The following is a 57,671-nucleotide window of genomic DNA, read 5'->3' as shown; positions in this document are numbered from 1 at the left end:
GTTGACGAAGGTACGGCCGCGCATGAAATTGAGGGATTTGATCTTGATCCGCGAGCGAATCAGATCCTGCGTGGCCGCACGGCCCCAGTCGCCTGCATCATTGTCGGACTTGTTGAGCACTTCCAGGTTATCGTCAAAGGCGCCCATCCATGGCGACATTTTCTCTTCTTCAGTACCGGGCAGGAATCCGATATCTTCACCCACGGGCACCGTGACGCGCGTGACGATGATTTCGCTATAGAGCTTGGTTTCCAGCACTTGGGCCAGACCGGAAGCCAGTGCCAACAAGGTTTTACCTGTCCCTGCCTGACCGAGCAGCGAGACGAAATCGCATTCCGGATCGTTAAGCAGATTCAGCGCAAAGTTCTGCTCACGGTTACGTGCGGTCACGCCCCAGACACTATTTTTGTTATGCGTGTAATCACGCAAGGTTTGAATGACGGCAGTCTTGCCGTTGATCTGGCGTACCTGTCCGTAGAACGAGGCTTCGCCGTTTTGCGGTTCCATGAAGACGAACTGGTTGACCAGCATCTGTGGTACCAGCGGGCCTGTCAGACGATAGAACGTGTAACCGCTGCCATGCTTGTTTTCCTGCCAGCTTTCCATGCCCTTCGCATGTTTTTCCCAGAAATCATCGGGCAACTGCAGGATGCCTGAGTAGAGCAGGTCTGTATCTTCGAGTACGTGATCGTTAAAGTATTCCTCAGCTGGCAAGCCCATCGCACGCGCCTTGATGCGCATGTTGATGTCTTTGGAGACCAGTACGACAGAGCGCGTCGGATGCTGCTTCTCGAGCGCCTGCACGACCCCCAGAATCTGGTTGTCCGCCTTGCCGTTCGGCAGACCAGTCGGCAGAGTGACCTCATTGAGCTTGGTCTGGAAAAACAGGCGGCCGCCTGCGTCCCGATTGCCGAGTTTTGCGAGAGGGATGCCTTCATCGATCGCAGTTTCTTCGACGCCGCTGACCAGCGCATCCAGAGAGCGCGAAACCTGACGCGCGTTACGTGCGACTTCCGACATCCCCTTCTTGTGATCGTCTAGCTCTTCGAGCGTGATCATGGGCAGATAGACGTCGTGTTCGGCAAAACGGAACAAGGCGGTGGGATCGTGCATCAGCACATTGGTATCCAGCACAAAGAGTTTGGTCGGGCCGGCCGATCTGGTGGTGCGACGCGTGGTTTTAGTGGCTGTTGGCGTGGATGGCGCTGCAGCAGTCGCACTTGGCTTGGCGGTGCTCGATTTGCCCGGCGCCTTCGCGCGTGGTGTTTCTACTGGTTCCGCCTTGCGCGCGACAGGCTCGACGAGTGTCAGCGGTTTGACGATCTTGTCCTTGTCTGCTTTCGGATAATCCCGAGGAGTAAGCAGCGCGGCTGGTTTGGTAGGCATTTTTGGCAGGGGCATCAGGACCTCGATCTAGAGAATTTGAAGAAGCGGTACAAATGGGTGACATTGTCGATATGTCGTTGGCAGGACTGATGCAGGTGAAACAAAAAACGGCGAAATGATGTGAGAGAAGTGTGGGTTGAATCGGAAGATGGCAAATCGAAAAGTAAAAAAGCCGTTTGGGAAGGCCCGTGGCCTAATCCGCAAACGGCTTTTCTTGAGAAAAAATCTTTTGAATTCAATGGTTTTGCAAACCTAGGCAAGGGCCTTCACAAATTCCAGTACTTCATCGATGTGTCCAGGCACTTTTACTCCACGCCATTCTTTCACCAATGTGCCTGATTCGTCAATCACAAAGGTGGAGCGTTCGATACCACGTACTTTTTTGCCGTACATGTTCTTCATTTTCATGACATTGAACAGGTTGCACAGCGTTTCTTCCGGATCCGAGATCAATGCAAAAGGCAGGTCGAGTTTGGCCTTGAATCCTTCATGCGAACGCAGGCTATCGCGGCTCACACCAATGATGTCGGCGTTGGCAGCCTGAAATTGCGGGTACAAATCCCGAAACTGAATGCCTTCCGTCGTGCAACCCGGGGTATTGTCCTTCGGGTAAAAATACAGAACGATTTTTTTGCCTTTGTAATCAGACAGTTGGAAAGTCTGATCGCCAGTCATGGCGGCGCTGAAGTCAGGTACGGTTTTACCGACGGCGGACACCGCTTCTGCGACGGCGTGTTCTTGATCCATGGTTATCTTTCTGACCGATTAGGCCGCATGAAGCGGCGATTACATGATTGCCGTCTGAAAGTTCGGCAAGTTCAGCAGACGATATGCGGACGATTATGATTGATTCAAGTAACTGGAATGCAAAAATGACATAAAAATATGTGCGCTTGCATTCTCTTGGTCACTTCTCAATGATCAGCGCCAGCGCGACCTTGCGGCCTTCGGCCATCAGTATGTTATAGGTTCGACAAGCCGCCTGACTATCCATGCTTTCGACACCAATCTGGCGTTTTGACAGACTGGTGATCAGGCGCGGATGAACGAAGCGTTGACGGGCGCCGGTTCCCAGAATCACGACATCGGGTTGCAAGGCGCTGATTTCGTCAAAGTGGTCGGCAGTCAGCGCATCAAATGCAGGAACTGCCCATGCGGCAGGTGGTGATTCTGGCAGCAACAGCAGGCTATGATCGAAGCGTTTGAGATTGATTTCGACACCCTCATCGTCATAGGCCGTCACGGTTTGATATTGTTGGGTGGAGGTACTGTGAAGCTTCATGGCAGGCAATCGGACACCAACCGACTCGGGAGCGAGTAATCGGTGCCGCAGGCAGATAAATGTAAAGGGCTATTGTAACGTTTTCATCTTTGGAACAGCCTTTATCGATTGATAAAATCACGCGATTTCGGCAAAATGGCTCTCTTTTGCAATGCCGTAAAGCATTGCCATTTCTGACGCCGAACCTCGTCCCGCTTCCCCTGGCGTACAGGTCTCGCCGCCGCCGCGCATAAGCACTCGCTGCTTTGACAAACACAAGGAACCACCGCTGTGCGACCGATTCAAAAATCGAAAAAACTGGATGATGTTTGCTATGACATTCGTGGCCCCGTGCTGGAAAAAGCACGCCAGATGGAGGAAGAAGGGCACAAGATCATCAAGTTGAACATCGGCAATCTGGCGACTTTCGGTTTTGATGCGCCGGATGAGATCGTGCAGGACATGATTCGCAATATGTCGAATGCGTCCGGCTACACGGATTCCAAGGGAATGTTTGCGCCACGCAAGGCGATCATGCAGTACTCGCAAGAAAAGAAAATTGCGGGTGTGACGATCGATGATATCTATTTGGGCAATGGCGCATCCGAACTGATCGTGATGAGCATGAACGCGTTGCTCAACAGTGGTGACGAAGTACTGGTGCCTTCGCCAGACTATCCGCTGTGGACGGCAGCGGTCAGCCTGTCGGGCGGTCGTCCCGTGCATTATGTCTGCGATGAACAGGCGGACTGGTTTCCGGACATCAATGACATCAAGAGCAAGATCAATGCGAACACGCGCGCCATTGTTGTCATCAATCCCAACAATCCGACCGGCGCGCTGTACCCGGTCGAGTTGCTGCAACAGATCGTCGAACTGGCACGTCAACATCAGCTGATCATTTTTGCCGATGAAATTTACGACAAGGTGTTGTACGACGGTGCCAAACACACCTCCATGGCCTCGCTGGCGGATGATGTGCTGTTCATCACCTTCAATGGTTTGTCGAAAAACTATCGTGCGTGTGGTTATCGTGCTGGCTGGATGATCGTCTCCGGTGAGAAGCGTCATGCCAAGGATTACATCGAAGGCCTGAACATGCTGGCGTCGATGCGCCTGTGTGCCAATGCGCCAGGACAGTACGCAATCCAGACCGCACTGGGCGGCTACCAGAGCATCGATGATCTGGTGGGGCCAGGCGGACGCTTGTTGCGCCAGCGTGATCTCGCGCACAAGCTGCTGACGGAAATTCCTGGCGTTACTTGTGTCAAGCCAAAATCGGCGCTGTACATGTTCCCGCGTCTCGATCCGAAGATGTATCCAATTGCGGATGATCAGGATTTCGCCTATCAACTGCTGGCGGAAGAGAGCGTGTTGATCGTGCAGGGCACGGGTTTCAATTGCCCGACGACGGATCACTTCCGCGTTGTCTTCCTGCCCAATTCGGATGATCTGACAGTGGCAATTGGTCGAATCGCGCATTTCCTTGAAGGTTATCGTCGTCGCGTTGGCATCGCTGCGTAGTGTTGTTTGCAGCAATATCGGCTGTCATGGACTGATGACAGTGCGTTCGACTCCTTATTCCATCTAGACAGAGATTTATGAAATCCATCAAAGTAGGCCTGCTGGGCATCGGTACCGTGGGTGCCGGCACATTCAATGTACTCAAGCGCAATCAGGAAGAGATTGCACGCCGTGCCGGTCGCGCAATCGAAATCGTGATGGTTGCGGATCTGAATGAAGAGCGTGCACGCCAACTGGTTGGTGAGCAGTGCGAAGTCGTGAGCGATGGCAATCTGGTAGTCAATCATCCCGATGTCGATATCGTGATCGAGCTGATCGGTGGCTATGGCGTTGCCAAGGATTTGGTGCTGAAGGCGATCGCCAATGGCAAACACGTCGTGACGGCTAACAAGGCGTTGCTGGCCACGCACGGCGATGAAATTTTCAAGGCGGCACAGGCAAAAGGTGTGATGGTCGCGTATGAGGCGGCCGTTGCCGGTGGTATTCCGATCATCAAGGCCTTGCGTGAAGGCCTGACTGCAAATCGTATCGAGTGGATTGCCGGCATCATCAACGGCACTACCAACTTTATCCTGTCGGAGATGCGCGACAAGGGTTCGGATTTCGACACGGTCCTCAAGGAGGCGCAACGTCTGGGCTACGCCGAAGCTGATCCGACTTTCGATATCGAAGGCGTTGATGCCGCGCACAAGGCGACGCTGATGTCTGCGATTGCATTTGGTATTCCAGTCCAGTTTGAGAAGGCGCATATCGAAGGCATCACGAAGCTGGAAGCAGTGGATATTCGCTATGCAGAACAGCTTGGTTATCGCATCAAGCTGCTGGGCATTGCCAAGCGCACGGAACAAGGCATCGAACTGCGCGTGCATCCGACGCTGATTCCGTCCAAGCGTCTGATCGCCAATGTGGAAGGTGCAATGAATGCAGTCGTCGTGCAAGGCGATGCGGTTGGCCCTACGCTGTATTACGGCAAGGGTGCTGGCTCGGAGCCGACGGCGTCTGCCGTGATTGCCGATCTGGTGGATATCGCGCGTCTGGCAGATGCACAGCCGGAGCATCGTGTGCCGCATCTGGCATTCCAGCCACATTCGATGTCGGATCTGCCGATTCTGCCGATCGCCGAAGTGACAACCAGTTATTACCTGCGCTTGCATGTCGCAGACAAGCTGGGCGTGCTTGCCAATGTGACCAGTATTCTGGCTGAGTCGACGATTTCTGTGGATGCCATGATGCAGAAAGAACCGGCGCTGGGCGAAACACAGACCGACATCATTATCCTGACGCATCAGACACAGGAGAAAAATGTCGAAGCGGCAATCAAGAAGATCGAAGCCTTGCCTACCGTGCTCGGCAAGGTAACCAAGTTGCGACTGGAGCATTTGAGCTGATCAGTCTTTGTGATGCTGAGAATAAAAAGGCGCTGCGGCGCCTTTTTTCTTGTCTGTTGGGCCGCGACACTGTAGTTCGGCATATCAGCCTCCTAGGGCAAAGACGATGCTGCAGGTATAATGAGAGCTTGCGGTTTTCCGCTACGTTTACTCGACGGCTGGCTTGTGCCGACGTGCCGTTTTCGGTTTTCTTTCCTTTACGACATGCAATATATTTCGACCCGCGGCACTGCAGCCGATCAATCCTTTTCCCAGATTCTGCTTGGCGGCCTTGCTCCTGACGGCGGCTTGTATCTGCCGGCCTCTTATCCGCAGGTCACCTCCGAGGAGCTCGATACCTGGCGTACCTTGTCGTACGCCGACCTTGCCTATGCGATCCTGAAAAAATTTGCGACGGATATTCCGGATGCCGATCTGCATGCGCTCGCACATAAAACATATACGGCAGATGTATACCGCAATGCACGCAAAGGCGAAGATGCTGCTCGTATTACGCCGCTGCGGCTGGTGGAAGAAAAAAATGGCAGCAAGTTGATGCTGCAGGCATTGTCCAATGGCCCGACGCTGGCGTTCAAGGATATGGCCATGCAGTTGCTGGGTAATTTGTTCGAATACACGCTGGCCAAGCAGCATGCGGAACTGAACATCTTTGGCGCAACCTCCGGTGATACCGGCAGTGCGGCCGAATATGCAATGCGCGGCAAGAAAGGCATCCGCGTTTTCATGTTGTCGCCGCACAAGAAGATGAGTGCTTTCCAGACGGCGCAAATGTTCAGCCTGCAGGACCCGAATATTTTCAATCTGGCGGTCGAAGGCGTGTTTGATGATTGTCAGGATATGGTCAAAGCCGTGTCCAATGACCACGCCTTCAAACAAAAGCAGAAGATTGGTACGGTCAATTCGATCAACTGGGCGCGTGTTGTTGCGCAGGTGATCTATTACTTCCGCGGTTACTTGAGCGCGACGACCAGCAACGAACAGAAAGTGTCGTTCACGGTACCTTCCGGTAATTTCGGCAACATCTGCGCCGGCCATATCGCGCGCATGATGGGCTTGCCGATCGATAAGCTGGTCGTGGCCACGAATGAAAACGATGTGCTCGACGAGTTCTTCCGCACCGGTGTCTATCGCGTGCGCAAATCGGCGGAGACCTTTCACACGACCAGCCCAAGCATGGATATCAGCAAGGCATCCAACTTTGAGCGCTTCGTCTACGATCTGCTTGGCCGCGACGGCGAGCGTGTGCGCGCCTTGTTCCACAAAGTGGAAACGCAGGGCGGCTTCGATCTGTCGGGAAAACCGGGCAGCGATGGCGATGAATTTACCAAGGTTGCGCAGTTTGGTTTTGTATCCGGTAAGTCGTCGCACGCTGATCGCGTCGCCACGATTCGCGATTTGTACAAACAGTACGATCTGATGATCGATACGCACACGGCGGATGGAGTCAAGGTCGCGCGCGAACATCTGACGCCGGGCACGACAATGATCGTGCTGGAAACCGCCTTGCCGGCAAAATTCAACGAAACGATTCGTGAAGCGCTGGATCGTGATGCCGAGCGTCCAGCCGGTTTTGAAAACATCGAAGACTTGCCGCAGCGTTTTGAAGTGATGACGACCGACATCGACAAGATGAAGGCCTTCATCGCGGCCCATACCGGTCTGTAATCCAGAGCGATCCATACCGGTATGAACGCACCCAAGCCCATGTTGAGCGTTGCCGAGGCACTGGAGATCTTGTTGACGGCTGCGCGTCCGATCATCGGGACGGAAACGCTGGCAACCATGGATGCGAATGGCCGCATTCTTGCGTGTGCGCAAACGTCGCAAATCAATGTACCGCCAGCCGACAATACGCAGATGGATGGCTATGCGGTGCGTGCTGCTGACTGTGCAAGTGGTAGTGCGACCCTGCGTGTGAGCCAGCGTATTCCGGCGGGCCATGTCGGACAGCCGTTAGAGGCACAGACTGTCGCGCGTATTTTTACCGGTGCGATGATCCCGTCTGGGGCGGATGCGGTGGTGATGCAGGAAGTCTGCGAAGCGGAAAAGCGGGATGACGGCGATTACGTCACCGTGCGTCATGTACCGCAGGTTGGCGAGTGGATTCGACGTGCGGGCGAGGATATTCGCTCTGGTAGTGAAATTCTGAAAGCCGGGCAGCGCCTGCGTGCGCAAGAGCTGGGATTGGCTGCTTCTGTCGGTTTGGCAACGCTGGAGGTTGTGCGCAAATTGCGCGTGGCCGTGTTCTTTACCGGCGATGAGTTGACGATGCCGGGTGAGCAGTTGAAGCCGGGCGCAATCTACAACTCCAATCGATTTGCCTTGCGTGGCTTGTTGCAAGGTCTGGGGTGCGAAGTAACGGATTTCGGCATCGTGCCGGATACCTTGACGGCAACACGCGATACCTTGCGTCGTGCATCGGAGGAACATGATCTGATCATTACCTCCGGCGGTGTATCGGTCGGTGAAGAGGATCACGTCAAGCCGGCAGTCGAAGCCGAGGGCCGTTTGAACATGTGGCAGATTGCGCTCAAGCCGGGCAAGCCGTTGGCCTTTGGCGAAGTAAATCATACTGGCAGCCAGGATACGGCATTTTTCCTTGGCTTGCCCGGTAATCCGGTCTCGAGCTTTGTGACCTTTTTATTGTTTGTCCGGCCCTTCATTTTGCGATTGCAAGGTGTGCAGGATGTCGGCGTGTCGTCTTACCAGATGCGTGCCGATTTTGACTGGCCGAAAGCGGATCGTCGTAATGAATTCCTGCGTGCGAAAATCAACGCTGCAGGTGGGCTGGATCTTTTTCCCAATCAGAGTTCCGGTGTATTGACCTCAACTGTCTGGGGCGATGGACTGATCGATAATCCGCCGGGCAAGACGATTGCACGCGGCGATACAGTGCGTTTTATTTCTTTTCGTGATTTGATGGCGTAAGCATGAAGATCCAGTTACGTTTTTTTGCCAGTGTGCGCGAAGCGCTGGGCGTATCGCAGGAGTCACTCGACATTCCTGATAGTGTGAACACGGTTGGTGCTGTGCGTGTGCTGCTACGTGAGCGTGGCGGTGTGTGGGCCGAGGCTTTGGGTGAGAATCGCTCCTTGCGTATGGCTTACGACCAGCAAATGACCGATGCCGACACACAGGTCAAGGATGGCGGCGAGGTTGCCTTCTTTCCACCGGTTACCGGCGGCTGATTTTCAAACGGAGTAGTCGGAATGCCAGTTCGCGTCCAAACCGAGGATTTCGATGTCAGCGCGGAAGTCGCTGCCTTGCGTGCAGAGAGTCCGCAAATCGGCGCGGTCGTCACTTTCATCGGTACGGTGCGTGACATCAACGATGGAAGTGCGGTTGCCGAGATGGAGCTCGAACATTATCCGGGCATGACGGAAAAAGCGCTGCAGAATATCGTCGACCAGGCCAGGCAGCGCTGGCAACTGGGCGATGCGCTGGTGATCCATCGTGTCGGCCCCTTGTTACCGAAAGATCAGATCGTACTGGTTGCCGTAACCTCGGCACATCGCGGCGAAGCGTTCGAGGCGTGCGAGTTCATCATCGATTATCTGAAGACAGACGCGCCTTTCTGGAAGAAGGAACAGACCCCGGAAGGCGCGCGCTGGGTCGATGCGCGTGTAACCGATGATGTGGCACTGAAGAAGTGGCATATCGATGCGGCCTTGCAAGGCGTGGAAAAATAATGGGCTGGCTCGCAGTCGGCATTGGCGCAGCACTGGGCGCCTGGTTGCGCTGGGGCCTGTCTGTCTTTCTGAATGCACTCACGCCGCATGTCCCTCTAGGGACCTTGCTGGCCAATCTGGGGGGCGGCTATATGGTCGGCATAGCCGTGGCGTTCTTTGCGGCGCAGCCCGATCTTTCTTCCGAATGGCGTCTGTTTGCCATCACCGGTTTTCTTGGTGGTTTGACCACTTTTTCTTCGTTCTCTGCCGAATCCGTTTTGCTGCTGCAGCGCGGCGACTATCTTTGGGCGCTCGGACATACTCTCCTGCATCTGCTGGGTTCCATTCTGTTCTGCATGGCAGGATTTGCCACCTATCGAGCACTGTCTGCATAAGCTATATTGCAAGACAGGCATGCGCCTTTCCTCGCCGTGTGAATTGTTAAATGTCCCTGCTTGAAAAGCGGGTATGTGGCCTTATTTTCCATGCATCACTGATCTTCTAACGGAGAAGTTGCAATGCGACTCGACAAACTCACTACCAAACTGCAGGAAGCACTGGCTGACGCGCAAAGTCATGCGGTCGGCAATGATAATCAATATATCGAACCTGTCCACCTCCTGACGGCACTTCTGAGTCAGGATGACAGCAGTACGCGTTCGCTGTTGCAGCGCGCGGGCGCCAACATCAATGGCATGGTCAATGCGCTTAAGAGCGCGTTTGATCGGCTACCCAAAGTGTCGGGTAACGGCGGCGACGTTCAGGTTGGCCGCGATTTGGCCATGCTGCTCAACGTCGCAGACAAGGAAGCACAGAAACACGGGGATCAGTTCATCGCGACAGAAATGGTGTTGCTTGGTCTGACCGAAGACAAGTCCGAAGCCGGTCGCATCGTGCGCGAGAACGGGTTGACACGCAAAGCGCTGGAGGCGGCCATCAAGGCGGTGCGTGGCAATAACAAGGTGGATTCCGCCGATGGCGAAGGTCAGCGCGAAGCGCTCAAAAAATACACACTGGATCTGACCGAGCGTGCCCGCAATGGCAAGCTCGATCCGGTCATTGGTCGGGATGACGAAATCCGTCGCGCGATTCAGGTATTGCAGCGTCGCTCCAAGAATAATCCGGTGCTGATTGGCGAGCCGGGTGTGGGCAAGACAGCCATCGTTGAAGGTCTGGCGCAACGTATCGTCAATGGTGAAGTACCGGAAAGCCTGAAAGGCAAACGCGTTTTGTCGCTCGATCTGGCGTCATTGCTGGCCGGCGCCAAATATCGGGGTGAATTTGAAGAGCGTCTGAAAGCCGTATTGACGGAACTTGCCGAGGATGCGGGTCAATCGATCGTATTCATCGATGAAATGCACACGCTGGTTGGCGCCGGCAAGTCCGAAGGTGCAATGGATGCGGGCAATATGCTCAAGCCTGCGCTGGCACGTGGCGAACTGCATTGCGTCGGCGCGACCACGCTGGATGAATATCGCAAATACATCGAGAAAGATGCTGCACTGGAGCGGCGCTTCCAGAAAATTCTGGTAGATGAGCCGACTGTCGAATCGACGATTGCAATCCTGCGTGGCTTGCAGGAGCGTTATGAGCTGCATCACGGTGTTGATATCACCGATCCTGCCATCGTGGCTGCGGCAGAGCTCTCGCATCGTTACATCACCGATCGCTTCCTGCCTGACAAGGCCATCGATCTGATCGATGAAGCAGCGTCCAAGATCAAGATTGAAATCGACTCCAAGCCGGAAGTGATGGATCGTCTTGATCGTCGTCTGATCCAGCTCAAGATCGAGCGCGAAGCCGTCAAGAAGGAAAAGGACGAAGCATCGCAACGTCGTCTTGCCTTGATCGAGGATGAGATTGAACGCCTGGGCCGTGAATATGCCGATCTGGAAGAAATCTGGAAGGCAGAGAAAGCATCGGCGCAAGGCAGCAAGCACATCAAGGAAGAGATCGAGAAAGTGCGTCTGCAGATGGATGAAGCCAAGCGCAAGAGCGACTGGCAGCGGGTTTCCGAACTGCAATACAAAACCTTGCCAGACTTGGAGTCGCAACTGAAGAATGCCATTACCGGTGAAGACACGTCGGAGCGTCGGCAACTGGTGCGTACACAGGTCGGCGCCGAAGAGATCGCGGAAGTCGTCTCGCGTGCAACCGGCATTCCCGTGTCGCGCATGATGCAGGGTGAGCGCGACAAGCTGCTGCAGATGGAAGACGCCTTGCACAATCGCGTGGTGGGGCAGCATGAAGCGATCGTTGCCGTGTCGGATGCGATTCGTCGTTCACGTGCAGGTCTGGGCGATCCGGATCGTCCATACGGCTCGTTCATGTTTCTTGGCCCGACCGGTGTCGGCAAAACCGAGTTGTGTAAAGCGCTGGCAACCTTCCTGTTCGATACCGAAGAGGCGCTGATTCGCATCGACATGAGCGAGTTCATGGAGAAGCATTCGGTAGCCCGTCTGATCGGTGCGCCGCCGGGTTATGTGGGTTACGAAGAGGGTGGTTATTTGACGGAAGCCGTGCGTCGCAAACCATATAGCGTGATCCTGCTGGACGAGATTGAAAAGGCGCATCCAGACGTGTTCAATGTTCTGCTGCAGGTGCTGGACGATGGTCGCATGACGGACGGACAAGGTCGCACGGTGGATTTCAAGAACACCGTGATTGTGATGACCTCGAATCTTGGTTCGCACAAAATCCAGTCAATGGAAGAGAGTGATCCTGCGTTGGTGAAGATGGCTGTTATGGCGGAAGTGCAGGGCCATTTCCGTCCTGAATTCATCAATCGTATTGATGAGATTGTGGTCTTCCATGCACTGGATGCCAAGAACATCGGTTCGATCGCCAAGATCCAGCTGCACACTTTGGAACAGCGTCTGGCGCGTATGGATATGTCGCTGGAGGTCTCGGACGCGGCGTTACAGCTGATCGCGGAAGCTGGTTTTGATCCGGTGTATGGCGCACGTCCATTGAAGCGTGCAATCCAGCACCAGATCGAAAATCCGTTATCCAAGGCGATTCTGGAAGGACGATTCGGTCCCAAAGATGGTATTCGTATCGATGCAGATCACGGCGAGCTGACGTTCAACAAAGTGATCTGAACTTGCTGAATGCAAAAGAGCCGTGTGGCAGTCATGCCTCACGGCTTTTTTATGAGAAGACATTAGTCCGTTGTAAATTCAGCCATTCTTGCTCCGTTTTCGCGCATCTTGATGGCATCGTAGGCAGATTTGACCGATTCGACATCGGTGCGCACTTGGCGCGGGGCGATCTTTTCTGCCCACTGCGTGCTGTGGACAGGCGGTGGTGCAAAGCTTGAGCGATTGCTGGGCATGCGTCCCACCATCAAGGCGCCGGAACAACGACCGTCGGTATAGGTCAACGAGCCGTCCGGTGCACTGCATTTGACCACATCGGCCTGCGCCAGTGCTGGCAAGATGGTCAGCGCACCGGTGATCGTCAGAAGGCTAAGTGGTAATCGGGGCAGCATGATGTGTCTCCTGTTATTGTTGTGTTGATCATGCGCGAAGGGAAGGTTGCATTCGGTGCGCTAACTCACCTTGTTTTTAAGAAGATCACCTTTCGTGCGCATTTCTGGATCACGCATCCGTACAACTTTCTTGACGAGCGCTGTTTTGTCAGAGGCTCTTGATAGAATGCTGGTTATTCTTCTGCCGGTAAGGCAGGATTCTTATTTTTCTTCACAAAGACCTATTCCTATGCTGAGTTATCGCCACGCTTTTCATGCGGGTAATCATGCCGATGTGCTCAAGCATCTCGTTCAGATCCAGTTGCTGAACTATCTCAATCAAAAAGATACGGCGTACATGTACATTGACACGCATTCGGGTGCGGGCGTATATGCGTTGGACAGTAATTACGCGAGCAAGAACGCCGAGTATGAATCCGGGATTGCCCGCTTGTGGGAGCGTACCGATTTGCCGTCGGCTGTTGCCGATTATGTGGATCTGATCAAGTCGCTCAATCCAAGCGGGAAAATGCGCTACTACCCGGGATCGCCGTACTGTGCCGAACATATTCTGCGTGAGCAGGATCGCCTGCGTTTTTTTGAGCTGCATCCCGCAGACAGCAAACTGCTGGCTGATAATTTCCGCAAGCTGGAAGCACATGCAGCGGAGCAGGGCAAGCGTCCGGCTACGCGTGGTAAACGTGTGATGATTGAGCGCGCCAATGGATTTCAGGGATTGAAGGCCTTGCTGCCACCGCCATCCCGGCGCGGCATTGTGCTGATTGATCCACCCTATGAGGATAAAAGCGATTACCGCAGCGTAGTCGATACAGTAACGGATGGGCTGCAACGATTTGCAAGTGGCGTTTATGCGGTCTGGTATCCCGCACTTAACCGCATGGAGTCACGCCAGATGCCGGACAAGCTGAAGAAGATTCCATCCAATGGCTGGCTGAACGTGACGTTGACGGTATCCACACCTTCACCGGATGGTTTTGGCCTGCATAGCAGTGGTATGTTCATTCACAACCCGCCTTGGACATTGGAGCCGGTGCTGCGCGAAGTGATGCCTTATCTGGTATCGGTGCTGGGGCAGGATAGCGGGGCCACATTCGTGATCGAAACAGGAAAAGCGGATGGCGTGGCCGGTAAGCAAAAACGCAAGACGCATTAAGTTGTCTTGTTGCGTCGGGTAGCGCACAAATCTTGGTAATTTAACCAAAATTTACACTTGCCTTTAAGGAATGCCAGCAGAATAATGAAGAAGGTTTATCCATACCCTGTTTATGGGATGGCTGGCTCTCGACAGTCAGGTAAAAATTCCTTCATGTAGGGACCGTGATATGAGTAGGTTGACGGTATGTAGTTGAAAAGGAAGTCAGGATTGGCTGATCGCCGCGTTTTGCTACTGTAAAGAAAGAGTCTCATCTCATGATCACCGATCTCGTCGAACAACCGGATGATTATCCGCGGGTCAAGGAGTTCTTCCTTGCCCGACAACCTATCCTGAATCATCACGAAGACGTGATTGCCTACGAATTACTGTTCCGACGCGCCCGTACCGGGCCTGCGGATGTCGTGGATGATCTGTCGGCCACCGCTTCCGTGATTGCGCATGCCTCCGAACTGGGCATCGGCAATGTGATCGGCGGATCACTCGGCTTCTTTAATGTTGACGCGGCGGTACTTGACTGCGATTTCGTCAATTTTCTGCCGAGCGATAAAGTCGTTCTGGAAATCCTTGAAACGGTAAAGGTTACACCCGCTCTGGTGGCGCGTGTCGCAGAGCTATCGGAGCAGGGTTTTGTATTTGCTCTGGATGATGTCGTTTGCCAGGATGCGGCTTTGCAGCCTTTGCTGCCCTTCGTGAAAATCGTCAAGATCGACATCACGGGTATGGACAAGACTGCACTCAGCAGCCTGGCATCTTATTTCAAGGTACGCAAAAAACTCCTGTTGGCAGAAAAGGTGGAGACGGTCGAGCAGTTTCATGCTTGTCTGGAGATCGGTTTCGATTACTTCCAGGGCTATTATTTTGCGCGGCCAGTCGTGTTGTCCGGCAAAAAGCTTGCGCCATCCCAACTCGTCATCTTGAGTTTGATGGCCCTGATTGATAGTGACGCCGATACTTTTGATATCGAGCAAACCGTCAAAAAGGAAGCGTCTCTGTCGATGAATCTGCTTCGTCTGGCAAATACTCCGGGTCTTGGTGTGACTACGCGTATCGAATCGCTGGGACAAGCGCTTGCCGTGCTGGGACGTCGACAGTTGAAGCGCTGGCTGCAGATTCTGATGTACGCCGAACATGGCAAGGGCGGGCATTTTTCGTCACCGCTGCTCCAGCTCGCCACGACGCGTGGCAAATTGCTTGAACTGATTGCCGAGCAACTGCATCCGGGCGAGCGTTGTATGGCCGACAAGGCATTCACGGTGGGTGTGATGTCGCTGATGGATACCTTGCTTGGCCAGTCGATGGAGCAGATTCTGGTGCAAGTGCCCGTCGTCGATGAGGTGCGTGATGCGCTGCTGCATCGCAAAGGGTTCTATGGTGATTTACTGAAACTGGTAGAGTACATCGAGCGCCTTGAACAAACCGGTGCCATGTTGCTGCCAACGATGAACAAACTCGATTTATCCATCGAGGATCTGTATGCGTTGCAATTGCGTGCCTTCGACTGGAGCAATAGCATTTCACGCGGGATCTGAGACAGTCTGAAAGATTCATGCGCGCTACAATACGCGCATGAATCAGACTGCCAACAATCCCCAAGACGCCGACGACGAAGAGAATTTCGGCGCACCACCCATTCCTCCAGGATCAAAAAATTACATGACGCCGGAAGGGCACTTGCGCATGAAAGCCGAGTTGCTCAATCTGATTGATGTCGAGCGGCCGGAAGTCGTGCAGGTCGTGTCATGGGCGGCATCTAACGGTGATCGTTCCGAGAATGGTGACTATCTTTATGGCAAGCGACGCTTGCGCCAAATTGACAGTCGTATCCGTTTTCTGACCAAGCGCCTTGATCTGGCCGAAGTGGTCGATCCTTCCATTCATCATGGTAGCGACCAGATTTTTTTTGGTGCTACTGTGCGTTATGAAACGCAGTCTGGAGAAGAGCATACAGTGACCATCCTCGGCATTGATGAGCTCGATCCGTTGAACGGCAAGATTAGCTGGGTATCGCCGGTGGCGCGCGCACTGACCAAGGCGCGTGAGGGGGACGCCGTCATGCTACGCACACCTGGCGGGCTGGAAGAACTGATTGTTCTGGAAGTCCGTTATCCGGAACCGAATTGAGAGAATGTAACTGGAAAGAAAAAAGGCTGATCGGTTGATCAGCCTTTTTCTCTGAGGAGTCGGGTGACGCCACTGATGCCGCGTAAGTTTCGCATCAGTCGCGCCAGATGCACGCGATCTTCTACCTGCACCGTAAAATGCAGTTGGGTCATCAGATTGTCCTTATCTTCATCCATGCCAACATGCGTGATATTGGCATCGGATTCACCGATCTCTGCCGCGACGCGTGCCAGAATGCCTTTTTCGTTACGCGCAAGCAGGGTGATGCGGCAATCGAAGCGGCGTTCGATATCTGCACCCCACACCACATCAATCCAGCGATCAGGTTCCTTGCTGCGCTGACGACGGGCGACGTTGCAGTCAAGCGCATGTACCACAAGACCCTGATCGCGTTTCATTTGCGCAATGATGTCGTCACCGGGGATCGGTGTACAGCACGAAGCGAGTTGTACCGAAATGCCTTCGCTGCCGTAGATGATGACCGGATCGATCTTCTTCGGTACCAGTTCGCCATGGCTGTCCACATCAGGATGCATGACAGGCGTATCGTGTTCGACCAGACTCAGGATATGGCGCGCGACCAGCGCTGCCATGCGTTTGCCCACGCCGATGTCAGCGTACAGATCTTCCAGCGACTTGGCACTGGACTCATTGAGCAAACGTTCTGCCAAGGCTGGCTCGACATCGGGCGGCAAGTTCAAGGTCGTCAAAGCTTGGGCCAGCAGACGACGACCAAGTTCGATGGACTCGGTCAGATTGATCGTGCGCAAGTGATGACGAATTGCGGAACGTGCCTTACCCGTGCGCACAAAGCTGAGCCAGTTCGGGTTAGGCCGTGACGTCGGTGCCGTGATGATTTCGACGATATCGCCGTTACGCAATTCGGTGCGCAGCGGAACCTGTTCGAGATTGATCTTGACCGCAATAGTCTGATCACCAACGTCGGTGTGAATTGTGTAGGCAAAGTCGAGAGCCGTTGCGCCGCGGGGCAACGCGATGATCTTTGACTTTGGTGTGAAGACATAAACCGAATCCGGAAACAGGTCGACCTTGACGTGCTCCAGAAACTCCGCCGAGTCACCAGTTTGCTTTTGAATATCGAGCAGAGATTGCAACCATGCATGCGTACGTTGCTGCAGATCCGACAGATTGTTTTCGTCGTCTTCCTTGTACAGCCAGTGAGCGGCTACGCCGGATTCGGCGACACGATGCATTTCCTGTGTACGGATCTGGAACTCTACCGGGGTTCCGTAGGGACCGATCAGCGTGGTGTGCAGCGACTGATAGCCGTTCAGCTTGGGAATCGCAATATAGTCCTTGAACTTGCCCGGCATGGGTTTGAACAAGGCATGCAAAGTGCCAAGCGCAACGTAGCAATTGGCAAAGCTGTCGACGACGATACGAAAGCCGTAGACATCCAGAACCTGCGAGAACGACAGATGCTTGCTGGCCATCTTGGTGTAAATGCCATACAGCGTTTTTTCACGACCATACACCTGCACCGGAATGCCGGTCGCTTCAAGTGTCGAACTGACCGATTCCAGAATCTTGCTGACCACTTCACGGCGATTACCACGCGCAGCTTTGACCGCCTTGCCGAGCACGCGATAGCGCATCGGATACAAGTGCGAGAACGCCAGATCCTGCAGTTCGCGATAGATGTTATTGAGGCCGAGGCGATGCGCAATCGGCACATAGACTTCCATCGTCTCGCGCGCAATGCGGCGTTTCTTGGCGGGAGCCATCGAACCAAGCGTGCGCATATTGTGCAGGCGGTCGGCCAGCTTGATCAGGATGACGCGCACATCGCGCGCCATGGCCAGCAGCATCTTGCGGAAGTTTTCGGCCTGCGCTTCTACCTGGCTCTGGAATTCCAGTTTCTCCAGCTTGGAGAGGCCATCCACGATATTGGCAACCGGCGCGCCAAAGCGTTCGATCAGTTCATCCTTGCGGACATCCTGATCTTCCATGACGTCATGCAGCAGGGCGGCCATGATTGCCTGTGCATCGAGCTTCCAGTCGGCGCAGATTTCGGCGACTGCAATCGGATGCGAAATATAAGGCTCGCCAGACATGCGCATCTGACCCAGATGCGCTTCATCTGAAAAGCGATAGGCTTCCTTGATTTTCTTGAGCTCTGACGGTGTCAGATACTCAGCCAGCCGGTTGGTCAGGTGCGTCACGGAGGCAACACCGGGTACCACTGGCGTGGTCGTGGCGTTTTGCGAACCCGAGCGATCTGACGCCGCCCGGTTGCTGGGTGCGATAGGAAGTGTCGAATCTGTTTGTGTCAGGCTCATACCGATCGCTTAACGCCTTGGATTGGAGTTTGGTTTACCAATCAGCTAGGGACTTTTTTCAGCATTTCAATGCCGACTTGACCAGCAGCGATCTCGCGCAGGGCCAAAACGGTTGGCTTGTCCTTTGCATCGACTTTTGGGGTGTGTCCTTGCAGCAGCTGACGTGCGCGATAGGTCGCAGCGAGCGTCAGTTGAAAGCGGTTTGGTACTTGCTTCAGGCAATCTTCAATAGTGATACGGGCCATGATGAACTCCTAAAAATGCGTCAGCTTAAATTGGCGTGAATGCCTAGTTGGGCAAACAGCGAAGCGTTTCGTGTTGATTGTTGCGCGAACCGGCAACGGGTGGCTTTTACGATCGCGCTCAACTCGGATAATGCGACTGTAAACTCTTGATTGATAATAACATATTCGAACTCTGAAGCGTGGGCGATTTCACCCCCTGCAGCAAGCAAACGGCGCGTGATCACATGCGGTTCATCCTGCCCGCGTTTCTTCAAACGTTCTTCTAATACATCGATGGAAGGCGGCAGGATGAAAATGCCGACGGCATGCGGAAACTGTTTCTTGATCTGTTGCGCGCCTTGCCAGTCGATTTCGAGCAAAACATCCGTGCCGGCAGCCATCTGATCGGCAATCTGGATGCGTGACGTACCGTAGTAATTGCCAAAAACTTCGGCCCATTCGAGAAACTCACCTGCATCGCGACGCGTTAAAAAATCTTCCACATCGGTGAAAAAGTATTCGCGACCGTTTTCTTCGCCGGGGCGAGGCTGACGCGTCGTGTACGAAATCGACAGCTTGATGGCTGGTTGCTGTTGCAGCAAGGCATTGACCAGACTGGATTTGCCGGCGCCGGATGGTGCGACAACCAGAAACAGGCTGCCGGAGGAGGGAGTATGGTCAAACGTCTGCATACGGATAGAGAAGGGTGTGAGTAAGTTTATCGTCTGAAGCGGTGAGCGCTTATTCCAGATTTTGCACTTGTTCGCGCATTTGTTCGATCAGTAGTTTCATCGCCATCGAGGCATCCGACAGCTCCTTGACTGCCGCCTTGGAGCCAACCGTGTTGGCTTCACGATTGAGTTCCTGCATCATGAAATCCAGGCGCTTGCCGACCTGCCCACCTTTTTTGAGAATGGCGCGCGTTTCGGCCAGATGTGCGCCCAGACGTGAAAGCTCTTCGGCAACATCGATGCGAATACCGTACAGCGTGACTTCCTGACGTATGCGATCCAGTGCTTCGTCGCGACTCACCACACTTGTGCCGCCTTCCGCAGATTTCTGTGCCAGTCCAAGCGCCTCCTGCATGCGTTCGGTCGCTTTTTGCTGAAATTGTGCGACGACTTGCGGGATCAGCGGTGTAATACGCGTCACGATCGCTTCCATGTCGTCCACGCGCGACAGCAGCATGGTTTGCAGGGCATTGCCTTCGCGTGCGCGGCTTTCTACAAAGGCTTGCATCGTAGTTTGCATGGCAGTGGCAACTTCAGCCTGCAACGTGTCCTGACTGATTTCCGATTCTTCAATGACGCCCGGCCAGCGCAGCAGTTCGTTGACCGATAACGGTTGCGCATTGCTGAAGACTTGGAGTACGCCAGCTTGCAGAGTTGATAATGAATTGAGAACGGTGGTGTTTAGCGCTTGTGTTGCAGATGCCACAACTTTGCGACCAAAACTGACTCGGCATTCGACTTTGCCTCGGGTGATGCGGGCCATGATGGCTTCGCGCAACGCAGGTTCCAGCGCGCGCAGATCGTCATTAATGCGGAATTGCAGGTCGAGAAAGCGGGAATTGACGCTTTTCAGCTCGATGGTCAGGGTGCCGTTGCTGGTTTCGTGCGTGGTGACGGCATAGCCGGTCATACTGCTGATTGTCAAAATGATGTCCTTTGTTTTTCTTTACAAAGCGGCGATTTGTCCACACAATCTTCAACGTATGTCGTTGCGCAGGCGTTGACGGCATACCGATTGGTCATCCCATCACAATACGCCGCGCTTCGCGCCAACCTCAGTACCGACAACGTTAGAACGACATGGCTGCGCAAAACAATGCTCCTTTGCCGGATGGACTGGAAATCGCTGGATATCGCATTGTAAAGAAGATTGCTTCTGGCGGGTTCAGTATCGTGTATCTGGCGTACGACGAAGATGGCAATGCGGTCGCTATCAAGGAGTATCTGCCCAGTTCTCTGGCCTTGCGTCAGCCGGGCGAACTGGTACCGGCCATTTCGCCTGAAAATCTTCCTGTTTTTCGCATCGGCCTCAAATGCTTTTTTGAAGAAGGCAGGGCATTGGCGCGTATCGCCCATCCCAATGTCGTGAGCGTCACGAATTTTTTTCGTGCCAATGAAACCGTCTACATGGTCATGGGATACGAGTCGGGACGCTCGTTGCAGGATCACATCCTGCGTCGTCGCGAAAAGGGCGACAAGCCGCTGGTATCCGAACGCTTTATCCGCAAGATGTTCAGTCATGTCATGAACGGTTTGCGCGAGGTGCATACCAACAAATTGCTGCATCTGGATCTCAAGCCGGCCAACATTTACTTGCGCGTGGACGGGACGCCGATCCTGCTGGATTTCGGTGCGGCTCGTCAGACACTGACGGCAGACATGCCGAAGCTGTATCCGATGTACACACCGGGTTTTGCTGCACCGGAACTGTATGTGAAGAATGGCAATCTGGGACCGTGGACCGACATATACAGTATTGGCGCTTCGATGTTTGCATGCATGGTCGGTGCGCCGCCGCAGCCGGCAGATCAACGTCGTTTGAATGACAAGATGGATGGTCACTTCAATCGACTGGAGGGGGTGTATTCCACTGATCTGATCAACGTGATTCGCTGGGCGTTGATGGTTGATCCGTTGAAGCGTCCGCAAAGTGTGTTTGCCTTGCAGAAGGCTTTGCGCGAGCCCGTGTCGGAGGTCAAGCCGCAGCCGCAGGGATTGCAGCAAGTGACCAGCAAGCTCAAAGGTCTGTTCGGCGGATTCGGCAAGCGTTCCTACAATAGCGATACGACAATTCAGGAAAATACACGCTAGTTTTCATCATCGTTGATTCATTAAGTCAGATAGCCATCTAACCAGCCTATGCGTTTCTCCGTTTATCAAGAAAGCCAGATCGGCGGTCGCAAGATCAATCAGGATCGCATGGGCTACAGCTTCACGCGCGATGCGCTGTTGCTGCTGGTTGCCGATGGCATGGGTGGGCATCTGATGGGCGAGATGGCAGCGCAGATTGCGATGCAGACAATAGCGTCGCTGTTTCAGGAAAATGCCAAGCCGTACGTCAAGAAGCCGGAACGCTTTCTGGAAGACAGTTTTCTTGCCGCGCATCGCGAAATTCATCGTTATCGCGCCATCAATAATCTGCCGGAGACACCACGCACCACGATCGTCGCAGCCCTGATTCAACACAATAGTGCGATCTGGGCGCACTGTGGCGATTCGCGTCTTTACTGGATGCGTAATGGCCAGATTCTGGCGCGTACGCGCGATCATTCCCGTATTGAAACGCTGATTGCTCAAGGCAAGGTCGATCCTTCCGAACGCGATACGCATCCGGATCGCAACAAGCTTTTCAACTGTCTGGGTGCGCCCAACATGCCGATTGTCGAGCTCTCTCGTCGCGTGAGTTTGCAGGCGGGCGATCTGATGCTGCTGTGCTCCGATGGATTGTGGTCGATGTTGCCGGATCATGAACTGGCGCACCGTCTGCAAAATACGACGATCGTGCGTGCTGTCCCGGAGTTGCTCTCGACGGCGGTGAATATCGCCGGCAAGCATAGCGACAACGTCACGGCACTGGCCATGATGTGGGAAAGCACCGATGCATTGGAGGGCAATAGCACGATTACGACCAATACATTGCCGGTCGGCAGCGTGACAACCACCATTCAGGCACCACGTCATGTCGATTCCGAGCCGACAGACACGTACAATGATGCCGAGATCGAAAAGGCAATCGAAGAAATTCGCAATGCCATCGACAAGTCTTCAAAAATCACTTCCGGGAAATAACTCTTCATGTCGTTTGAAAATCGTCCAAGCGGTCGCGCCGCTGATGCGCTGCGCGCCATCAAACTTACTCGCAATTACACCAAGCACGCCGAAGGCTCGGTATTGATCGAATGCGGTGATACCAAAGTCATTTGCACCGCCAGCATTGAAGATCGTGTGCCGGGCTTCCTCAAGGGTAAAGGTCAAGGCTGGCTGACCGCGGAATACGGCATGCTGCCCCGTTCGACGCATACGCGCATGGATCGTGAAGCCGCACGTGGCAAGCAGTCCGGGCGCACGCAGGAAATTCAACGCCTGATTGGCCGTTCGCTGCGCGCTGCCTTCGATCTGGAAGCCTTTGGCGAACGTACGCTGCATCTGGATTGCGACGTGATTCAGGCAGATGGCGGTACGCGTACTGCAGCGATTACCGGCACCATGGTTGCCGCCTATGATGCATTTAGCAAACTGGTGGCACAAGGCGTGATTCCTGCTGTGCCGCTCAAGCATTTTGTCGCGGCGATTTCTGTCGGCGTATATCACGGTCAGCCGGTGCTGGATCTGGATTACGCAGAAGATTCGGATTGCGATACCGACATGAATATCGTCATGACCGATGCAGGCCACTTTATTGAAGTGCAGGGTACGGCTGAAGGGGCAGCCTTTGATCGCAACACCATGAATCAATTGCTGGATCTGGCACAAAACGGCATCCGCGATCTGATCGTGATGCAAAAACAGGCATTGGCGATTGCTGCGTAAAATAGCGTTTTCAATCACGTTTCAACGTTGGCTGATACGAGCGGTCTGCTTGCCGACATGCATCCTGATGATGTCTGTCGGCAGTTTTCTTTTTATGCCGCAGCGCAGCCCATGATATTTATTTCAGATCGTCATGCCCCAATCTCTCGTTCTCGCATCGAATAACGCTGGCAAACTCAAGGAATTTGGTGCCTTGCTGGCGCAGCTCGATTATCAGGTGCATACACAAGGCGAATTCGGCGTGCCGGAGGCGGAAGAGCCTTTTGCCACGTTTGTCGAAAACGCGATCGCCAAGGCTCGGCACGCATCGCGTCTGACCGGCTTGCCGGCTCTGGCAGATGACTCCGGTGTCTGTGTCAATGCGCTGGGTGGTGCGCCAGGCGTCTATTCCGCTCGCTACGCCGGCGAGCCAAAATCGGATCAGCGCAACAATCAGAAGATGCTGGCTGATCTGGCGGCCCATGCAGACAGGTCGGCGTACTACTATTGCGTGCTGGTATTCGTGCGGCATGCGGATGATCCGCAGCCAGTGATTGCCGACGGCCGTTGGGATGGTGAAATGATCGAACAAGCGCGTGGTGAAGGTGGCTTTGGCTACGATCCGCATTTCTGGATCCCCGCGTTGCAAAAGACCGCAGCGGAACTGACGGCAGAAGAAAAAAATCGTCTGTCGCATCGTGGTCAGGCATTGCGAACTCTGATCGAGAAATTACGATGATCCCGATCAAACCGGTTGCTGCAGATCGTTCCGATTTTTCAGGGCGGATTGATTACGCCGAGCCTGCTCGCGTTGCCACCGCATATCTGAAATCGGGCGCGCTGAATCTGTCCGCCTTGCCACCACTTTCGCTTTACGTGCACATTCCCTGGTGCGTCAAAAAATGCCCGTACTGCGATTTCAATTCGCATGAGGCCAATGGCGATATCCCAGAGGATATCTACCTCGCGGCATTGCGTACCGATCTGGAAACGGCATTGCCGCTGATCTGGGGCCGTAAGCTGCACACGATCTTCATCGGTGGCGGTACACCGAGCTTGTTGTCCGCTGCCGGACTGGATCGCCTGCTATCCGATATCCGTACGCTGATGCCATTCGATCCGAGTATCGAAGTGACGATGGAAGCGAATCCGGGAACGTTCGAAGCGGAGAAATTCAAGTCGTATCGCGGCAGTGGTGTTAATCGTCTTTCAATTGGCATTCAGAGTTTCAACACCTCGCATTTGCATGCCTTGGGTCGCATCCATGATGGTGATGAGGCGCGACGAGCGGTAGAGATTGCGCACCGGAACTTTGATAACTTCAATCTTGATCTGATGTACGCCTTGCCGTCGCAAACGCTGGAACAGGCCCATCAAGATATCCGCACAGCTATCGAATGTGCGCCGCCACATTTGTCCCTGTATCACCTGACGATGGAGCCGAATACCGTCTTTGCCAAATATCCTCCGGCGGTGCCGGATGACGACGCGAGTGCGGACATGCAGGACATGATCGCGCAGGAAACGCTGACGGCCGGCTATGGTCACTACGAAGTTTCGGCGTATGCGCAGCCAACCCGTCAGGCCAAGCACAATCTCAACTACTGGCAGTTCGGCGATTATCTGGGTATTGGCGCTGGTGCGCATTCCAAGCTGTCGTTTCCGCATCGCGTCATTCGTCAGGCGCGCTACAAGCAGCCCAAGTCTTATCTGGAACACATGCAACGTGGTAATCCGGTGCAGGAAGAAATCGAGGTTGAGCGCGATGAGCTGGCATTCGAGTTCATGCTCAATGCGATGCGATTGACAGATGGTATTGACGTCAACCTCTTTGCCGAGCGGACTGGTCTGGCGCTCAATACCATTGAGCGATCGCTGAACAATGCTGAATCCAAAGGATTGTTGTACCGCGATCACAAGACCTTGAAGCCAACGGCGCTGGGACAGCGTTTCCTTAACGATTTGCAGCAGATGTTTTTACCTGTCGCTTAATTACAAGAAGGACTCGGCAATTGTGGCCGAGTTCGGTATAATTCGCGTCTTCGGAATATGGCGATACGCTGGTGCTTGCAATCTCCCGCAAGCAGCTTCACCGGCATCTTGTTGTCCCATTCAATATTCCAGAAGGAAGTGTGGCTGAGTGGTTTAAGGCAGCGGTCTTGAAAACCGTCGACGGCTAATACCCGTCCGTGAGTTCGAATCTCACCGCTTCCGCCATCTTCTTGTCAGTTCTGAGTTCTGCACGTGTCCCGTTAAGCATAACTTGGCCACTTGGACACTTTATGCTTTATTTCTCGATGGGCCACATTTTGCTTTATTGCGAATCTGTGATAAGCCGTCTCGATTTGTCAGCACATAAGTGAGCAGATATAAAAAAACCGGCCGCTAAGGGCCGGTTTTTTAAAGCGAGAGCGTTTCCTCGACTTAAAAATCAGGAGTAGGTAATTTGATTTTATATTGCAGAAGTAGAGTAATGTGCTCTGAATAAGACGTCGAGATTAAGCACTGGTAGCCGGTATTGCAGTTTCTATACATCCGACATTATGTAAATGTGTTTGCACCTCTTTCAGTACATCAAGCAGATGTGCAACCGGTGAAAGAATATCAGCGGGTACGCGTGCCACAATTTCCCGACGCGTTACGGTTTTGCCTTCTGACCATATTTCCCGGCAAGCGCTTTCCAAATACGGCCAAGCTCGAACTACAGTCGCTGCATAGCGCCGACTTAAATAGGTCTTCCAACGCTCTCCCAACTGGCGTGTTGTACGATTTGCTCGTAAATAGAGTTGTCGCGCTTCCAGATTTAAACGGCGTGCTGCCTCTAAAACACTAATGGGCGTCGGTAATAATAGGAAGGTTTGAAGTTGTTTTTCAATCTCATTCCAATCAATTGTGCGTGGTGTTGGATGCCAAGCCGCTGTTGGGTGTTGCAGCAATAACACTTGTTGGCGCTCTATTGTCGGCGCTGTCCATTTATTCAGATTGCCCGTCAATAAGTCTGTAAGACCAACACCGCAGTGGGCTGCAATCTTCAAAGTCACCGAAAGTGTTGGCGTTCCATTATCTTTAAACCAATGATGGATAGTGCTTTTCGCAATCCCGATGCGACGAGCAAAAGCGGAGCTTTGCCCGCCGTCCATTTCAGTGATGAGCTCCTTAATGCAGAGGAGCATGTCGCTCCGCCTTGGTACATCGTTCAATGTAAATTGAAATGCCAATAGTTCTCCGACCTGTCTAGCTTTCCACAAGGCTGCAGCATCTATGGCTTCCGTGGTTACGAGCTCTGGTTTTTGTCCAAGAAATTCACCGCAATGTGTGCACCAGCCCGGCACGACGTAGGCAGCAGAGTGCCGAATATTCTCCCTTTGGCAGCAAGAACACCGCTGTGAAAGACGATTCCCATGTTTTGTACATACGCTTACTTCGGCTGATTCCCATGCCAATCTAAAATATGGGGTGCGACCGTGAGTAACATCGTCTGCTAAGCAGTCAGGACAAAATTGTCCTTTGCTTACAAGTGATAATCCGTTTTGCGCAATAGCCTCACTCCAAGGCAAAAAAGTCAGACGGTCAAGTCCTTCAACAGACGTCAGTGCCGATAAGGCCGCTGACCATGTCAATGCCGAGTCCCCACAACCGGAAATTTTCCGTTCATGCCAATCGTAATCGGGAGAAATTTCGCGACTAAAACGTTGGGCAATAGAGCGGGACAAGGTGAGTGTCGAAACACTGTGTGACACCGCTAATCTGCAGAAGTAGCTCAACAAACTTTCGACTTCAACTGTACCTTGGCCATAAGGTTTTAATGCATGTAAAGCTGACCGTGGATTCATCGTCAATCGGCTCATGCTACGTTTCGCTCCGAATGGCGACGGGTACGAGTTCCCGATGTGGGCATTGTGCGTGTCAGTGCGGGATTGATAGCCGCTTCACCATCAAGGATTTCCTCCAGAATTGCTTCGCGCTGTTTTTCTGTCAGCAATGCTCGACGTAATGCATCGACTGACCACTTCCCATTTTCTTGTGCCAGTTTTGCGGCACGGGTCAGAACGGTGTTCAATGTGCCAATGCAGCCCAGTGTATTCTCATGCAGTGCTTTGACGTATTGCATGAGTTCCTCTCCCCATAACTCCGGCAAAGTGTTCTGGAAATTTTGAACGCATGCTTGAAATGCCCGCACATCCGAATCATGGTCCTGACGATATCGTTCGAAATGAAGTACGTGAGTTCGTCTCGCAATTTGAGCCGATAGTGACACCAACTGGTAAAGGTCATAAGAGCCAACAAGCACGATTTGAGTACCGCATTCATTTGCCAACGATTTCAATGTATCGAGTTGAATGCCAAGCCGATTGTTACTGGTTTGACGAATGATGTGCGCAGCTTCATCAATAACCAGAAAGCGAGTTTGCCGTGCTCGTAATCCTTGCTCTACGGCTGTGCGGAGTCCTGCTAGGCTGTTACCAGTGGCACCACGGGGACGCACCATCCGTCCCGTGATTGCATCAATACCGTACGCTACTTTTGGCATTTCCAAGCCGCTCTCTAATTGCTGCAGAATGCGTTGGTAGAGTAAGCGCCAGGAAAATTCATTTTCACCAGACGATGGGGCCTGGACGTATATCGCTGATATCAGTCCTGCATCACTATTCATTTTGGCAGAATCCTTTTTAAGGGCATCCTCGACCATGTATGTGGAAAGAGTACTTTTTCCGACGCCAGTTGGCCCGCACACCAGCAAAATACTATCCTGACTTCCAGCATAGATAAGCGTATTTAATTCGCGCATCATGTTTGCGATGCGTGTATGCATAATTCGCTTGTTTGCAATTTTTTCAGGGGAGCCCGGAATTTCCGCGAGCAACTTAGGCTGAGTATTTTTAATCATGATTGTTTTTAGAATTCTTCAAATTTAGGTAAGGGTTCTGGCTCTGTTGTCGCGGACGATATGGCTGTAAAGCTTGGCTCGATAGTGCTGATGTCCGAAGCAATGACGTGTGCTGATGTGTCGTCTTCCAGAAAAGTCTTCATAGGCTGAGTAACAGGGTTGATGCTGCTCAGCTTTAGCTGGTTGTAAAGCGACTTGTTTTCTTGTTGACGCTCCATAGCGATTTGCATAGCCCCTTCAGGTTTAAAGACCTGCATGAATTCACGAAGTCGCTGCATAGCCTTCTCGTCGTCGTGATGCTCTTTGCTGTGTTTGCGGTATTCCTCGGTAAGGGCTTTCCGTTCTGTCTCAGTTAATTGACCCAGTTGCACCATGGCTCGGCATCGGGCGTGAACCCATTGGTTTTTTAAGCGCACGTATGCCGATGAGGCATCCCACGGGTCATACCTCACTTGTAAGTTTTGACCTGATACACGGTGGTCTCTGAATTCAGCATTCCAATAAAACATGTCGTTGACTTTGATGCCATGCTGCCGGTGCACTTTGCGAACACCACCACGGTCAGCAGAAGGGCAAGTCGCAATCAGGAAGTCTTGGTTAAAAAGTATCTGACGTTGCGGACGTGCACCGCTGTCCCTAATGCCTTTGGCATGCAATTCAATTGGGCTACAGTCCAAAGCGGGATGACGTTGCTGGTTGTAGTAGTCGAACGCCCAGGCTTGCAGTCCGCAATACATCGATTCCAATGTCCATTCCGCAAATTTTTCCGGAAGGTGCGAACCAGAAAGTGACCTGACGTTTTTGGTCCCTTTAGTATTGCCGGCGAGGTTGTGTACATATTCGGAGTGCGCACGTCCGAACATCCGCTCAAGCACTGCGCCATGACGGGGCTGGCCAGCAGGACGAAATCGTAGATGTACCCCCATTACCTGTAAAAATGATTCAAATGCTTCGGACATGAAATCGCGACCGTTATCCACTACAACGAATTCAGGTAGTCGCTCATGGCGATTCACAAGGTCCCGCATGACCATCATTACTGACCGGTATGAAGGTGGGTCGTAAGTTAGATAGAGCGCAACGATGCGCCTTGTAAATGAATCGACGGCCAGGGAGAGCCACGGCCGCCCGAGCGGTTTGTCGGAGCGACTTGAAATCAACTCGATATCGAGTTGTGTGTGGTCGACGTGTATGTATTGAAAGGGACGACTGCCATGCATTGGTGTGTCGTAGTGTAGAAAGTTAGTCCATTCGCTGTTCTGGTAGGCCATGCGTTTTCCATGGCGAGTTCGCACGTCACTTTCGCTCTGCAGCGTCTTGATGTAGTTAATCAATGTCGGATATGACGGTGCTTGAATGCCAATGGCATCGCATGCAACCTGTAGTTCCCTGTGACAGTTCTTGTAGTTTTTTGCCTCTGTAGTGCGCCATTTGGTTTCATAAATTTTATGCATCATGTCGACCTGTTCGGCACTTAATCGCTCACTTCGATTGCCCCTTGCTGTGGTACGAGGGACAAGTGCTAAGACGTCGTTGGCACCGTTCGCGGTTGCTGCACGTTGACGTGCAAGCCAGCGACGCATGGTGCGTTCGCTGACATGCTTCTGCTCAGCATCATTTAAGATGGCTTGTCTGTGTAGGGCAGAATTGAGTGCTTCTTGGGAGTGACGTACCAAATCCAGACCAGCATGTGTTGCTGGGTTCTGCATGATGATTTGGCCTGATTCAAAAGCATGGGTTAGCCAAGTGCGGGTGAGGCTAAGTGTTGCTCCATCTGCTTTGCGGCAGACGACGTCTTTCTCACCGACCAGCGAAATAACCATTTGCTGTGTTTCATAGAGAAAACGGACTCCTTCAGCGATTTCGAAAACAAACCGCTCCTGTGCAATCGCCACGTTTGCTTGTTGTTCGGCCCGTACGAAGTCGCGCAAGGTTGTATCGCGATAAAGTCGAGAGCGGCGCGGTTCTGACAGCAGCTCATGGTCCAAGTCAGCAACGGCCACGTTATCGGCGATTGCCTTGAGCAAGGTATCCGCGCTGAACTTAAATGGTTGGGCCATCAGCTCTGCAATATGCAAGCAACCTTGCTGAGCCAGTACTGCGTTGAGCCGGACGAGTTCTTCCTGCTCACATGGGGGAGCTGCGGGATGAAAGTAATCCGCCAGATGCAATAGATTGTCTACGCGACGTCGAGGTAGGTCCAAGTCACTGAAAATGCGATAGCCAATGCCAAGCTCGGCTAATTGCTTTTCGATTTGAGGCGAATACCATCTGCCGTCGCTCCCCTTTTTGAAGCGGTAAGGGTATTTTTCTGCAAGACGTTCAAGCTTACTTTCAGATTTCCACTCTTCCAGCGTGAAACCATCTTGGCGTATGACGAGGAAATCAGGGAAGTGAGTAATTCGGCGAATTTCGCCCGTTGCAGGGTCAATGAGGTCCAGCTTCAATTCAGTTGGCTGCGCGTAGTACTCGAGCACTTGCGCGTCATATTCTCGCTCGACAGCGGCGGCAAATTCGATGTGACGACTTTCGGTGCGGATTTCGCATCCCATTTTTTGACTTGCCATCAGCGTAATGACGTTGCCACCGCGCGATTTGACGTCGCGTACGGGAGCATGCGACCGTGCTTTCATAATCAGCTCGCGGCCTTGTCGTGGCGTTCCAAGGCGGTCGAACATATCGACAAGTTGTGTTTTATCTAGCATCAGCATCCCCAGTGGAGTGGTTCCTGCTGATATATAGAAACGTAGTCGACGCTGTAAAAAATTTTAGGAGCTGCCGACTGATTTTAGATTTTAAGACACGGTGGTGTCGAATTTGAAAGGTATGGTGCGACCATAGCAATCGGATTCTAGGTTCGAGGGCGAACCACATTGCAGGGAGTCGTTGGTAGATGAAAGGACGCCGAGCAAAGCCGGTGTAAAAGAACTGCTGAGTGGAATTAAAGAGTGGGGAATTTAAGAAATGCCAGCGCGGCTTAATCGAAAGAGGGATAGTCGATGAATTGCTGCAGCGTTTTTCCTGGCGCGCTGCCAAGTAATGGAAGTATCGGCTTTGAACTTGAGCGTAGTTAGCTGAAAACGACAAAGCTAACTTAAAGACACCGCTACTGTATCTGCCTGATATTTCTTTAAATAATGCAGCCTGTTTAGGGCAGCTTATAAAGCGCTTATCCATCGATTCTCCATTGCGAACCCTCTCACAAATAGCGAATCGACTTGCTGATGGTGTCAGCAAAGCGGTAAAACTAGCTAGTTTTCTAGTGTTTGGTCATAGACCTGAAAAGTAGATTATCTATTTTTCTCCAATTCTGCAATCAGGAAAAAGATTACCCGAATATTCAGACGTCCCTCGCCAACCTAAATAACAGCTATTGACGGCTTTCCTTGATGCTCATCGGTTTTCTTCGATGCTCCTCGAACTGGTAGGTCATCTCTTAATAGCTTGATTTCGCGCGATTTTGTAGTCGCTTTAACTTGCTAATAGCATTAATTAGCAGTCGGTTTGCTAATTAATCAATTAGAGGGGGGCGAAAGCAGGCATTTATACAAGTCCCGCGAACCTGGCAAGAATCAACGCAAATGGACTGCAGCATTTACATGCGAATAGGCGGCAATCCTGCGAACACTCACGCGTCAGAAATGCACGTTCTTCAAGTCGTAGCTTCATAGCCAATTACAATCCTTACGTTATTCCATATAGGGTATTTCATCCTAATATTGCTTTGTTGATACTTTTTTGTTGGCAATGTTGTCTAGCTAAATTACACTGTATATAGTGTTTTAAAAAAAATAATATCTACATTTAGTGTCTTTGGGGATGATATGTGGGCTGATTGGTTCAAGCGAAATGCGACAAAAGTAATCGATTTTCTGACGCGACAACGTAATCTCGGACTCAAACTTTGCGCACTGAGTGCTTCTTTGCTTTTGTTTGGTGCAGGTGGAGTGTTCTTCGAAATCGAGTATGAAGGGAATCGCTTCAAGTGGGGATTAACGGATGAGCCAAATCTCTTGCTTGCAACTGTGGTCATCGTTTTGGGCGCAGTTGGTTTTATTATCGGGCTCATTATTGTTACGAGAGTTCATGGACAAGAGCATAAATTAAGTGAAATTGGCAGGGTCATTGTGGTAGAGCTTCGCGGTCTTGTGGATACGTCAGACCGGCCCTTGATTTCAGCCATTCCAGCTAAATTCGTAGGCCAGCGTATTGACTTGGTGAAAGACGTTAGAAAATTCTTGACTGGTGACAGTGCCCATTTGGGAGCTGCTTTAATTGAGCTTGATTACCTTAGAAGGGATTTGCAGGTTGCCCGGGGCGACGTTTCACGAGAGCACGTAACAGTAATTGTCGGCGGAGTGTTGCAAGTGCCTCTTTTATTCCATGTCGGCACTTTGATAGACGATGAGGGGAATGTCGTACTGTTTGATTGGAACAGAACGGAAGGCCGATGGAATGAGTTAATGGTGGAAGAGAATAAAGAAGCTTTTGTTCTCGAAGAAGACGAGTTCAATCTGGCTAATGAAGTGGTACTAGCTGTCTCCGCTTCTTATTTGGTAGATATAGATGGTATTAAACGGACATTTGCTGATAAACCGCTCGTTCACTTGCGGTTGCAGAATCCTTTGCCTAACACCATATGGGGTGTGCAATGGCAAAACGCACTGACGCAGCAATTTTTGCAGACTGTAGCGAGATTAGGTAATAAGCGAGTATCAATTATTCATCTGGTGCTTGCGGCACCGGCTAGTCTGGCTATTCGGTTTGGTAGAGCTTATGACCTTCGCAATATGCCGCTGTTGCGATGCTACCAATACGAGAAAGAGTCCAATCCTTCATATCCTTGGAGTATTCAGATGGCTACCGCGAGTAAGCCAGCCCAACGCGTCGCAACTCAAGACTTTTAAAAGGGCTAAGCCAATGTCTATTCCAGCAGGAATTACGAACAGTCTAAACCTTGTTGTTATGAGTCCATCAGGCGATGGTATTCAGCATTGGAAAAGTGATGCGGTTTGGTTATCGTTCCGAATATGTTCTGTATGACCGACCAAATTGGCAGCAACCTTTCAGAGAAGCTTTCACTATCAACGGCTTGAGTGTCGTTCCCCCCGCTGGTTCGAAACAAGTGCCTATTGAGATTTAATAAAGGAAACAACTGTGGCAAAGACACGTAAAGCAATGTTGGTAGAGGAAGCTATTCAACGCCGCGGTGGTCTAGCCGTTATGGCTAAATCATTCGGTCCCGTTTTTGATGGTGTTGGCACAGCTGCACTTGAAGACCTTCATGAGTCTGTAAAGCAAGCGAGAATCAAACATGACCGCGAGCCATATACGCACGCGCTGAGTGCAGTCAATGACCACATCACAGTCAAAAAGGAGTTGATTGATGAGGCTGCGGCCGAATATGAAAACATCGCCAACCGACTGGTTTCGAAACTGAACTGGCCACGTGGTGCAATCACTGTCTTTCCGCAAGGCTCTGCAAGCACCAAAACGCTTATTAGTACACTTCGAAACGGTAAGTTCGACATTGATGCGGTTTGCGAAGTAGACATTACAAAGATTCAGGCAAAAGACCCAATGGCTTTCTTTGCCGCGGTTGGTACAGCGCTTGAAGGACTGGAAGCTACGGCAAAGCGGCGGTGCTGGACCATCACTTATCCAGACAAACGCTTTTATCTGGAATTTACTCCGTCAGTTCCTTTGGAAACGGTGCCGCTTACGGAGCGTCAACGGCGCGGTCTGAAGCAAGCTGAACCGGAGTTTCTGGCCACTGCCTTAGCCGTGGTCGACACGCCCTCCAAAAACTGGAAGACATCGAACCCCAAGGGTATCCAAGACTGGGTTGAGCGTGCTTCAAACAGGACGATTGTCTGGTCGCTTGCCACAGAGGCTTTGGACAGTATTCGTGCGAGCGTAGAACCAGTTGGTACCCAAAGTGTGGAAGTCGAAGAAACTCTTCGAGTGGCAATTCGCCTCTTCAAGCGTCATCGTGATATGTGCGTATATCGCGGACTTCTTGACTCCGAGACGCAGCCTATCTCCATTATCTTAGTGACGCTGCTCACCACGTGTTACGAGGGTCTGGCAGATTTGATGGCCGACGGCTCCCGCAAACCATTTGTCCATGTGGTGGATGCGCTTATTGCGATTGCAGACCTTTTGCCTGAGATGATTCCGAAGAATCCAGATTATGGCTACTACTTGCCTAATCCAACTGTCATTGATGAAAACTTCGCTGAACGTTGGAACACGGACGACGGCGAACGCGCTGAAGCATTCCGTACGTGGTGTGGATTATTGCGTGCGGACCTGCAAGCTATCGCGGCATTGAACGACCCGAAACAGATTATGCATAAGACCTTGGAAGTATTTGGTTGCCCATTCTCGGGTGGCTCCAATGGCGGCAGCGGAGGCTCAGGCCCACGCATCATTGATTCCCCACCGAAGCCTGCTCCACGTACACCGGGACTTGCATAGCGCACACTGCATGACCTTTGACCTTGCACCATTGTCCGCTACTCTAACGAGGTATCTGGTTGAACCAGCTACTCGCGGAGGGAGCGGGGCAACTGTGTACCGGATGAAGCTTGAACAGCTTCAGCACGGCCGGGAGATATCGTTCGCAGAAGTGATACTGCCGAAAGGCTTTCCAGAGCAGGGAATCGCACGCATCCAGTTACCGTCAGACGCAGAACTGCGCATTCCTCATGTGGAGCGTGGCGGTCTGCTTTGTCTAGATGGTGACCCGGGGCCTGGACGTGGTCTTGATGCCACCGAGCGTATCGAAGCACTCGTAAAAGCATTCTTCGACAAATTTTTTGATCCTTGGCGAGATGGCCAACTCGATTACGATTTTGGGAAGGAGCCCCAGAACTATTGGACGGTGAACGTTTTAAGAAAGAGGACGAACAGCGACACGGCTATTCGTGTTCTTACCGTAGACGATGCCCCGCCGAAACCTCAAGTTCGCGGAGGGTTGCTTCTGCAACCTTCAAAGTTCATCATTGCTGGTGATGCAGATAATCCTTTTGTACAACGCATAGTTGAGTCCCTTGGGCACCGGTCGACGCAATGTATCCGGGTCATCATCGCTGACATTCCAATTTCAAAGTCCTTTGTGCCATCTACCTGGCCGAAAGATGTCGACTCCTTACTTCGCGTAGTCCGTGCCAGATTGAAGCTGTCCGACCAACGGCGCTTCTTCGAGCAGAAAATTCGTTCACGACGTACGCGTGAGCATCGGATTGTCTTGTTTCGAAATCAAGAAGGTGGATTCGCGTATGTGCTTCCCGGCGGCCCTCCTGTTGTCCATCAAGAGGGCATTCGCAAGCGTGCACGACAACCGCACACCGGCATTCAGCCACTACTGGTAGACCGTGTTGACCCTGCTTGGACCGTGGGACGCGACCAAATTCCACAGGTCACAACTAGACAGGAGAAAAACATAGTTGTGTTTGGTGCCGGTGCACTCGGTAGTCCTGTAGTAGAACAGCTAGCAAAAGCGGGCATTGGCAGAATTACAGTCGTCGATTCGGATGCTATGGAATCGGCGAACGTGGGGCGTCATCTGCTTGGCGTACCACACATCAACTATGGAAAAGCGTCATCTATCGCAAAGGAAGTTGGACTGCGCTTTCCGTCTTGTGCAATCACACATCACGCTGGTACGGCTGAGAATTGGTTGCGGTCTAACACGCTGGCAAACTACGACACTACCTTGGATTTGACAGGAGAGCCCGAGGTTCGATGGCAATTGAACGAGGCTCGGAAGCAGCATCCTTGCCAACTGGTTGTCGGTTGGATGGAGCCTTTCGTGGCTGGAGCGCACGTCTGCATGTTGACTCCGCAAACGTTGTGGTTTCCAGGAGCCAGCATCCATGACCGGCTTAATGAGCTTGAAGCAATCAATTGGCCAGCAGAAGTAATTAAAAAGGTTCCCGGATGCAGCAGCCGATTTCAGGCATACACTGCAGCGAACGCTGCTTATGCAGTTGCCTTGATATCAGAGAACGCGCTTCGCTTGATAGATGAAGAGCTTGAAACCTCTCAGATGCTGAGTTGGGTTCGTGGACGACAATTCTTAGATAAACAGTGGTCCAATCTGACATATCGGGAATGGGCAGAACAAGCGTCACCGCATGTTGGCGTCACGATAGAACGGAGTTTCGTGTGAAGTGTCGGACGTTCTTCTCACCTGATATGACTATGTACGTGTTGTTCACCGAGAGTGCACTTTGCTATATGTACACTCATGCTCAAAGGAGATGGATGCAAAAGGAAGCGGGCGGTGAACTATACTCGTCGACACCTCATTCCTTGCGTATTGTTGTTGATGCTGTAGCAGGCCCCCATCAGGAAGACTATCGAACACGGCACTCGTACAATCCGAATTTAAAGTCGACAGACAACGCACGTCTTGAGATGTACGCAAGGGGAAGACATGCAATTGGCTTATGGCACACCCATCCTGAAAGAAGCCCTCGACCATCTGGACAAGACAAGAAAACGACGGAAGAGTATCTACGAGCATTTGGTAACGACCGCGACCGGTACTTAAGCATCATCATCGGCAATCGTGGTGATTTGCTAGAGATTGCTGTCTGGTCTGCAGAAAAAAATGGAGACTGGCTTTCTTGGAATGAATTCCACGGCCAAGTGCAGGACCAGATTCCGTAACATCACAGTAGAGTAAGTTGGAGAGTCGAATGGGTGATGTAAGAGAAGTCTTCGTATCGGTGGACATCGAGACAGCTGGCCCAGTGCCAGGTGAATACAGCATGCTTTCTTTCGGCGCCTGCCTAGTCGATGAGCCAGAAACCACGTTCGGTCTCACCGTAAAGCCGTTAAATCGGAACGCTGACCCAGAAGCGATGGCGGTAATCGGGTTCACGTTCGAAGACTTAGAGAAGACTGGCACAGCACCTCAACAAGCGATGGCAGAGTTCGCTCAATGGGTTAAGGCGGTTTGCGGCGAAAAAGGAGTTCCTGTCTTTGTCGGCCTCAATGCGCCATTTGACTGGTCCTTCATCAACTACTATTTCCACCTCTTTCACGGAAGCAATCCATTCGGATTCACTGCGTTAGACATCAAGGCGTATTACATGGGGGCGACGGGCTCCTCATGGCGTGACACACGTTCCAGCGCGATGTCCAAGCGGTTGAGTCCGAATCTCAAGGGCACGCATGATGCAGTCCAGGATGCCGTGTACCAAGCAGAACTGTTCCGCCTTACCCGAGAGCTTGGCTTTAAAAAATGAAGTTAATCGTTGTTGTTTGCGCAGATTGCATCTACCAAACGATTTGATTCGGCATGCATTTCATCCCTCGCCTTTTCTACGGGTACCTTCATTCTTGCAATATCTGTCTCTATACCAAGGTCCACACGTAACCTTCCGGCAATCTCCATCTGAAGGTCACTAACCGGCTTCAGGTTGTCCAGAGTGTAGTCGACGAACTTAAGACATATGTATCTGCTGAGTCGGCAATCATGAGTGAGGAAAACCCTGCTTATGCTTCTTTCAAACGAATGTTTGAAGGTCACCGCACGGTTAGCTATTTGATGATGCAGCGAGACGGCTGAGGGAGGAACTGTGGAATAAAAGGCAGGGCAACTTAATATATACGCTTACGCCAACGAAGACATTGACCACCTCAACAGCGTCAGTAGAGTCAGGTGCTTAGCCGAAAGTTATGACCAAATCATGCAAAAAATTAATATAAAAGTTTCCGCATGGAAAATTTATGGGCGGCAGATTATTATGTCGTTATCGACATAACTATGGCGCGTATAAGATGAGTGAGTTGGCGAAGAATGAATTTGGAGAAAAGTGGGCTGCTATTGAAGTTAAAGATGCTTTTTTGCAGCACGGAACGAGATTTGAATCGTTTTATTGTGCATTTTGTGATATTCCCGTTTCCCCGGTTGCCTGTTATGGCGACGAATTTGTTAAAGCCCCACATTTTGCTAAATTAAAAAGCGACCACGCAGACCTTTGCCCGTACGGAAAGGCTGGGCTTGTTGCTTATGGAATCAACCGAAAATCAACTAGCGCTACCTACAAATTTGAAGTGGACTTGCCGGAGAGGTTGGTTCCGATTCGGGCCGCGCGAGCAGGAACAACGCCAAAGGCAATAAAGCCTTCTCCTAACTACCCTTCCGATGATGAAATCAAGACCAGAGTAAAAGATTCAGCGGGTAATCTTGAAATAGCCAACCAGTACACCACTTCCTTGCTCCGCACTTTGGCTGCGGCGCGGCGGACTGCGCTTTCACAACTTTATAAATTGCCTGAAGCAAAAAAGCTCGCTGATGATGCCAAAGCGTTGAACAATTTCGTTTTTGGAGAGCTGGCAAAAGCACCGTTGAAACTTTACGAGGAAAAAACAAATTATAAAAACGCATTTCATGGAATTGGGAAAAAGCCTTGGAATGGGAGGTTTATATATTTTGGAGATGCCAAAGCCTCACAATCCCCAACTGGTTTCACGTTGACTGCCGAAAATGGCCCGCCAAACGAACCTCCGTTAACAATACGAATGCCCGTTTCGGTTCACGTCAAGTGTGACATCTCTCATCCCGTGAACCTCATGGAAAGGAAAACAAATGAGTGCTTGTTGGAATGTATTGCAACCGATGCGAAGGTGTACTGGTTTGCCTACGGAGCTCTCGTCTTAAATGAAGCGCGAGATGGATATGAACTTCGGGTTGAACTACCTGAACACATCTACGTTTCAACCAAAAAACCTTGAACGCACAATTCGTCTCGCACGGCTACTAATATCTGCTTGGGATACCAGACCTGCAAATGATTCAGGCTCCTGAATGGCATACATACTGATTGAATGAAATCATTGCTGTCTTCAGCACTATGTAAAAATGCCCTCGTCACCCCACGAGATTTGTAATATTGCGCCAACTTTTTAAGGTGGGAAAGCGATGTGGTGGGTTTAACTCGAGGTTTATGTTCGTCGATTCCGGCGGCCTCTTCGAGGAGTAGTTCACCGTCAACCTGCAAAAATTTCCAAGAGCATAGATTAACCGTTGCTACACAGTGCACGTCATCAATCACGCAGGATAGTTCATACATCAGTGCGATACGTCTTGACTGACCAGGAAGAAAATCAGGCGTGATGGAAAGTAGGGACAACGCGTCTTCTAGGGTAAAAGGGAAGTTTTCAGGTGTCAGAAGCACCGATTGAAAATCGTTCTCGATGGTATGCATGCGAATATTTCGGTAGTTTGTTGCACGTATAGTCACCGGTCGCGAATACATCATCCAAGCCTCGTGGAATCAGCTGATTATATTCCTGCGTTGATACCAGATGCAAAAAATGGTTAGCAAGCTCTAGATGCTTCGTGTAATTCTAAAAGCATTGATTCGGTAATAGATTCTGAAATAGAATCGTAGGGCGTAGTCGACGCACGCTGCCCACCCAGGCCCACTTGGTTCGCCGAGAAGACAGTAGTACCAATCACCGCATTTACCTCTAACGTTGCGGAATGCAGCAGTGGGCACTGTTTGAATTCCGCTTCAACGTTTGGAGCGTATCTTGAAGCACATCTCTACAACCGCAACTGCGGTTCAAAAACTCAACCGTAGTGCGAAGAACCTGCGCAAAGAAACACGTACGTCACTAGCTATTGCATTAGATTCAGTAGCTAAATCAGCTGGCTATGACAACTGGAAGCATGTCACGGTCTGTCTTGAGCAAACAAGGTCCAAGCCGATTGAAAAGGCGCTACCTAAAGCATTAGCTGAGTTCTTGCAAAAGCAAAGGCAACAAACACCTCCCGCTAAAGAGTCAATAGCAGCAATGTTATCTGGAATGGTGTTCGCATTAGATATCAAGGATACGGAGCGTACCGTTATTCCTTCAGACATCCTCGAAAACGAGTCTATCTGGTTGCTGACGGCTGCTGATATTTGGAAAACTGTTTTTAGTGCTGATGATGAGCTTGCTAAAGAAGATGCGAATCAAAGTAACGCGGAACAAGAGTTGATTAGCAGAGCTTTTGATGTGCTCGTGAACTTCAAGTTCTTTGTTTACGTTGCTGACTCAATTCCAGCAACCGTGGAAGAAGCATACATACGGATTTTTAAAGATTTTCCACATCCTCCAACCTATATTTGGCTTCAAGGAAAATTCATAAACATGGAAGATGCGCATGAAATCCGACTTGATGGAGAGGTTCTGTACTCGTCTGATGGCGAGGGTATTGTTAGCTATCAATCGCCTGGGTACCAAGACGGAGGAACGAGTCCCACTGGGTGGGAAGCTCCTGCTGCAGGAATGCAGCCGTTTATTCCTCGTCTTGATATATCAAAGATTGAATCAGGTTTCTATGAATACGTCGTGCATTACGGCGGTCAAGAAATGTGTCGCGAAGTTGGGTGTCGCTCAATTAGCGAAGCGATTATCGAGGTTTCAGACATCACCGGGATAGATGGATATGAAATCGGGTACGAAGGAATCACTGTAGGTACTTACCCAATAGGGATAATAAAAAATTCGGCCGAAAAAATCGCCAGAGAGGCAAGAGCAACGGTAGCCTCATTTAAATAGTAGAAGCTCTGCATCTCTTCTGAGGCTTTCTTGTACTTGGAAGAGATGCAGGTCATAGGAATGCTAATTTCTTCATCTCAGCCTTTTAAGACTATCTCCTAGCCCGTCTATCCTGTAATCACTAGCGTTTCAACCGCCCAAGGTCACGGCAATCAAAAGATTGCAACGTGAGTCGCGCAATTCAAAGTGATAAAGGAAAAGACATGGCATCCATCGATAGTCGTTATCCCGGAAAATTCCGTGTACGTATCTCGCTTCCTGACCTACCTCGTTTAACTAAGACTTTCTCATCGAGGAAAGAAGCTGAAGACTGGGCTTCATACCAAGAAAATCTCATCATAAAAATTCAAAAGGCGATTGAGAGAAAGCTACGCCTAGCTGAGTTGGCAAAATGCGCACCGGCTGTTACTACAAGCGCCGATTTCAAGGTTCCGTACTTAACTGACCTGGCTTACGAAACGCCCACCTTGCATGAAGCACTCGGTCGATACCTATCAGAGGTGACGCCTCATAAAAAAGGCGCGGTAAGTGAGCGCAGTTACATCCGGCGTTGGCAAAGACATCCGCTAGCGGCTTTTCCTCTTCTAGCAATACGTGGACATCATCTGGCACTTCATAGGGATAACCGGCTGCGTGACGGCATTAGCGGAAGCACACTCCAAAAGGAATTTGCACTTATCTCCCACGTATTTAAAGTCGCCCGAACGGATTGGGGATATGAGGATTTGGTCAGCCCGACAAGCATGTTTCGAAAACCTAAGATTGCAAGAGGCCGCGACCGTAGATTTCGCGGCGACGAAGAGTCTCGTCTTCTCTCCTACTGCGAAAGTGTGGGCGATGCACGTTTGAAAAACATCATCATCCTTGCTACGGAAACAGCCATGCGTCGCGGTGAAATAATGAGATTGACTCATGGCGATGTGGACATCAACGCAAGAATTGTATATTTGCGTGACACCAAAAATGGTGAGCCGCGCGAGGTGCCGCTCTCTACGCGTGCGGTTGCGGCTCTTGAATCCATACCACGGACATCAAAGACAAAAATTGTCGATAGAAATGCAGATGTGGTGACGACAGATTTTAAGGCCGCATGCAAAGCTTGCGGCATTGAGAATTTTCGATTTCACGATTTAAGGCATGAGGCCACGACACGACTATTCGAAAAAGGCTTTAAGGAAATGGAGGTCGCGGCAATTACCGGCCATAAAACTCTGAATATGCTCAAGCGATATACGCATCTGAAAGTAGCTGACTTTTTAGCACGCTTGGGTTGATGAAGTTTGCAACGAATATTTATATCGTTCTATTAAATGATTTCGTCACTATTTGTATCCGGTCAGCATAACAATGGTTTTGTTGTCGAATTGAAGTATTTCTAAACACGGCATCCCATATTTATAGGATGTCGAAAGTCCAACTGTTCGGGCTTAATAAGATGTTTTTCATCTGAAAACAATGCTTTTGGGTAACCAATAGCTGATAAGCAATGCTAATGTAATAACCAGCAATGATGCGTGTTGGTCCGATGCGTTGCACACGCCTATCCGTGAAGTCATTGCATTCAGAGGGCTACATTAAAGCGCTAGCCATCAGGACCACTATAGGAGAACTGACTACGGTAGTTTGCTTATTGGTGGCTAGGGAAGATTGGGCAATGAGGCGGCGTTAGAGAAATGAAATAAGAGAACGCATAGTGATTGACACAGAGCTTTACACCGGAAACATTCCGCACTTATATAACCAGTTTGTAAATGAAATCGGGCAAGCAAATTGGACGAATCGGGTCAGAAAATGTAATGACGAAATTCGAGGTAATCCACTTCTCAGTAGCCATCTACGAGCAGAGAATGAAATAGCGTATCAGCTCGATACTTTGACAAATATGCATAAGAAGTTTGGAGAAATCCCTCTCCAATTGGTGAACTCGCGCTCGTTATATCCGGCAATGGCATTTATTGCGCAAGTTCTCTCACTGACCAGAAATTCTCCTGCATCAGAAGCTAGTAAGTTGTTCGGTCGCGTGCGGGGAGCCCTCAAAAATCCAGACGACATGAGAGGCCTGCAGCTAGAGCTGGCAGTGGCTACGCACTTCGTGGGGGAGGGTAAAAAGATAAGTTGGCCGGAGATTACAAAGATAGGTACTTTCGACTTGCTTGTTGAAGATTCATCGCATCCACCTTTAGAGGTTGAATGTAAGTCGATTGGTACAAACAAGGGAAGGGTCATCAAAACTAGGGAAATACTGGATTTCGCATCACTGCTGAGAAAGCAAATCATGGGATTGAATGCTTCTCAAGCTTTTGGCCTTAGTGTGGTGCTGACTCTTCCGAATAAACTTCCGAACGATTACAGAGATAGGAAAGCTCTGGCATCAGAGTTGTGGGCAGCGATTGAGTCGACAACGTCAGGAACATTGACGTCGGGCGCAACAGTTGAGCTGTTCCAGTTCGACACCAAAACGCTTGGTTTACCGCCATTTCAAGATTCTGCGTTTGCTCGAAAAATAGTTGATGAAATTAGTGGCACCTCCAATAGAGCAGCTTTAATTTTTGGAGCTAAGAATGGGGGAATAGTAGCGCTCACTATTCAAAGTCAAAATGACGACAATTTCTTGGATTCTATCTTTGATACCCTCTCTGATGCTGCCGGCCGACAGCTGACAAAATCGCGTGCTGGTTTGCTAATTGCCGAACTTACTGACCTTTCTAAAGAGCAGCTCGCCAATTTAGTTGAGCATGACAATAATGGTCTGAATGCACCTACAGCCCTCAGGGTTTTCACAAGTCGTTTTCTAATCGCAGACAATCGCCAGCATCTCGTCGGTGTGAACTTCATTACTAGTGGGACTTTAAACTCTGTAGATGCATTAGCGGTGCAACAGAGCGGAGCTGTATATAGCTTTAGGAATGAACGAAGTCCTTTCTGGTCTGCCGCTTACAGTCATCTCTTTAATTAGCATTCTCGGATTTTCGACATGGATAATCAGAATCGCAATTCAATTTTCATCTCGCACGCTACTCCAGAAGACAATGCCTTCGTCTTATGGCTCGGAGCGAAGCTATCAGCCATGGGTTATGAGGTTTGGGCCGATGTGATGCGACTTAAGGGCGGCGATGACTGGGCCAGGAAGCTCGAAGATGCATTACGTAATCGAGCAGCGAAGGTCTTATTGGTTTGCACCCCTGGCGGTCTGGAGAAACAAGGCGTCCGAAACGAGATTCAAATCAGCTCTGATATCTCAAAGAAAATCGGCGACCCTAACTTTATTATTCCACTTCGGATGACAAAGTTCGATGCGCCTTTTCTAATTACCCATCTTCAGTACGTAGATTTCGAAAAGAGTTGGGCTGGAGGTTTGGCGGAGTTACAGGAGTTGCTAGGAACTTATCCTTTGCAACGACAGGCTCGAGGTTCTCTCAATGCATGGATAACCTCGCAATCCGAAGGGGCTTCACCGCTATTACAGAACAGTGAACCGTTAGTCTCTAACTGGCTGGAGGTAACAGGTCAGCCAGCGAGTATCCATTACTGCGAACCTCCTACTGGTTTTGAAATAGAAAAATTTCAGAGGCGCCAGCTTCACAAGTGGCCTGCCGTCCCATATCACACCGGAATTATTACGTTCTCTAGTCCTGATAAGAACGGCCTCATTGCAGAAGCACTACCAGGAAAATTGGTGGCATCCCTTCCTACCAGTGAGTTTCTAGGAAATGGATGGTCTAGTCTGGGCGTAACGGCATTCGAAGCTCGTCGCATTTATGTCGATATTGGTGGACAAGCTTTCGAGAAGTTTTGCGCTAAAAAAGGCCTTGATGGATATATGGGCAGTGGTAAGCGACTCAGTTGGTGGCCGAACATCAAGAAGGGGCCACTGACCAAAGTGAAATTCGATTGGAATTTTAGGCGTGGCTCTAGACAGATTATGGGGCACTCACCGAAACGAAACATTCATTGGCATTACGCAATGAGCGCCCAGTTACGTACCTTTCCATTGCTTCATTACCGACTGTCTGCTCGTTTAGTCTTCTCCAGTAATGGGCTGGATGCCATAGATAACGTCAAAAAGTCTCATAGTCTTCGCCGTTCTTTCGCCAAAGGTTGGCGCAATGCACGATGGAGAGACATGATGTGTGCTTACCTTTGGTGGCTGACCGATGGAAAAAATTCGCTGAAGATAGGTGTTTCTGACGATGAGTTTTTAATTGCCAACCTCCCTCCAATGCAATTCAGTTGTCCGGTAACTGTGTTGGAAGGAGATATTGAGGAGGATGAGGAAGACCCGGATGTTCCTGATGAGCCCTTCGAAGATGTATCAGAGGAGGTAGCAGATGAAAAGACCTGAGATTGTCTATATCCCAGAACCGACTCTGGAGTTCCGCTATGGTCAAAAGCTTGAGTATGCTCGAGATGGTCTTTATCTGTATGGTCCCGTGGATTCATCTGAATCGCGTAGACCAATACGTTATGGATTTATTGGCACCAAAGATGGACTTGACCGCTTTAAGCGTTGGGCAGAAGCTGTTTCATCCTTCATTGATGTCCCAGCTCCCCGTAAAGGCGCTAAAGAGATGGCGCCACATCATGTTCCATTTCCAGGTGTCGCTGAGGCCTTTAACGCTATTTGGTCTGCTACTCCGCACCGTGTGATTGACGATATCTCTGAGGATGAGCTGAAGAGATTGATTTACATTGAGAATCGCCATGAGGCAATCAAATCGGTGGTCGATGTTTACGTAGAACGACTTATTGCCCAAACAAAACGAGACGAAGACCCGCCTAGCTTTTGGTACGTCGGTTTGCCTGAGTTTATTTATGAACTCGGCCGGCCAATGTCCCTCGTTGCGAAGAAAGACAGAGTGCCTGGGAAGGTAGCAATTAGCGCAAAGGCTGCTTTAAAGTTAAATGAACAACCTAGCTTGTTTGGAGATGCTGAAATTGAGGAACAAGCGGAAGTCTATAAGTATGAGAAAAACTTCCGTCGACAGTTGAAGGCTCGATTACTCCACCAAAAAATTGTCACTCAGCTGGTTCGTGAAAGTACGTTGGCTCCCTACGATTTCTTGAACGCTGCGGGCGAGCCCAAGCGTCGAATCGAAGATATGGCAACGGTCGCTTGGAAATTATGCTCTGGCTCTTACTACAAGAGCGGCGGTCGCCCTTGGCAAATCGCCGATATGCGTCCTGGTGTCTGTTATGTAGGTTTGGTGTACAAGCGCCAAGAGATTGCAGACACTTCAAAACACTCAGTCTGCGCCGCTCAAATGTTTTTGTCTGATGGTGAGGGGGTAGTTTTCAGGGGAGCGCTAGGGCCTTGGTTTCACCCTGACACGAAACAATTCCACCTGGATAGAGCGGCAGCAACCAGATTAGTCACCACTGTGCTTGCAGAGTACAAACGTTTGCACGGAAAAGAACCGCTGGAGCTATTTATTCACGCTAAAGCCTCATTCAGTGATGACGAATGGGATGGCTTTGTTGAGGCTTGTCATGGGACTTCGACGAATATCGTCGGTGTCCAAATTGCAGATGCGTGGGACCAGCTGAAATTGTTTAGGTCAGGTGCATACCCTGTCATTCGTGGGACAGCGTTGATTACTGACTCGCGTACCGGATACTTGTGGACGTCAGGATTCGTTCCTCGACTTAGTACATACATGGGACCTGATACTCCAAATCCACTACAAATCAGCGTCCGCCGAGGTGAAGCTGAGTTACGTACTGTGATGCGCGATGTGCTGGCTCTGACGAAAATTAACTTCAATACGTGCCTGTTCAATGACAGGGAGCCTGTCACGATTCGATTTGCTGATGCTATCGGCGATATTTTGGTTGCTGCTCCGTTGGAAGGAGAGCCAATGCTTCCCTTCAAGTTTTACATTTAGCGAGGTATCACACATGAACTTACCTCTCATTTCAATTTCCCGTTTGGAAGCAGCTTTGTATGAGTGGCATCTTTTGTATGGCAGTGAGGTCGTTGATGCCGAAGCAGGAGATAGCAGCATTACAGGCTGTCTAGCGAGCGCAGTTGACTGCATACCCGAGGATGGGAAGTTGGTGGAGATAAGGTATCGCGGCATCCACATGGGCACCTTTCATGTGAAATCCCTTCGTGAAATGCCGGGCGATGTTGCTGAAAGAGTGTCTGAATTGTATGCGGCTTATGTAGATACGATTAGCTGAAACATAGTGACTTTAGGTAGGCTTCCCGCAAACTTATCCCTTAATCTTTCCAACTACTCCAATCGCTCCGAATGGTTTTAACGTCGAGCCAGACATACACACCGTCTGTGTACGAATGAGGCAGATTCTTCTCTACACAGATGATGTACAAGCATTGCAAGCGCGTCGCGCGCTTTGTGACGCTAACGTCGTAACGCTAGTACTGCGGTAACCTGACTCTTATCTTTTCCAAATAATCTTAATGAACACCACACCGAAAAAGAAAAATCAGCATTTCGTTCCTCAATTTTATTTTAGATATTTTAACGAGAAGAAAAAACATATTTGCTCTTATCTTATTTCAAAAAAAAGAATTATCGAAAATTGCTCTATTGCTGACCAAGCTTCCAAAAGCTATTTTTACGGCGATGGGGAAGTTGAAGATGAGGTCTGCGAAGTTGAAAATGTTCTGAAAAAAAATATAGATTACGCACTTGAATTGCGACGGGTAGACAAGAAGGTCGAGCGCGGAGTTATACAATGTATTCAATATCAGGATGCGAGAACGTCAAAAAAGAGAAATCAAACTCAGACGGTTTGGAAAACTCTCGAGGCGTATTTCGATATTTCTGAAAAAGTCAAAAATATTGAAGAGGCAAAAAACTGGAAAAAAGAAAACTCGCTGGAAAATTTCGATGCAGATGATAAACGATGGCAATGGCATTCGATGGTACTTGCGTTCGAATCCGGATGGGCTATGGAGGACTTGGAGTGTATTCTTCTACGTAATTCGAGCCAGTTGCCTTTCGTTTTTTCCGATGCCCCAGCGGTGTTCATTAATCCATGTATGCGCGATTTTCCAAAACACCCTACAACAGGGGCATTATCTGCGGGCTTGATTGTCGTTTTTCCAATATCGCCTGACTTGTGTTTCATTTATTACGACAGCAGTATTTATAAATTGAAATCTTCATACGGGAAAATGTTCGACCGAAAAAATTCAGTGCTCACAATCTCAGAGGGTGATGTTTTAACAATCAATACTTTGCAGTTTATAAATGCCGCTAGTTGTATTTATTCAGCCGATGCAGCAGCTTTACTTAAATTTGAGACTCTAGATAGGGGCGATAACAGTGAGGCGTTTGAATGCGCCATTGATACGGTAAAAGATACCGAAACAGATTTTAAGTTGATGTTCCATGGAGTATTGCCTGAGGCACGTGGTTTCCCTGATATACCATTTTTTAATTTTACTAAAGCACTTCGCTATATACCTGTGCGTCCAAAAGCATTAAAAAAATATAAGGAAAGAAACATAAAGAGACTGGACCGTTTCAAGGATAAAAATTTTAGGGATAAGTTTGCGGCAGCTAATCAAGATGAAAAGATGAGTCTATTAAGAATTTAGACCCTAACACCTTAAATTGTAAAAAGAGCATCGGTATATGTGCTGTAGCCTCGCTGTGAACTACGTAGGCTCAGGTAACCTCATTTTTCTTCTGCGTCATATTCCATCGTGATAACAAAACAAACTCTTCGTACTGCCATAAATGTTGCATTGCGTAACGCTGGACTAAATCCAAGTGACTTTCCAAATTTGCCGCTTCGAGTATTGCAAAGTGGTGCTATTAAATTGGATAACGTCGCACCTCCTAAAGCAGATGCTGGCTATTTGGAGATGGTCATTCTTGGTGGCTCATCCAACCAAGGTATTCGGACATCCGGAAATCACGTTAACGTTTTCGCGCTCGCTGCCGTTGTGCTGTCAGCGACATCTGCTCAGCCAACATTGCCATCTTTTCTTGGCCTACTGGTGGCATTGCTCGGAGCCTGTACAGTTAACCTTTCACCTGAGCAGTCAGCTTTTTTCTTGGCTGTAAAAGCTCTTGAAAAGCAGAGTACGATTCCGACGGCGTCCGCATTAGCGGTAAGCATGGGAGGCTTCCTTAATCAACCTAGCTACACAACTGCGGCCCTTCTCTCTGTTGTGTCACAACTTCAAAGTATGGGGGTGCAAATCTCAGTGGGGGAGCCGCCCAATCAAGTAATTCGGCACACTGAAGTTAGTCTTAGCTTTCCTGGCAGTTGACCATAAATTAATAGAATGAAACGCCTTAACTTTCTAGGCACTCAGGAGTCTTGACCTGACCTGAAAAAACTGTTCCGACTTGAAATTTCATATTCTGTATTGAAAGGAGAGTGCGTATTCGCATCAAAATTGCCACCAAATCGCATCGAAAATTTCCAACTAATGCGACTTGGTAATGTCCGCCATCGGTGAAAGCTGACGGACGTAATGGGCTATTGATTGACTTTCCAATTGTGCACACGTCATCTCTTGAGGAGAGTTGGTAGTACGAAGCGATTCTTGCATGATTGCATGGAAAGGTAATTTGCCAGTTTCAATATAAAACTGAAGTCCGTCGAATCACATTGAAAAGCCTTAAAAATCAATGAGTTTCAATGTAAAAGTCGATTTCATTGATTTACTTTGAAAAGTATTAATAATCAACGAGTTAAAATGAATTCAATCGTTTTCCTGTGTATTGAGAAACGATGAGTTTGACTTTGATGAAAAGCGGACAGGTACTGCCTTTTCTTACTTATACGAACCTCTTCCGGGATTCAGTAGCGCTTTCATAAATGAGAAGAGTCTTCGCCATCGTTTGACTTGTGATGAATTGCGATTAGTAGCGATTAGTAAAGGATTTACTAATTCGTTTGCTACTACAAGCCCCTCAAGCTAAGGCATCTGACCGTATTCTCTGCTTAAGTCCCAATTTTTTGTAACTGCCACAGTCTTTTCCGAAGCAGTCTTGCGGTCGCAGCATCCAGTCCCTTTTTTGCATCACAAAGCACAAGTTCTCCGCACATCGGCGGGAACAGCGATACATCGTCATCGAGCGCAATCCAGCGGTGAGGGTCTCGTCCAGAGTCCGCAAGGAATTTTCTGATTTCTAGATAACGGACATGCGCCGGATATTGCTGCGAATCCACCGAGAGCACTGGCGTTGGGCCGATGAACCTTGGATGTAGGTCCTTGCTAAAGTAGCTAAGAATATCTTCCCACGCATATGTCTCGCGCCAAGAACTCGACACAACGACATCGACTTCCGGAAATTGTCTCAAGATGGATTCGAATCTACGAAGGTGCTCGAAAGCAGCACCGTGGATGCTGTGTAGCACGCCATCGAAATCAAGAGCCAGAATCACTCGCATATTTCCATCTCGTAATTGGTAAAACTCGTCGTAACGACTTCGCGCTTTTTGTTGTTACAAGAGTTGTCAACAAACTCAGAATATACTGTATATTTAAACAGTATATTACTCCGATTTTCAGCAAATAGTTCTGATGAATAGTGCTTCAAAACCGAGACGAGACAGCTTATGCGCCCAACAGTTTTTCTTGACCTAGATGACGTGCTAGTTGGCCGAGGCATCTACAACTCTTATCAAGTCATACAGTTGTTCGAACACGGCACAGAGGAGTGGCCCGAGCTTTGGCAAGGTTTGATGCATATAGATGCGAAAGAAAATCTGAAGCTTCTACACGCAGAGTTCTCTCCCTTGTATGTTATATCCTCAAGTTGGACGACTCAGCTGGGACGAGAGCAAATGATATTGGTGTTCGAGCGAACTGGTCTTGAGTTTGTGGCATGCAATCTTCACGAAGAGTGGACGACTCCGAAGAGCAAGGATTCCAGCCGTATTTCCGAAATTGAAGCTTGGCTTGGTAAGAACAGCAAAGGTGAAGCCCTGCTGATTTTGGATGACCATCACAGTGGCTGGACGTTGCTTGAATCAACGCTTTATCAGCAAGGAAAAGTTGTGATTTGCGACATTGACAGGTGTTTTGTTGCTGACCGGTTGAAGGAAGCGCGGCAACTGCTGCTGGCTCAGTTAGAGAACAATTAGATTGTTACCAGCAAAATCACGTGTCATTCGGTGAAAGTGAAGCGAGCAAATACAGCTAATGCGGCAGCAAAGTGAGAAAACTCCATGCCAGAACAGAGTGAATTTATTTTGGACGCGATATGCTTTATTTCGTGGCGTATGGTCACTTAATGCTTGATATCGGTATTGACGGGTGTTTGAGCTCTGTAGCCGAGGAGGTCAGCTTATGCTTTATTTTTCGGCCATGTATTAGCTAACGGCACAGCACGGTTTTTCTTCAAGTAAATAGGTCTGCGGCGCATGACTGTCTGCGCGTTGCATGCAGTACGCAATGTCGATGTTTAAATTTGCAACGTGCGCCCCATAATCATGGGATTGATATGCGATTGCGCATCGTATGTAATTTTCTCCGTCAGGCGTATTCACGAAGGAGGCGTTATGACCGATGCAAGCGTAGTGGGCGTATTTGCCTATGAAGGTGGCAACACGGTTTGCACAATCATGAAATTTGTCTCGACCACGCCCTTGGAGGGCATGGTTTTTTTCATGACAGATGGGCTTGAATATGTTGAGCCGGTGGCCAATACCTCTTCATTCAAGGATCGCAATGGCGATTTGCTGATTGCAGTGGAATAGTGTGTTTTCAGCTGTGGCAATGGCACTCTCAGCTATTTTCCATTGCGTGATTTTAACCGATCTTGAACTGGTTTTTTCCGGCAGCTTTGGCGCGATAACAAGCCGCATCTGCGATGGCGATAATTTCCTTCATGCTGCCGGACTCATTGAAGATTCTTGTCAGGCCGATACACGCACCGACCTTGAAGGTATGACCTTCCCATTCCAGCCGGTATGCGCTGATGGCTTCGATCAGTTGCCCGGCAATTCTCTCGGCAATATGCAGGGGGCAGTTCTGTAATAACACACCAAATTCATCGCCACCCAGTCGCGCCACGCTGTCGGCGACACGCAGTTTGGTGCTGATCAGCGAGGAAATCCGTTTGAGCATCTCGTCACCTGCCATGTGCCCTCCCTGATCATTGACTGCTTTGAAGGCATCCAGATCAAGCAAGAGGATGCAATGCTGGTTGTTGTTGGTTCGGGCGTCCTGAAACAGTTGCAATGCCACACGTTCGAACTCGGCACGATTCAGTAGCAACGTCAGTTGGTCGTGCGTTGCCTGATACTTGATGTGGGCTTCCGATTTCCGTTTTTCCGTGACATCCTGAAAAACCAGCACCCCGCCAAGCAATTTGCCATCTGCGCGTTGGATGGGTGAGGCCGATTCGGTAATGGCGCAGTCGCGGCCATTTCGACGTACAAGCAGGGCGAGATCGCGTTTGATGGTGCTGCGTTGCCTGAGTGCTTCAATCAGCGGATTGGCAACGGTTCCCCGCGCTTTTTCATCTACCAGATGCATGATCTGATCAATCGGCTTGCCAATCGCTTCGGTTGCCGACCAGCCCATGATGGATTCGCCCATGGGATTGATGGAAGTGATGATGCCGTCGATGTCGGTGGTGATGACGCCATCGCCAATCGATTGCAGTGTCACATGCAAGCGTTCCTGTTCCGCGACCAGGAGTTCCTGCTCCATTTTTCGTTGTGTAACGTCACGCCCGGAGCAATACATCACGCCGTTGTGGATGGATGAACTGCTCCATTCGATCCAGCGATATGTGCCATCCTTTGCGCGATACCGATTGCAGAAGCCGTCGGTGGACTGCCCACTGGTGCTCAAATCGGTTTCGCGCACCGTGATCGCAATGTCATCGGGATGGACGAAATTGAGAAAAGGACGTCCTGTCAGCTCATCGGCAGACCAGCCCAGCACAGCCGTCCATGCAGGATTGACTTGCCGCAGATAGCCTTGTGCGCTGCTGGTGGCCAACATGTCGTGTGACAAATTAAAAAAGTATCGCGTTGCAGGACTGCTTCCTTGCGTGCCGTGATGTCCTGAATCTGCGAAATAAAAAAACTCGGCATTCCGTTTTCGTCACGTACCAGACTGACCGACAGCAGCGCCCAGATCAGCGTGCCGCTTTTGTGGATGTAGCGCTTCTCCATTTCATAGCTGTCAATCTCGCCCTTGAGCAAATTACCGACATGCGTCATATCCGTATCCAGATCTTCCGGATACGTCAGGGTTTGAAAATCGATATGCAATAGCTCGCTTTCCGTATATCCCAGCAGTCGGCATAGCGAGGGATTGACCTTGAGCCAGCGCCCGTTCAGACCAACCAGCGCCATACCGATGGATGAATAGTTAAAAGCGGATTCAAACAGCTTATCCATGGAGGAGAACGGAGCTGAGACAGGTAATTGTGACATGGCAGGCGCAAGCACTAAGAGGAAAGTTCAGCCGAGATAGAGGTTGTTTTAACGCAGATGTGCGGTAGTTGGTGTACTGGATACACAAAATAGTCTTGTTTTTCAGAGGCAATAAATATGCCGGAGGCGCGGTTTTCACCCCAGTTTTTCGAGGACCAATCGCTGACAACCCACTTCTGCTTTTTCCTCTGATCCTACTGAGATTGGCGAGGGAATCCTACATGGTGATTAGCCAATTCTGTTTTTTAATAAACATTCTGATCGGAACCAGGTGAGAGAGGAGCGCATGCAGATTTCTTTGCAAGGACAGATTGCCATTGTGACGGGAGGCAGCTCTGGTTTGGGGCGTGAGATTTGTCTGGCATATGCCCGTGCAGGGGCGACCGTGGTCGTCAACTTCCATCACGATGCGGATGCTGCGGATGACGTAGTCAAGCTGATTTCGCAGGTGGGAGGTAATGCAATGGCAGTGCAAGCAGACGTTGGTCAAGAGTCTGATGTGGCGCGCCTGTTTGGGCAGACGATCGAGCGCTTCGGTGCAGTCGATATTCTGGTGGCCAATTCTGGCATGCAAAAGGATGCCAGGTTTGCCGAAATGTCCATTGAGGACTGGGATGCCGTGATCAAGACCAATCTGACCGGGCAATTTTTATGTGCGAGATCAGCCGTCAAGGCGTTTCGTTTGCAGGGGGATCGTGGTGTATCACGTTCGATAGGAAAGATTCTCTGCATGAGTTCCGTCCATCAGACCATTCCGTGGGCGGGGCACGTGAATTACGCCGCATCAAAGGGCGGCGTGGCCTTGTTGATGTCTTCTCTGGCTCAGGAGGTTGCCGCTGAACGCATTCGGGTCAATGCCATCGCCCCAGGGGCGATACGCACGCCAATCAATGAAGCGGTGACGCAAGGCGATGGTGCGGAAAAATTGCTGGAACTGATCCCCTATGGTCGCATCGGTGAGCCGGAGGATGTGGCAAATGCAGCGTTGTTTCTCGTCTCGGATCTGGCTGATTACATCGTGGGGACAACATTGTTTGTCGATGGCGGTATGACGTTGTATCCGGGTTTTGAGGACAATGGTTGATGACGACTTCTGACACAACACGCAAACAAACACGGCGGCCGACCAAGGCTGCAACGAAAAAACCTTCGACAGCGCGGACTGCTGCCGCAAAACCATCGGTGCGAAAGCAAGTGGCGCTGCCGGTAAGCAAGCCGATTCCGAGACCGATTGCCGATCACGGTGCGATTGGCAATCTGTCGACCACGGCTCTGGTTGCGACCGACGGCACAATTGATTTTTTATGCTGGCCCTGTTTCGACAGTCCCGGAATTTTTTCGGCTTTGCTTGATCCGGAAAAGGGTGGAGCTTTTGAACTGGCTCCGGATCTGCCGGAGGCTCGACGCATCCAGATGTATCTACCCGATACCAATGTGTTACTGACGCGGTGGCTGGGCAAGGATGCCAGCGTTGAAATTGTCGACATGATGCCGATGCCGCAAAGCGATGGCGCGTGCCCGACCCGCATTGTGCGACAGGTCCGCGCGACGCGAGGCGAGGCACGTATTCTGCTGCGATGTGCGCCTCGTTTTGATTATGGACGAGCCCCGATGAGCGTGACGCTAAAAGACGATTGCGCCATTTTTTCCAGCAAGGGACATCCGAGCTTGCGTCTGAGCGGGCCGGTCAAATTCACACGTGATCAGCGGGATGTCACGGCGGCACTGATCCTACGTCATGGCGAGACCGCGGATTTCGTACTGGAAGAAAATGACGTGCCGATGCTGTCCAGTCATGAATTGCACGAGCTCGCTCGTTACACGATTCGGTACTGGCAGGATTGGGTGTCACGTTCAACCTACAAGGGACATTGGCGTGATGCCGTGACCCGCTCGGCGCTGGTGCTCAAGTTGCTGACCTCGATTCGACATGGTTCGATGGTTGCTGCTGCAACGTATGGCTTGCCGGAAGCGGAAGGCGGCGAGCGCAACTGGGACTATCGCGCAATCTGGATACGTGATGCTTCATTCACGGTGTATGCGTTGATGCGACTTGGCTATCACACCGAAGCATCGGCATTCTATCGTTGGCTAAGCGAGCGCGCCGCCAAATCGGGAAAGCGTGGTGCGCTACGCGTGATGTACGCGCTGGATGGCAGCCTTCCCAAGAAGGAAACCGTCCTGGAGCATTTCGATGGTTATGGCGGTGCTGTGCCGGTGCGCATCGGAAATGACGCGATCGATCAGATTCAGCTCGATATCTACGGCGAGTTGCTTGACTCGATCTACCTCAGCAACAAATATGGTGAGGCGATTTCTCACGAGGACTGGGCCGGCGTTTGTCGCGTGGTTGATCATGTCTGTCGTGACTGGAACAAGCCTGACGCGGGAATCTGGGAAATCCGCAGCAAGCCACGTCATCATCTGCATTCAAGGCTGATGTGCTGGGTGGCAGTGGATCGGGCAATTCGTCTGGCATCCAAACGCTCACTGGCTGCACCATTCACCACCTGGATCAAGGTACGCAACGCAATTCACGATGACATCTGGCGTAATTTCTGGAATGAGGACGTCGGCCATTTTGTCCAGAGTAAAGGGAGTACGGAACTGGATGCGGCGTTATTGCTGATGCCATTGGTACGTTTTGTCAGTGCAACGGACCCGAAGTGGTTGGCAACGCTAGATGCGATTGGTGAGCAGCTATGTGACGATGGGCTTGTCTATCGTTATAAAACCGAAGATGGCTTGGAGGGAGAAGAAGGGGCTTTCGCCGCGTGCTCGTTCTGGTATGTCGAATGTCTTGCCCGAGCAGGTCGCGTTGATGAGGCTCGTCTTATCTTTGAGAAAGTGCTGCACTATGCAAATCACCTGCATTTGTATTCAGAGGAGTTTGATACGCACGGCCGACTTGTTGGCAATTTTCCGCAGGCATTCACCCATCTTGCGTTGATCAGTGCCGCCTATTATCTGGACCGGCAACTCTCTGGTCAGCGAAAGGGGGAGTGGCAGGCATAAAAAAATCCCGTGTAAAACACGGGATTTTTTGGGGATGATTATTTGTTCTTTGTGGTTTTATTTGGATAGGCATTGTCTGGCTCGTTGATGCCGTCCGGCGTTGTACCTTTTTTCGTTGCCTTGGCGTCATCATGGCGTGCCTCAGATTTGGTTTTCATGCCAGCGCTGGCAGGAGGTTTGGATTCATCCGAGTTGGGTTTCAAGGTACCAACCGATCCACCTTGCGCTTCGTGCTTAACCTCGCCACGTGTTTTCTCTGGATGAGCAACAGGTGGTTTGGATTCCGTGCTTGGTGCTGGTTTGGTCACGACATCATTACTGCTTTGTGCCATGACGCCGGCGGAAAAGAATAATGCGGAAACAAGAGCAGCAGCTTGAGCAGTTTTTTTCATCAGAATCTCCTTTTCGTTAAACGCTTGTGCGTGCCTGTGTGACTGAACGATGCGAGCGAAGTTCGTCCTGTCGGGTGCGATAGCGTACATAGCGGAGCGATTAGTGAATGACGTCTTGATGGAAAATTCTGCATCAGATGAAAACATGCTTTTCGGCATGAAATGAAGGCTGCGGAACTGCTTGATTAAACAACGTCTCTTACGCAAAAGAATATCGATTAACAATGGAGGAAATAAAAATCATGAGTCATACCAACACCGAAGAGCATCATGGCTATACGGTCCATGGCACCAGTGAGAAGCATGACACCGGCAGATGGATCGGCAGCTTTCATATCGTCAAAAATGGGACGCCGACTATTAGCATCAGTGTGATTCAGGATGCCTTTGCCACAGCAGAGGAGGCAGCTTCGCATGCGCTGTATCGTGGCAAACAGTACATCGAGTCGGAACTGGTTCAGGCTAGCTGAAAGAAATGACGCAGCAGATTATCAAACCGGTTAAAGGCTGCATGGGCGCCAGCAATGACTTCGGCGGCTTTGCCTTGTTCGTCCAGCCTGGCTTCATCAAGATAACGTGTAAAGCGCTGCCAGACGATCGCACGACCTTCCGGATAGGCGGCCAGATTTCTTGCGCCAAAGGATTCTGACAAGGCGAGTTTTTTCTTGACTTCTTTCAACAAGAAAGCGGCACCCAGTGTCGAGCCTTCCGACACATAGAGCCAGCCAAGTGCAGCAGGCATCGTGATATGTTCAGCCAGCGGCATCTCGGGTATCACGAAATCCAGGTCACGCAAGTCATTGCGGGCTGCAGATACGCGTCCACGTGTTTCCAAATCGGGTATCGCCGTCTGAATTTCACGCAAAGCAAACAACGCTTCCACATCGCGTTGAAATACATACTGTGCGGCGACAAAGCGCGCATACTGCGCGCGGCTGGAAAACGGCTCGGCACGCTCCATCAACCGATGCATTTGTTCGTGCTTGTGGGCCGTTTGCTGTTTGAGTTGCAGTGAAAGAGGCAGCGTACTATCGGGCGTCATGGGCTGGAATAATCAGATCTGTCTCTTTGAGGCAGAGAGCAGCAATGACGCCATTGTGTGGGATTTTCAGCGATCGTGCAGGGAAGTGAAATTTGCAGGGGGCGAAAGTTTTACTGTATTCCCTGAATTTTCTGGAGATAGGAATAGAGCTGCTGGCGTTGTTTTGCATCTAGATTGATGCTTTTGCCGTTTGCCGCAATGGTCAACCCCCCATCAATCAAGCCTGATGCGATCTCAGCCGAATGTGCATGCTCTTTCGATGCACGCCTTTCTTTCCGGCATGGCGCGGATTTATTCTTGATGGGGGTGGTTTTGTGCAAGGGGGGCTTTGCGACGAGATGGATATTC

Annotated in this window: 53 protein-coding genes and 1 tRNA gene (2 of these 54 only partly in view); 36 read left to right on the top strand and 18 right to left on the bottom strand. The window is 50.6% G+C overall.

The window, feature by feature from the left end; translation table 11 throughout:
- The 3 genes from IEV29_RS05240 to IEV29_RS05230 all read right to left on the bottom strand — a co-directional run.
- Positions 1–1,401: the 5' portion of a PhoH family protein gene (locus IEV29_RS05240; protein WP_188380181.1), read on the bottom strand. The gene continues 255 nt to the left of window position 1, outside the view; the window shows 1,401 of its 1,656 coding nt (coding positions 1–1,401); the start codon lies at positions 1,399–1,401; its stop codon lies beyond the left edge, outside the window.
- A 237-nt stretch (positions 1,402–1,638) separates the two neighbouring features.
- Positions 1,639–2,133: a peroxiredoxin gene (locus IEV29_RS05235; RefSeq protein ID WP_188380180.1), complete on the bottom strand. Its 495-nt coding sequence runs from the start codon at positions 2,131–2,133 to the stop codon at positions 1,639–1,641.
- Between the two features lie 160 nt (positions 2,134–2,293).
- Positions 2,294–2,668, bottom strand: coding sequence for an Mth938-like domain-containing protein (locus IEV29_RS05230; protein WP_188380179.1), 375 nt, complete (start codon positions 2,666–2,668; stop codon positions 2,294–2,296).
- A 270-nt stretch (positions 2,669–2,938) separates the two neighbouring features.
- On the opposite strand from IEV29_RS05230, the gene IEV29_RS05225 reads away from it, so the two are divergent.
- From IEV29_RS05225 to clpB, 8 genes are all read left to right on the top strand, one after another.
- Positions 2,939–4,171: a pyridoxal phosphate-dependent aminotransferase gene (locus IEV29_RS05225; protein WP_188380178.1), complete on the top strand. Its 1,233-nt coding sequence runs from the start codon at positions 2,939–2,941 to the stop codon at positions 4,169–4,171.
- A 77-nt stretch (positions 4,172–4,248) separates the two neighbouring features.
- Positions 4,249–5,559: a homoserine dehydrogenase gene (locus IEV29_RS05220; RefSeq protein ID WP_188380177.1), complete on the top strand. Its 1,311-nt coding sequence runs from the start codon at positions 4,249–4,251 to the stop codon at positions 5,557–5,559.
- 204 nt (positions 5,560–5,763) lie between these two features.
- Positions 5,764–7,224 carry a threonine synthase gene (thrC, locus tag IEV29_RS05215; protein WP_188380176.1) on the top strand — a complete coding sequence of 487 codons (1,461 nt, stop codon included), beginning with the start codon at positions 5,764–5,766 and terminating at the stop codon, positions 7,222–7,224.
- A gap of 21 nt (positions 7,225–7,245) precedes the next feature.
- The gene (locus IEV29_RS05210; RefSeq protein ID WP_188380175.1) at positions 7,246–8,487 is read left to right on the top strand and encodes a molybdopterin molybdotransferase MoeA; all 1,242 of its coding nucleotides are present in this window, start codon (positions 7,246–7,248) and stop codon (positions 8,485–8,487) included.
- A 2-nt stretch (positions 8,488–8,489) separates the two neighbouring features.
- A complete protein-coding gene (moaD, locus tag IEV29_RS05205; protein WP_188380174.1) occupies positions 8,490–8,747 on the top strand; it encodes a molybdopterin converting factor subunit 1 in 258 nt (85 codons plus the stop codon).
- 21 nt (positions 8,748–8,768) lie between these two features.
- A complete protein-coding gene (gene moaE, locus IEV29_RS05200) occupies positions 8,769–9,248 on the top strand; it encodes a molybdopterin synthase catalytic subunit MoaE (RefSeq protein ID WP_188380173.1) in 480 nt (159 codons plus the stop codon).
- Entirely contained in the window at positions 9,248–9,622 is a 375-nt protein-coding gene (gene crcB / locus IEV29_RS05195; protein WP_188380172.1) for a fluoride efflux transporter CrcB, read from the top strand. Before moaE ends, crcB begins: the two co-directional genes overlap by 1 nt.
- A gap of 123 nt (positions 9,623–9,745) precedes the next feature.
- Positions 9,746–12,328: an ATP-dependent chaperone ClpB gene (gene clpB, locus IEV29_RS05190; RefSeq protein WP_188380171.1), complete on the top strand. Its 2,583-nt coding sequence runs from the start codon at positions 9,746–9,748 to the stop codon at positions 12,326–12,328.
- A 62-nt stretch (positions 12,329–12,390) separates the two neighbouring features.
- Here the strand turns inward: clpB and IEV29_RS05185 are convergent, their stop codons facing one another.
- Entirely contained in the window at positions 12,391–12,717 is a 327-nt protein-coding gene (locus tag IEV29_RS05185; RefSeq protein WP_188380170.1) for a hypothetical protein, read from the bottom strand.
- 229 nt (positions 12,718–12,946) lie between these two features.
- Here IEV29_RS05185 and IEV29_RS05180 point away from each other — a divergent pair, with 229 nt between their 5' ends.
- From IEV29_RS05180 to greB, 3 genes are all read left to right on the top strand, one after another.
- The gene (locus IEV29_RS05180) at positions 12,947–13,870 is read left to right on the top strand and encodes a 23S rRNA (adenine(2030)-N(6))-methyltransferase RlmJ (RefSeq protein ID WP_188380169.1); all 924 of its coding nucleotides are present in this window, start codon (positions 12,947–12,949) and stop codon (positions 13,868–13,870) included.
- A 257-nt stretch (positions 13,871–14,127) separates the two neighbouring features.
- Entirely contained in the window at positions 14,128–15,402 is a 1,275-nt protein-coding gene (locus IEV29_RS05175; RefSeq protein ID WP_188380168.1) for an EAL and HDOD domain-containing protein, read from the top strand.
- A 37-nt stretch (positions 15,403–15,439) separates the two neighbouring features.
- Complete coding sequence (gene greB / locus IEV29_RS05170; RefSeq protein WP_188380167.1) at positions 15,440–15,994, top strand: transcription elongation factor GreB; 555 nt, start codon at positions 15,440–15,442, stop codon at positions 15,992–15,994.
- A gap of 38 nt (positions 15,995–16,032) precedes the next feature.
- Here greB and IEV29_RS05165 read toward each other — a convergent pair whose 3' ends face one another.
- From IEV29_RS05165 to IEV29_RS05150, 4 genes are read right to left on the bottom strand one after another with little or no spacing between them, the layout of a single operon-like run.
- Entirely contained in the window at positions 16,033–18,294 is a 2,262-nt protein-coding gene (locus tag IEV29_RS05165) for a RelA/SpoT family protein (RefSeq protein WP_188380166.1), read from the bottom strand.
- 41 nt (positions 18,295–18,335) lie between these two features.
- Positions 18,336–18,539, bottom strand: coding sequence for a DNA-directed RNA polymerase subunit omega (rpoZ, locus tag IEV29_RS05160; RefSeq protein ID WP_188380165.1), 204 nt, complete (start codon positions 18,537–18,539; stop codon positions 18,336–18,338).
- A gap of 20 nt (positions 18,540–18,559) precedes the next feature.
- Positions 18,560–19,210: a guanylate kinase gene (gene gmk / locus IEV29_RS05155; RefSeq protein ID WP_188380164.1), complete on the bottom strand. Its 651-nt coding sequence runs from the start codon at positions 19,208–19,210 to the stop codon at positions 18,560–18,562.
- A gap of 49 nt (positions 19,211–19,259) precedes the next feature.
- The gene (locus IEV29_RS05150) at positions 19,260–20,159 is read right to left on the bottom strand and encodes a YicC/YloC family endoribonuclease (RefSeq protein WP_188381080.1); all 900 of its coding nucleotides are present in this window, start codon (positions 20,157–20,159) and stop codon (positions 19,260–19,262) included.
- Positions 20,160–20,329: 170 nt separating this feature from the next.
- Here IEV29_RS05150 and IEV29_RS05145 point away from each other — a divergent pair, with 170 nt between their 5' ends.
- The 6 genes from IEV29_RS05145 to IEV29_RS05120 all read left to right on the top strand — a co-directional run bounded on the left by IEV29_RS05145 (position 20,330) and on the right by IEV29_RS05120 (position 25,255).
- Complete coding sequence (locus IEV29_RS05145; protein ID WP_188380163.1) at positions 20,330–21,340, top strand: serine/threonine protein kinase; 1,011 nt, start codon at positions 20,330–20,332, stop codon at positions 21,338–21,340.
- 48 nt (positions 21,341–21,388) lie between these two features.
- On the top strand, positions 21,389–22,318 hold the full coding sequence (locus tag IEV29_RS05140) for a PP2C family protein-serine/threonine phosphatase (protein WP_188380162.1): 930 nt from the start codon (positions 21,389–21,391) through the stop codon (positions 22,316–22,318).
- 6 nt (positions 22,319–22,324) lie between these two features.
- On the top strand, positions 22,325–23,059 hold the full coding sequence (gene rph, locus IEV29_RS05135; protein WP_188380161.1) for a ribonuclease PH: 735 nt from the start codon (positions 22,325–22,327) through the stop codon (positions 23,057–23,059).
- A gap of 133 nt (positions 23,060–23,192) precedes the next feature.
- On the top strand, positions 23,193–23,777 hold the full coding sequence (gene rdgB, locus IEV29_RS05130) for an RdgB/HAM1 family non-canonical purine NTP pyrophosphatase (protein WP_188380160.1): 585 nt from the start codon (positions 23,193–23,195) through the stop codon (positions 23,775–23,777).
- The gene (gene hemW / locus IEV29_RS05125) at positions 23,774–25,030 is read left to right on the top strand and encodes a radical SAM family heme chaperone HemW (RefSeq protein ID WP_188380159.1); all 1,257 of its coding nucleotides are present in this window, start codon (positions 23,774–23,776) and stop codon (positions 25,028–25,030) included. The genes rdgB and hemW overlap by 4 nt, the downstream gene beginning before the upstream one ends.
- 134 nt (positions 25,031–25,164) lie before the next feature.
- Positions 25,165–25,255 (top strand) — tRNA-Ser (locus IEV29_RS05120).
- A 281-nt stretch (positions 25,256–25,536) separates the two neighbouring features.
- On the opposite strand, the gene IEV29_RS05115 is transcribed toward IEV29_RS05120, so the two are convergent.
- Genes IEV29_RS05115 through IEV29_RS05105 form a run of 3 tightly spaced genes read right to left on the bottom strand, consistent with a single transcriptional unit; the run spans position 25,537 to position 30,631 of the window.
- A complete protein-coding gene (locus tag IEV29_RS05115; protein ID WP_188380158.1) occupies positions 25,537–26,886 on the bottom strand; it encodes a helix-turn-helix domain-containing protein in 1,350 nt (449 codons plus the stop codon).
- Complete coding sequence (locus tag IEV29_RS05110) at positions 26,883–27,926, bottom strand: AAA family ATPase (RefSeq protein ID WP_188380157.1); 1,044 nt, start codon at positions 27,924–27,926, stop codon at positions 26,883–26,885. The genes IEV29_RS05115 and IEV29_RS05110 overlap by 4 nt, the downstream gene beginning before the upstream one ends.
- Positions 27,927–27,934: 8 nt before the next feature.
- Positions 27,935–30,631, bottom strand: a complete 2,697-nt coding sequence (locus IEV29_RS05105; protein ID WP_188380156.1) for a TnsB C-terminal domain-containing protein — start codon at positions 30,629–30,631, stop codon at positions 27,935–27,937.
- Positions 30,632–31,750: 1,119 nt separating this feature from the next.
- On the opposite strand from IEV29_RS05105, the gene IEV29_RS05100 reads away from it, so the two are divergent.
- The 6 genes from IEV29_RS05100 (at position 31,751) to IEV29_RS05075 (ending at position 38,678) form a co-directional block, all read left to right on the top strand.
- Positions 31,751–32,833, top strand: coding sequence for an SAVED domain-containing protein (locus IEV29_RS05100; RefSeq protein ID WP_188380155.1), 1,083 nt, complete (start codon positions 31,751–31,753; stop codon positions 32,831–32,833).
- 250 nt (positions 32,834–33,083) lie between these two features.
- Positions 33,084–34,406, top strand: coding sequence for a nucleotidyltransferase domain-containing protein (locus tag IEV29_RS05095; protein WP_188380154.1), 1,323 nt, complete (start codon positions 33,084–33,086; stop codon positions 34,404–34,406).
- A 103-nt stretch (positions 34,407–34,509) separates the two neighbouring features.
- Positions 34,510–36,102 carry a ThiF family adenylyltransferase gene (locus tag IEV29_RS05090; RefSeq protein ID WP_188380153.1) on the top strand — a complete coding sequence of 531 codons (1,593 nt, stop codon included), beginning with the start codon at positions 34,510–34,512 and terminating at the stop codon, positions 36,100–36,102.
- Between the two features lie 26 nt (positions 36,103–36,128).
- Positions 36,129–36,605 carry a Mov34/MPN/PAD-1 family protein gene (locus IEV29_RS05085; RefSeq protein WP_373868091.1) on the top strand — a complete coding sequence of 159 codons (477 nt, stop codon included), beginning with the start codon at positions 36,129–36,131 and terminating at the stop codon, positions 36,603–36,605.
- Between the two features lie 29 nt (positions 36,606–36,634).
- Positions 36,635–37,186, top strand: a complete 552-nt coding sequence (locus IEV29_RS05080) for a 3'-5' exonuclease (RefSeq protein ID WP_188380152.1) — start codon at positions 36,635–36,637, stop codon at positions 37,184–37,186.
- A 535-nt stretch (positions 37,187–37,721) separates the two neighbouring features.
- The gene (locus IEV29_RS05075) at positions 37,722–38,678 is read left to right on the top strand and encodes a hypothetical protein (RefSeq protein ID WP_188380151.1); all 957 of its coding nucleotides are present in this window, start codon (positions 37,722–37,724) and stop codon (positions 38,676–38,678) included.
- On the opposite strand, the gene IEV29_RS05070 is transcribed toward IEV29_RS05075, so the two are convergent.
- Positions 38,654–39,151 (bottom strand): hypothetical protein, encoded by a 498-nt coding sequence (locus IEV29_RS05070; protein WP_188380150.1) that lies wholly within the window; start codon positions 39,149–39,151, stop codon positions 38,654–38,656. The genes IEV29_RS05075 and IEV29_RS05070 overlap by 25 nt on opposite strands.
- 328 nt (positions 39,152–39,479) lie before the next feature.
- Here IEV29_RS05070 and IEV29_RS05065 point away from each other — a divergent pair, with 328 nt between their 5' ends.
- The 8 genes from IEV29_RS05065 (at position 39,480) to IEV29_RS05030 (ending at position 48,741) form a co-directional block, all read left to right on the top strand.
- A complete protein-coding gene (locus tag IEV29_RS05065) occupies positions 39,480–40,493 on the top strand; it encodes a hypothetical protein (RefSeq protein ID WP_188380149.1) in 1,014 nt (337 codons plus the stop codon).
- Positions 40,494–40,696: 203 nt separating this feature from the next.
- Positions 40,697–41,767: a site-specific integrase gene (locus tag IEV29_RS05060; protein WP_188380148.1), complete on the top strand. Its 1,071-nt coding sequence runs from the start codon at positions 40,697–40,699 to the stop codon at positions 41,765–41,767.
- 419 nt (positions 41,768–42,186) lie between these two features.
- On the top strand, positions 42,187–43,449 hold the full coding sequence (locus IEV29_RS05055) for a hypothetical protein (protein ID WP_188380147.1): 1,263 nt from the start codon (positions 42,187–42,189) through the stop codon (positions 43,447–43,449).
- A gap of 18 nt (positions 43,450–43,467) precedes the next feature.
- Positions 43,468–44,835 carry a toll/interleukin-1 receptor domain-containing protein gene (locus IEV29_RS05050; RefSeq protein WP_188380146.1) on the top strand — a complete coding sequence of 456 codons (1,368 nt, stop codon included), beginning with the start codon at positions 43,468–43,470 and terminating at the stop codon, positions 44,833–44,835.
- Positions 44,822–46,375, top strand: a complete 1,554-nt coding sequence (locus tag IEV29_RS05045) for an argonaute/piwi family protein (RefSeq protein ID WP_188380145.1) — start codon at positions 44,822–44,824, stop codon at positions 46,373–46,375. The genes IEV29_RS05050 and IEV29_RS05045 overlap by 14 nt, the downstream gene beginning before the upstream one ends.
- A 13-nt stretch (positions 46,376–46,388) precedes the next feature.
- Positions 46,389–46,673 carry a hypothetical protein gene (locus IEV29_RS05040; protein ID WP_188380144.1) on the top strand — a complete coding sequence of 95 codons (285 nt, stop codon included), beginning with the start codon at positions 46,389–46,391 and terminating at the stop codon, positions 46,671–46,673.
- A gap of 241 nt (positions 46,674–46,914) precedes the next feature.
- Positions 46,915–48,060, top strand: a complete 1,146-nt coding sequence (locus tag IEV29_RS05035) for a DUF4238 domain-containing protein (RefSeq protein ID WP_188380143.1) — start codon at positions 46,915–46,917, stop codon at positions 48,058–48,060.
- Between the two features lie 108 nt (positions 48,061–48,168).
- Positions 48,169–48,741, top strand: a complete 573-nt coding sequence (locus IEV29_RS05030; protein ID WP_229726240.1) for a hypothetical protein — start codon at positions 48,169–48,171, stop codon at positions 48,739–48,741.
- Between the two features lie 680 nt (positions 48,742–49,421).
- On the opposite strand, the gene IEV29_RS05025 is transcribed toward IEV29_RS05030, so the two are convergent.
- Complete coding sequence (locus IEV29_RS05025) at positions 49,422–49,871, bottom strand: HAD domain-containing protein (RefSeq protein ID WP_188380141.1); 450 nt, start codon at positions 49,869–49,871, stop codon at positions 49,422–49,424.
- 168 nt (positions 49,872–50,039) lie between these two features.
- Between IEV29_RS05025 and IEV29_RS05020 the strand changes: the two genes are divergently transcribed.
- Positions 50,040–50,567, top strand: a complete 528-nt coding sequence (locus tag IEV29_RS05020; protein ID WP_188380140.1) for an HAD domain-containing protein — start codon at positions 50,040–50,042, stop codon at positions 50,565–50,567.
- A gap of 417 nt (positions 50,568–50,984) precedes the next feature.
- On the top strand, positions 50,985–51,182 hold the full coding sequence (locus IEV29_RS05015; protein WP_188380139.1) for a hypothetical protein: 198 nt from the start codon (positions 50,985–50,987) through the stop codon (positions 51,180–51,182).
- A 52-nt stretch (positions 51,183–51,234) separates the two neighbouring features.
- Here IEV29_RS05015 and IEV29_RS05010 read toward each other — a convergent pair whose 3' ends face one another.
- Together IEV29_RS05010 and IEV29_RS05005 are read right to left on the bottom strand one after the other, a co-directional pair.
- The gene (locus IEV29_RS05010; RefSeq protein WP_229726239.1) at positions 51,235–52,437 is read right to left on the bottom strand and encodes a diguanylate cyclase; all 1,203 of its coding nucleotides are present in this window, start codon (positions 52,435–52,437) and stop codon (positions 51,235–51,237) included.
- On the bottom strand, positions 52,350–52,838 hold the full coding sequence (locus IEV29_RS05005) for a PAS domain S-box protein (protein ID WP_229726238.1): 489 nt from the start codon (positions 52,836–52,838) through the stop codon (positions 52,350–52,352). Before IEV29_RS05005 ends, IEV29_RS05010 begins: the two co-directional genes overlap by 88 nt.
- Before the next feature lie 322 nt (positions 52,839–53,160).
- Between IEV29_RS05005 and IEV29_RS05000 the strand changes: the two genes are divergently transcribed.
- Together IEV29_RS05000 and IEV29_RS04995 are read left to right on the top strand one after the other, a co-directional pair.
- Positions 53,161–53,958, top strand: coding sequence for a glucose 1-dehydrogenase (locus IEV29_RS05000; RefSeq protein WP_188380136.1), 798 nt, complete (start codon positions 53,161–53,163; stop codon positions 53,956–53,958).
- Entirely contained in the window at positions 53,958–55,889 is a 1,932-nt protein-coding gene (locus IEV29_RS04995; protein ID WP_188380135.1) for a glycoside hydrolase family 15 protein, read from the top strand. Before IEV29_RS05000 ends, IEV29_RS04995 begins: the two co-directional genes overlap by 1 nt.
- Before the next feature lie 38 nt (positions 55,890–55,927).
- On the opposite strand, the gene IEV29_RS04990 is transcribed toward IEV29_RS04995, so the two are convergent.
- On the bottom strand, positions 55,928–56,506 hold the full coding sequence (locus IEV29_RS04990; protein ID WP_229726237.1) for a hypothetical protein: 579 nt from the start codon (positions 56,504–56,506) through the stop codon (positions 55,928–55,930).
- A gap of 17 nt (positions 56,507–56,523) precedes the next feature.
- On the opposite strand from IEV29_RS04990, the gene IEV29_RS04985 reads away from it, so the two are divergent.
- Positions 56,524–56,751, top strand: coding sequence for a DUF6566 family protein (locus IEV29_RS04985; protein ID WP_188380133.1), 228 nt, complete (start codon positions 56,524–56,526; stop codon positions 56,749–56,751).
- On the opposite strand, the gene IEV29_RS04980 is transcribed toward IEV29_RS04985, so the two are convergent.
- Positions 56,739–57,323 carry a biliverdin-producing heme oxygenase gene (locus IEV29_RS04980; protein WP_188380132.1) on the bottom strand — a complete coding sequence of 195 codons (585 nt, stop codon included), beginning with the start codon at positions 57,321–57,323 and terminating at the stop codon, positions 56,739–56,741. The genes IEV29_RS04985 and IEV29_RS04980 overlap by 13 nt on opposite strands.
- Positions 57,324–57,433: 110 nt before the next feature.
- Positions 57,434–57,671: the 3' end of a hypothetical protein gene (locus IEV29_RS04975; RefSeq protein WP_188380131.1), read on the bottom strand. 275 nt of this gene lie beyond the right edge of the window; 238 of the gene's 513 nt are visible here — the last part of the coding sequence; its start codon lies beyond the right edge, outside the window; the stop codon is at positions 57,434–57,436.

Origin of the sequence: Oxalicibacterium faecigallinarum (genome assembly GCF_014635705.1) — a bacterium.
In the GTDB taxonomy this organism is placed as follows: Bacteria; Pseudomonadota; Gammaproteobacteria; order Burkholderiales; family Burkholderiaceae_D; genus Oxalicibacterium; species Oxalicibacterium faecigallinarum.
Note: the sequence above shows the minus strand (reverse complement) of the source record. Positions and strands in the feature narration are given on the sequence as shown.

Excerpts from the sequence above, each read along its gene's own strand:
- IEV29_RS05235 (WP_188380180.1), bottom strand. The coding sequence starts at position 2,133 with ATGGATCAAGAACACGCCGTCGCAGAAGCGGTGTCCGCCGTCGGTAAA.
- IEV29_RS05230 (WP_188380179.1), bottom strand. The coding sequence starts at position 2,668 with ATGAAGCTTCACAGTACCTCCACCCAACAATATCAAACCGTGACGGCC.
- IEV29_RS05220 (WP_188380177.1), top strand. The coding sequence starts at position 4,249 with ATGAAATCCATCAAAGTAGGCCTGCTGGGCATCGGTACCGTGGGTGCC.
- thrC (WP_188380176.1), top strand. The coding sequence starts at position 5,764 with ATGCAATATATTTCGACCCGCGGCACTGCAGCCGATCAATCCTTTTCC.
- IEV29_RS05210 (WP_188380175.1), top strand. The coding sequence starts at position 7,246 with ATGAACGCACCCAAGCCCATGTTGAGCGTTGCCGAGGCACTGGAGATC.
- moaD (WP_188380174.1), top strand. The coding sequence starts at position 8,490 with ATGAAGATCCAGTTACGTTTTTTTGCCAGTGTGCGCGAAGCGCTGGGC.
- moaE (WP_188380173.1), top strand. The coding sequence starts at position 8,769 with ATGCCAGTTCGCGTCCAAACCGAGGATTTCGATGTCAGCGCGGAAGTC.
- crcB (WP_188380172.1), top strand. The coding sequence starts at position 9,248 with ATGGGCTGGCTCGCAGTCGGCATTGGCGCAGCACTGGGCGCCTGGTTG.
- clpB (WP_188380171.1), top strand. The coding sequence starts at position 9,746 with ATGCGACTCGACAAACTCACTACCAAACTGCAGGAAGCACTGGCTGAC.
- IEV29_RS05185 (WP_188380170.1), bottom strand. The coding sequence starts at position 12,717 with ATGCTGCCCCGATTACCACTTAGCCTTCTGACGATCACCGGTGCGCTG.
- IEV29_RS05180 (WP_188380169.1), top strand. The coding sequence starts at position 12,947 with ATGCTGAGTTATCGCCACGCTTTTCATGCGGGTAATCATGCCGATGTG.
- IEV29_RS05175 (WP_188380168.1), top strand. The coding sequence starts at position 14,128 with ATGATCACCGATCTCGTCGAACAACCGGATGATTATCCGCGGGTCAAG.
- greB (WP_188380167.1), top strand. The coding sequence starts at position 15,440 with ATGAATCAGACTGCCAACAATCCCCAAGACGCCGACGACGAAGAGAAT.
- IEV29_RS05165 (WP_188380166.1), bottom strand. The coding sequence starts at position 18,294 with ATGAGCCTGACACAAACAGATTCGACACTTCCTATCGCACCCAGCAAC.
- rpoZ (WP_188380165.1), bottom strand. The coding sequence starts at position 18,539 with ATGGCCCGTATCACTATTGAAGATTGCCTGAAGCAAGTACCAAACCGC.
- gmk (WP_188380164.1), bottom strand. The coding sequence starts at position 19,210 with ATGCAGACGTTTGACCATACTCCCTCCTCCGGCAGCCTGTTTCTGGTT.
- IEV29_RS05150 (WP_188381080.1), bottom strand. The coding sequence starts at position 20,159 with ATGACCGGCTATGCCGTCACCACGCACGAAACCAGCAACGGCACCCTG.
- IEV29_RS05145 (WP_188380163.1), top strand. The coding sequence starts at position 20,330 with ATGGCTGCGCAAAACAATGCTCCTTTGCCGGATGGACTGGAAATCGCT.
- IEV29_RS05140 (WP_188380162.1), top strand. The coding sequence starts at position 21,389 with ATGCGTTTCTCCGTTTATCAAGAAAGCCAGATCGGCGGTCGCAAGATC.
- rph (WP_188380161.1), top strand. The coding sequence starts at position 22,325 with ATGTCGTTTGAAAATCGTCCAAGCGGTCGCGCCGCTGATGCGCTGCGC.
- rdgB (WP_188380160.1), top strand. The coding sequence starts at position 23,193 with ATGCCCCAATCTCTCGTTCTCGCATCGAATAACGCTGGCAAACTCAAG.
- hemW (WP_188380159.1), top strand. The coding sequence starts at position 23,774 with ATGATCCCGATCAAACCGGTTGCTGCAGATCGTTCCGATTTTTCAGGG.
- IEV29_RS05115 (WP_188380158.1), bottom strand. The coding sequence starts at position 26,886 with ATGAGCCGATTGACGATGAATCCACGGTCAGCTTTACATGCATTAAAA.
- IEV29_RS05110 (WP_188380157.1), bottom strand. The coding sequence starts at position 27,926 with ATGATTAAAAATACTCAGCCTAAGTTGCTCGCGGAAATTCCGGGCTCC.
- IEV29_RS05105 (WP_188380156.1), bottom strand. The coding sequence starts at position 30,631 with ATGCTAGATAAAACACAACTTGTCGATATGTTCGACCGCCTTGGAACG.
- IEV29_RS05100 (WP_188380155.1), top strand. The coding sequence starts at position 31,751 with ATGTGGGCTGATTGGTTCAAGCGAAATGCGACAAAAGTAATCGATTTT.
- IEV29_RS05090 (WP_188380153.1), top strand. The coding sequence starts at position 34,510 with ATGAAGCTTGAACAGCTTCAGCACGGCCGGGAGATATCGTTCGCAGAA.
- IEV29_RS05085 (WP_373868091.1), top strand. The coding sequence starts at position 36,129 with ATGACTATGTACGTGTTGTTCACCGAGAGTGCACTTTGCTATATGTAC.
- IEV29_RS05080 (WP_188380152.1), top strand. The coding sequence starts at position 36,635 with ATGGGTGATGTAAGAGAAGTCTTCGTATCGGTGGACATCGAGACAGCT.
- IEV29_RS05075 (WP_188380151.1), top strand. The coding sequence starts at position 37,722 with ATGAGTGAGTTGGCGAAGAATGAATTTGGAGAAAAGTGGGCTGCTATT.
- IEV29_RS05070 (WP_188380150.1), bottom strand. The coding sequence starts at position 39,151 with ATGCATACCATCGAGAACGATTTTCAATCGGTGCTTCTGACACCTGAA.
- IEV29_RS05060 (WP_188380148.1), top strand. The coding sequence starts at position 40,697 with ATGGCATCCATCGATAGTCGTTATCCCGGAAAATTCCGTGTACGTATC.
- IEV29_RS05050 (WP_188380146.1), top strand. The coding sequence starts at position 43,468 with ATGGATAATCAGAATCGCAATTCAATTTTCATCTCGCACGCTACTCCA.
- IEV29_RS05045 (WP_188380145.1), top strand. The coding sequence starts at position 44,822 with ATGAAAAGACCTGAGATTGTCTATATCCCAGAACCGACTCTGGAGTTC.
- IEV29_RS05040 (WP_188380144.1), top strand. The coding sequence starts at position 46,389 with ATGAACTTACCTCTCATTTCAATTTCCCGTTTGGAAGCAGCTTTGTAT.
- IEV29_RS05035 (WP_188380143.1), top strand. The coding sequence starts at position 46,915 with ATGAACACCACACCGAAAAAGAAAAATCAGCATTTCGTTCCTCAATTT.
- IEV29_RS05025 (WP_188380141.1), bottom strand. The coding sequence starts at position 49,871 with ATGCGAGTGATTCTGGCTCTTGATTTCGATGGCGTGCTACACAGCATC.
- IEV29_RS05020 (WP_188380140.1), top strand. The coding sequence starts at position 50,040 with ATGCGCCCAACAGTTTTTCTTGACCTAGATGACGTGCTAGTTGGCCGA.
- IEV29_RS05015 (WP_188380139.1), top strand. The coding sequence starts at position 50,985 with ATGACCGATGCAAGCGTAGTGGGCGTATTTGCCTATGAAGGTGGCAAC.
- IEV29_RS05010 (WP_229726239.1), bottom strand. The coding sequence starts at position 52,437 with ATGTTGGCCACCAGCAGCGCACAAGGCTATCTGCGGCAAGTCAATCCT.
- IEV29_RS05005 (WP_229726238.1), bottom strand. The coding sequence starts at position 52,838 with ATGGATAAGCTGTTTGAATCCGCTTTTAACTATTCATCCATCGGTATG.
- IEV29_RS05000 (WP_188380136.1), top strand. The coding sequence starts at position 53,161 with ATGCAGATTTCTTTGCAAGGACAGATTGCCATTGTGACGGGAGGCAGC.
- IEV29_RS04995 (WP_188380135.1), top strand. The coding sequence starts at position 53,958 with ATGACGACTTCTGACACAACACGCAAACAAACACGGCGGCCGACCAAG.
- IEV29_RS04985 (WP_188380133.1), top strand. The coding sequence starts at position 56,524 with ATGAGTCATACCAACACCGAAGAGCATCATGGCTATACGGTCCATGGC.
- IEV29_RS04980 (WP_188380132.1), bottom strand. The coding sequence starts at position 57,323 with ATGACGCCCGATAGTACGCTGCCTCTTTCACTGCAACTCAAACAGCAA.